The sequence below is a fragment of the Shigella sp. FC1567 genome (assembly GCF_001743015.1).
Classification (GTDB): Bacteria; Pseudomonadota; Gammaproteobacteria; order Enterobacterales; family Enterobacteriaceae; genus Escherichia; species Escherichia coli.
Map to the genome: position 1 here is coordinate 1 of NZ_MIIV01000044.1, position 41,134 is coordinate 41,134.

The window sequence follows — 41,134 nt, forward strand, 5'->3', positions numbered from 1 at the left end:
TGGCTGTTTTACGCGTATGACAGGATACGGAGGACGGTTGTGGCGCACGTCTTCGGTGAACGCACTCTGGCCACACTGGAGCGTCTTCTGAGCCTGCTGCCGGCCTTTGAGGTCGTGGTATGGATGACGGATGGCTGGCCGCTGTATGAATCACGCCTGAAGGGAAAGCTGCACGTTATCAGCAAGCGTTACACTCAGCGCATTGAGCGACATAATCTGAATCTGAGACAACATCTGGCAAGGCTGGGACGGAAGTCACTGTCGTTCTCAAAATCGGTGGAGCTGCATGACAAGGTCATCGGGCATTATCTGAACATAAAACACTATCAGTAAGTTGGAGTCATTACCGGCAATGTGTAATGGAGAATCAATTAACGAGAATAAAGAATATGGTGGACTAATATGTAAGAAGCAAGGTGAATATTTCCCCATGAATCCGATAAGTTCAAATGATAATGATAGTGTAGACTTGCGAAATATAAAATGCCCTGAAGGTTCAGAGAGAGTAGGCGATTATCACACTCACGGTTTTTACTCTGACGATAAAGGAAATAAAGTAACAAAAGAAAATGATGTTTATGATAGTCTAAATTTTTCAAGCAAAGATTTAACGAATTCTTATATGAATGGAATGGGAAAAAAAGAATACAAGCAGTTACTTGGGAACACCAAATAACACCTATCTAAAATATAATCCCAAAGCTAAAGGGAATGGAGTTACAATTATCAGACAAGGGAGTAATTAAAATGAAGGCAATACAATGTTGTTATTTCCTTGCTTTAGTCTCCAGTAATTTAATGGCTGGAGTTATGGGTAATGATAATATATTTTTAAGTAATTCGGATTCAGCTGCTTTATATTGTGTGGCTAAAATATTTCCAGATGGAGAAAATATTTTAATATATAAAGTAAATATAATTAATGCTAGTTCAAAAAAAGATGTTTTTTTTATGAAAGCCCAACATCAACCCACAATGACATAATGGGGGCGGGGGAATGTCATATGCCTATGAATATGATGTAAAATATAATATATGTCATTTGAGAAAAAAGAGCAGAATGAGGTAAAAATCTTTGGCTGTGTATTCAGTCTGGTAATCATCCAAGGAAAGCTCATCAGAAGGGTGATGACTCCAATTAGTAGAACATATATTTTCGATAAAAGCACCGATGACTTTTTCATGAAGTTCTACAGAGCGCGAGAAACAGATGGTTCTGCGGGCCAGACGTTTGATTCGGGTTCTCAGGGTCAGATTGTTGCGCTCAATGCGCTGAGTAAAAATCTTACCAGTCAGATGCTTTTCCTTCGGTAACTCTCTGGTGTAACTACCCCATTCGTCAGTGGTCAACATGCCGATGGTAAAAGGGTAAGCAGCGCCAGCAATTCACGACAGGTTTCGTCAGTCCGGGGGCCAAAAGTGTAGGCCAGAACACCACCAGTTTTCGTGTTGTACACGTACCAGAGCCAGTGCTGTCGCGCTTTACTGCCGACAAAGCTCCATTGCTGACTAAGTTCGCAGATGAGTGCCACATCAGCATGAGCGACCGGGGATGACGTTATTCTTCGTGGCGAGAGTTTTTTAAAGTTCGGATGACTGTATTAATGCCGATTTTCAGCGTACGGGCAGTATCGCGAACCCCGGCACCGTTGAAAGTCATTTCAGCGATTTGGTCTTTAACTCCCGGTTTACGGGGCTCGTAACAGTAACTGAGCTGAAATACCCGGTGACAGTCACGGCCGCGGAATCGATCATGTCTTTTTGGGTTCTGCCCGTGACGGTAAACCTGAACGGACTGGCAACGGGGGCAATGAAGGTTAACTGTGACCATGAAACAACCTTAAAAGCGAGTATTATATCCTTAATTCAACTAATTGGAGGCATCACCGTTTACCGGAGCGACAGTTTGCGGAAAGGTCGTGCAACTACAAAGCAACAAACAGACTACGGCGGGAATTATTTTTTTCATCATCCATTACCACGAAAACAGCGGCCACTCTTTGGCAACCGTGGTGAGTTGTGGCGCGTCGAAAACGGCTTGTGGTGAAACTACCGTTTCCTCAAGCGGAATATTTTTGCCGTAGCGTTCTTTGAGCTTAGCCTGGACCAGCGGGTTGCTGAGATCGAACTCTTTCAACTTCTGCTGCTCGCCCACGCGCATTCCCAGCGCGTTCTGGTAAACCTTCCACACCACTTCCGAACAGTACTGGCGATCGTCGCTCCATGAGAAGCTGAAATCATACGGTTTACCGAGATAACGTTTTACCGTTTGCGCCAGTTTTTGCTGTTGTTCAACACTCAGTCCGCCTTCAACGCGGCGAACAACGTATTTGCCCTTTTCACCATGGGCGATCCACTGCTTGAGCGGGGTGTATTTCACCGGGCCGACCGCTTCAAAAACGTAGGGCTTTTTGTTGCGTATCACCAGCATACCGGTGTGGCTATAATCGGAATGGGTCGCCAGTTGGATCGCTTTACTTTGCGATGAGCGAGAGATCTGAAAGATGATGTCGCCGGTTTGTGGCTGCCAGGCAAAGGCAGGTACAGAAACCAGCAGGCTGAGGATCAGCAGCCTGTTTTTCATAGTTAAACGTCCATGTATAAAAAGCGGTGGGTCGCAGACAACGTGCTCGTTGTTTATGCCGGATGCGGCGTGAACGCCTTATCCGGCCTACAAGTTCGTGCAAATTCAATAAATTGCAATATGACGTAGGCCTGATAAGCGTAGCGCATCAGGCGATTCCACTCCGCGCCGCTCTTTTTTGCTTTAGTATTCCCACGTCTCCGGGTTAATCCCCATCTCACGCATGATCTCTTTTGCCGCTTCCGGGATTTCGTCGCTGCGCTCTTTACGCAGATCGGCATCATCCGGCAAAGGTTGCCCGGTAAAGGCATGCAGAAACGCTTCGCACAGCAGCTCGCTGTTGGTAGCGTGACGCAGGTTGTTCACCTGACGACGCGTGCGTTCATCGGTGAGGATTTTTAACACCTTAAGAGGAATGGAAACCGTAATCTTTTTGACTTGTTCACTCTTCTTGCCGTGCTCAGCGTATGGGCTGATATATTCGCCGCTCCATTCAGCCATGAGATACTTAATCCTCTTCGTCAATAAATTGAGACCAGACCACACAATTTATGTGGGTACTGACCGTAAACCCGCATAGTTTACCGTACAGGCGTTACCGTGACATCGTGTAATGCACCTGTCGGCGTGATAATGCATATAATTTTAACGGCTATTTGGGATTTGCTCAATCTATACGTAAAGAAGTTTAGATGTCCAGATGTATTGACGTCCATTAACACAATGTTTACTCTGGTGCCTGACATTTCACCGACAAAGCCCAGGAAACTTCATCACATGACGCGTAAACAGGCCACCATCGCAGTGCGTAGCGGGTTAAATGACGACGAACAGTATGGTTGCGTTGTCCCTCCCATCCATCTTTCCAGCACCTATAACTTTACCGGATTTAATGAACCGCGCGCGCATGATTACTCGCGTCGCGGCAACCCAACGCGCGATGTGGTTCAGCGTGCGCTGGCAGAACTGGAAGGCGGTGCTGGCGCAGTACTTACTAATACCGGCATGTCCGCGATTCACTTGGTAACGACCGTCTTTTTGAAACCTGGCGATCTGCTGGTTGCGCCGCACGACTGCTACGGCGGTAGCTATCGCCTGTTCGACAGTCTGGCGAAACGCGGTTGCTATCGCGTGTTGTTTGTTGATCAAGGCGATGAACAGGCATTACGGGCAGCGCTGGCAGAAAAACCTAAACTGGTACTGGTAGAAAGCCCAAGTAATCCATTGTTACGCGTCGTGGATATTGCGAAAATCTGCCATCTGGCAAGGGAAGTCGGGGCGGTGAGCGTGGTGGATAACACCTTCTTAAGCCCGGCATTACAAAATCCGCTGGCATTGGGTGCCGATCTGGTGTTGCATTCATGTACGAAATATCTGAACGGTCACTCTGACGTGGTGGCTGGCGTGGTGATTGCTAAAGACCCGGACGTTGTCACTGAACTTGCCTGGTGGACAAACAATATTGGCGTGACGGGCGGCGCGTTTGACAGCTATCTGCTGCTACGCGGGTTGCGAACGCTGGTGCCGCGTATGGAGCTGGCCCAGCGCAACGCGCAGGCGATTGTGAAATATCTGCAAACCCAGCCGTTGGTGAAAAAACTGTATCACCCGTCGCTGCCGGAAAATCAGGGGCATGAAATTGCCGCGCGCCAGCAAAAAGGCTTTGGCGCAATGTTGAGTTTTGAACTGGATGGCGATGAGCAGACGCTGCGTCGTTTCCTGGGCGGCTGTCGTTGTTTACGCTGGCGGAATCATTAGGGGGAGTGGAAAGTTTAATCTCTCACGCCGCAACCATGACACATGCAGGCATGGCACCAGAAGCGCGTGCTGCCGCCGGGATCTCCGAGACGCTGCTGCGTATCTCCACCGGTATTGAAGATGGCGAAGATTTAATTGCCGACCTGGAAAATGGCTTCCGGGCTGCAAACAAGGGGTAAAAATGAGTGTGATTGCGCAGGCAGGGGCGAAAGGTCGTCAACTGCATAAATTTGGTGGCAGTAGTCTGGCTGATGTGAAGTGTTATTTGCGTGTTGCGGGCATTATGGCGGAGTACTCTCAGCCTGACGATATGATGGTGGTTTCCGCCGCCGGTAGCACCACTAACCAGTTGATTAACTGGTTGAAACTAAGCCAGACCGATCGTCTCTCTGCGCATCAGGTTCAACAAACGCTGCGTCGCTATCAGTGCGATCTGATTAGCGGTCTGCTACCCGCTGAAGAAGCTGATAGCCTCATTAGCGCTTTTGTCAGCGACCTTGAGCGCCTGGCGGCGCTGCTCGACAGCGGTATTAACGACGCAGTGTATGCGGAAGTGGTGGGCCACGGGGAAGTATGGTCGGCACGCCTGATGTCTGCGGTACTTAATCAACAAGGGCTGCCAGCGGCCTGGCTTGATGCCCGCGAGTTTTTACGCGCTGAACGCGCCGCACAACCGCAGGTTGATGAAGGGCTTTCTTACCCGTTGCTGCAACAGCTGCTGGTGCAACATCCGGGCAAACGTCTGGTGGTGACCGGATTTATCAGCCGCAACAACGCCGGTGAAACGGTGCTGCTGGGGCGTAACGGTTCCGACTATTCCGCGACACAAATCGGTGCGCTGGCGGGTGTTTCTCGCGTAACCATCTGGAGCGACGTCGCCGGGGTATACAGTGCCGACCCGCGTAAAGTGAAAGATGCCTGCCTGCTGCCGTTGCTGCGTCTGGATGAGGCCAGCGAACTGGCGCGCCTGGCGGCTCCCGTTCTTCACGCCCGTACTTTACAGCCGGTTTCTGGCAGCGAAATCGACCTGCAACTGCGCTGTAGCTACACGCCGGATCAAGGTTCCACGCGCATTGAACGCGTGCTGGCCTCCGGTACTGGTGCGCGTATTGTCACCAGCCACGATGATGTCTGTTTGATTGAGTTTCAGGTGCCCGCCAGTCAGGATTTCAAACTGGCGCATAAAGAGATCGACCAAATCCTGAAACGCGCGCAGGTACGCCCGCTGGCGGTTGGCGTACATAACGATCGCCAGTTGCTGCAATTTTGCTACACCTCAGAAGTGGCCGACAGTGCGCTGAAAATCCTCGACGAAGCGGGATTACCTGGCGAACTGCGCCTGCGTCAGGGGCTGGCGCTGGTGGCGATGGTCGGTGCAGGCGTCACCCGTAACCCGCTGCATTGCCACCGCTTCTGGCAGCAACTGAAAGGCCAGCCGGTCGAATTTACCTGGCAGTCCGATGACGGCATCAGCCTGGTGGCAGTACTGCGCACCGGCCCGACCGAAAGCCTGATTCAGGGGCTGCATCAGTCCGTCTTCCGCGCAGAAAAACGCATCGGCCTGGTATTGTTCGGTAAGGGCAATATCGGTTCCCGTTGGCTGGAACTGTTCGCCCGTGAGCAGAGCACGCTTTCGGCACGTACCGGCTTTGAGTTTGTGCTGGCAGGTGTGGTGGACAGCCGCCGCAGCCTGTTGAGCTATGACGGGCTGGACGCCAGCCGCGCGTTAGCCTTCTTCAACGATGAAGCGGTTGAGCAGGATGAAGAGTCGTTGTTCCTGTGGATGCGCGCCCATCCGTATGATGATTTAGTGGTGCTGGACGTTACCGCCAGCCAGCAGCTTGCTGATCAGTATCTTGATTTCGCCAGCCACGGTTTCCACGTTATCAGCGCCAACAAACTGGCGGGAGCCAGCGACAGCAATAAATATCGCCAGATCCACGACGCCTTCGAAAAAACCGGGCGTCACTGGCTGTACAATGCCACCGTCGGTGCGGGCTTGCCGATCAACCACACCGTGCGCGATCTGATCGACAGCGGCGATACTATTTTGTCGATCAGCGGGATCTTCTCCGGCACGCTCTCCTGGCTGTTCCTGCAATTCGACGGTAGCGTGCCGTTTACCGAGCTGGTGGATCAGGCGTGGCAGCAGGGCTTAACCGAGCCTGATCCGCGTGACGACCTCTCCGGCAAAGACGTAATGCGCAAGCTGGTAATTCTGGCGCGTGAAGCGGGTTACAACATTGAACCGGACCAGGTACGTGTGGAATCGCTGGTGCCTGCTCATTGCGAAGGCGGCAGCATCGACCATTTCTTTGAAAATGGCGATGAACTTAACGAGCAGATGGTGCAACGGCTGGAAGCGGCCCGCGAAATGGGGCTGGTGCTGCGCTACGTGGCGCGTTTCGATGCCAACGGCAAAGCGCGTGTGGGCGTGGAGGCGGTGCGTGAAGACCATCCGCTGGCATCACTGCTGCCGTGCGATAACGTCTTTGCCATCGAAAGCCGCTGGTATCGCGACAACCCGCTGGTGATCCGTGGGCCTGGCGCGGGGCGCGACGTCACCGCCGGGGCGATTCAGTCGGATATCAACCGGCTGGCACAGTTGTTGTAATTTCAGAAATTTAATAATGCCCGGTACTCATGTTTTCGGGTTTATGGTTTCTAATGAAATATATTGAATTATCATAGGATTAGGCCGGATTAAGCGTTTACGACGAATCCGGCAAGAAGCAATAAGTACATGGTTAGTTTATATTTGCAGTCCGGTTTGCTTTGCATACCGGATTTTCTTTTTCTTACCATCCTGAAGTTTTTTCATCTTCCCTGATTTTTCCTCACCATCATTGGTCATTTTTCGGTTGACGCCCTTCGGCTTTTCCTTCATCTTTACATCTGGACGTCTAAACGGATAGATGTGCACAACACAACATATAACTACAAGCGATTGATGAGGTAAGGTATGAGCTTTTTTCACGCCAGCCAGCGGGATGCCCTGAATCAGCGCCTGGCAGAAGTCCAGGGGCAGATTAACGTTTCGTTCGAGTTTTTCCCGCCGCGTACCAGTGAAATGGAGCAGACCCTGTGGAACTCCATCGATCGCCTTAGCAGCCTGAAACCGAAGTTTGTATCGGTGACCTATGGCGCGAACTCCGGCGAGCGCGACCGTACGCACAGCATTATTAAAGGCATTAAAGATCGCACTGGTCTGGAAGCGGCACCGCATCTTACTTGCATTGATGCGACGCCCGACGAGTTGCGCACCATTGCACGCGACTACTGGAATAACGGTATTCGTCATATCGTGGCGCTGCGTGGCGATCTGCCGCCGGGAAGTGGTAAGCCAGAAATGTATGCTTCTGACCTGGTGACGCTATTAAAAGAAGTGGCAGATTTCGATATCTCCGTGGCGGCGTATCCGGAAGTTCACCCGGAAGCAAAAAGCGCTCAGGCGGATTTGCTTAATCTGAAACGCAAAGTCGATGCCGGAGCCAACCGCGCGATTACTCAGTTCTTCTTCGATGTCGAAAGCTACCTGCGTTTTCGTGACCGCTGTGTATCGGCGGGCATTGATGTGGAAATTATTCCGGGAATTTTGCCGGTATCTAACTTTAAACAGGCGAAGAAATTTGCCGATATGACCAACGTGCGTATTCCGGCGTGGATGGCGCAAATGTTCGACGGCCTGGATGATGATGCCGAAACCCGCAAACTGGTGGGCGCGAATATTGCCATGGATATGGTGAAGATTTTAAGCCGTGAAGGAGTGAAAGATTTCCACTTCTATACGCTTAACCGCGCTGAAATGAGTTACGCGATTTGCCATACGCTGGGTGTTCGACCTGGTTTATAAATAGTGTGGCTTTTGTGAAAATCACACAGTGATCACAAATTTTAAACAGAGCACAAAATGCTGCCTCGAAATGAGGGCGGGAAAATAAGGTTGTCAGCCTTGTTTTCTCCCTCATTACTTGAAGGATATGAAGCTAAAACCCTTTTTTATAAAGCATTTGTCCGAATCGACATAATCAAAAAAGCTTAATTACGATCAATTTGACCTACATCTCTTTAACCAACAATATGTAAGATCTCAACTATCGCATCCGTGGATTAATTCAATTATAACTTCTCTCTAACGCTGTGTATCGTAACGGTAACACTGTAGAGGGGAGCACATTGATGAGCACGTCAGACGATATTCATAACACGACAGCCACTGGCAAATGCCCGTTCCATCAGGGCGGTCACGACCAGAGCGCGGGGGCGGGCACAACCACTCGCGACTGGTGGCCAAATCAACTCCGTGTTGACCTGTTAAACCAACATTCTAATCGTTCTAACCCGCTGGGTGAGGACTTTGACTACCGCAAAGAATTCAGCAAATTAGATTACTACGGCCTGAAAAAAGATCTGAAAGCCCTGCTGACAGAATCTCAGCCGTGGTGGCCAGCCGACTGGGGCAGCTACGCCGGTCTGTTTATTCGTATGGCCTGGCACGGCGCAGGTACTTACCGTTCAATCGATGGACGCGGCGGCGCGGGTCGTGGTCAGCAACGTTTTGCACCGCTGAACTCCTGGCCGGATAACGTAAGCCTTGATAAAGCGCGTCGCCTGTTGTGGCCAATCAAACAGAAATATGGTCAGAAAATCTCCTGGGCCGACCTGTTTATCCTCGCAGGTAACGTGGCGCTGGAAAACTCCGGCTTCCGTACCTTCGGTTTTGGTGCCGGTCGTGAAGACGTCTGGGAACCGGATCTGGATGTTAACTGGGGTGATGAAAAAGCCTGGCTGACTCACCGTCATCCGGAAGCGCTGGCGAAAGCACCGCTGGGTGCAACCGAGATGGGTCTGATTTACGTTAACCCGGAAGGCCCGGATCACAGCGGCGAACCGCTTTCTGCGGCAGCAGCTATCCGTGCGACCTTCGGCAACATGGGCATGAACGACGAAGAAACCGTGGCGCTGATTGCGGGTGGTCATACGCTGGGTAAAACTCACGGTGCCGGTCCGACATCAAATGTAGGTCCTGATCCAGAAGCTGCACCGATTGAAGAACAAGGTTTAGGCTGGGCGAGCACTTACGGCAGCGGCGTTGGCGCAGATGCCATTACCTCTGGTCTGGAAGTTGTCTGGACCCAGACGCCGACCCAGTGGAGCAACTATTTCTTCGAGAACCTGTTCAAATATGAGTGGGTACAGACCCGCAGTCCGGCTGGAGCAATCCAGTTCGAAGCGGTAGACGCACCGGAAATTATCCCGGATCCGTTCGATCCGTCGAAGAAACGTAAACCGACAATGCTGGTGACCGACCTGACGCTGCGTTTTGATCCTGAGTTCGAGAAGATCTCTCGTCGTTTCCTCAACGATCCGCAGGCGTTCAACGAAGCCTTTGCCCGTGCCTGGTTCAAACTGACGCACAGGGATATGGGGCCGAAATCTCGCTACATCGGGCCGGAAGTGCCGAAAGAAGATCTGATCTGGCAAGATCCGCTGCCGCAGCCGATCTACAACCCGACCGAGCAGGACATTATCGATCTGAAATTCGCGATTGCGGATTCTGGTCTGTCTGTTAGTGAGCTGGTATCGGTGGCCTGGGCATCTGCTTCTACCTTCCGTGGTGGCGACAAACGCGGTGGTGCCAACGGTGCGCGTCTGGCATTAATGCCGCAGCGCGACTGGGATGTGAACGCCGCAGCCGTTCGTGCTCTGCCTGTTCTGGAGAAAATCCAGAAAGAGTCTGGTAAAGCCTCGCTGGCGGATATCATCGTGCTGGCTGGTGTGGTTGGTGTTGAGAAAGCCGCAAGCGCCGCAGGTTTGAGCATTCATGTACCGTTTGCGCCGGGTCGCGTTGATGCGCGTCAGGATCAGACTGACATTGAGATGTTTGAGCTGCTGGAGCCAATTGCTGACGGTTTCCGTAACTATCGCGCTCGTCTGGACGTTTCCACCACCGAGTCACTGCTGATCGACAAAGCACAGCAACTGACGCTGACCGCGCCGGAAATGACTGCGCTGGTGGGCGGGATGCGTGTACTGGGTGCCAACTTCGATAGCAGCAAAAACGGCGTCTTCACTGACCGCGTTGGCGTATTGAGCAATGACTTCTTCGTGAACTTGCTGGATATGCGTTACGAGTGGAAAGCGACTGACGAATCGAAAGAGCTGTTCGAAGGACGTGACCGCGAAACCGGCGAAGTGAAATACACAGCCAGCCGTGCGGATCTGGTATTTGGTTCTAACTCTGTCCTGCGTGCGGTAGCGGAAGTTTACGCCAGCAGCGATGCCCACGAGAAGTTTGTTAAAGACTTCGTAGCGGCATGGGTGAAAGTGATGAACCTCGACCGTTTCGACCTGCTGTAATCTGACCTTCTTCAGTGACTGTCTTTCAGGCAGTCGCTGAAGTTTCTTTACCGGCGTATAGTGTCCACAGGAAAACTACACACTGGATCTCTCATGTCTGCCGCAGGAAAGAGCAACCCACTGGCAATCAGTGGCCTGGTTGTGCTCACACTTATCTGGAGTTATAGCTGGATTTTCATGAAGCAAGTCACCAGTTACATCGGTGCCTTCGACTTTACCGCCTTACGCTGCATTTTCGGCGCTCTCGTTTTATTCATCGTCCTTTTATTACGTGGTCGCGGAATGCACCCGACGCCGTTTAAATACACCTTAGCCATTGCCCTGTTACAAACCTGCGGGATGGTTGGTCTGGCGCAGTGGGCGTTGGTCAGCGGAGGTGCGGGGAAGGTGGCGATCCTGAGCTATACCATGCCGTTCTGGGTGGTGATTTTCGCCGCGTTGTTTCTCGGTGAACGCCTGCGACGTGGGCAATATTTCGCGATTCTGATTGCCGCTTTCGGCTTATTTTTGGTGTTGCAGCCGTGGCAACTCGATTTCTCTTCGATGAAAAGTGCCATGCTGGCAATCCTCTCCGGTGTTAGTTGGGGGGCGAGCGCGATTGTTGCTAAACGCCTATACACCCGTCATCCGCGCGTGGATTTATTATCGTTAACATCCTGGCAGATGCTCTATGCGGCGCTGGTGATGAGTGTGGTCGCTTTACTGGTGCCGCAACGTGAAATTGACTGGCAGCCCACCGTGTTCTGGGCGCTGGCCTACAGTGCGATTCTGGCGACGGCGCTGGCGTGGAGCTTATGGTTGTTTGTATTGAAAAACTTGCCTGCCAGTATTGCCAGCTTAAGCACGCTGGCCGTTCCCGTTTGCGGCGTACTCTTTTCCTGGTGGCTGCTCGGTGAGAATCCGGGGGCCGTTGAAGGTAGCGGTATTGTGCTGATTGTGCTGGCACTGGCGCTGGTGAGCCGTAAGAAAAAAGAAGCTGTCAGTGTAAAAAGCATCTGAATTTTTTCTTCATGTGGGGCGATCGCTTATTTAACAAAATAACGATAATGCCCCACCATCCGCCAGCTAAACAGCACATCTTCTTCCTGCGCGCCTGCGCCAATGTTATGTATCACCAGTGGCGTACCGTCGCGGGCGAAGCCATCTGACACCACCCCAATATGCGCCAGCCCGTTATCTAATCGCCAGGAGACAATATCGCCCGCTTGATAGTCACCGGCATTTTTACTGATGGGGCGTGTTTTGTTGTGGCGGCTAAACCAGGTTTCCAGATTAGGCACCCGACGGTGATCGATGTTGCTGTCCGGGCGCTTTAACTTCCATTTTTGCGGGTACTCGGCAAAATTCTTCGCCATATCTTCGTGAACCAGTTTCTGCAAATCGACCTTCTGGCTGCGCAATGCACGGATCACCACATCGGAACATACACCGCGTTCTTGCGGGACATCACCGCCAGGATAGGTAAGCCGCACATACGCCGGATCGTAAAATAGCGTGTTGCCGATTTGCTGTCTGGCACCGTCTGCGATGGCAAGGTTGGTATTGGCCTGGATTTGTACCACGGTTGGTGGAACGGCGGGAGATTTTAAGGAGTGGCTGGTAAATGCCGTTAGCAGGCTGAGCAGCGCCAGTGAAGCTTTCATCTGGTTCGTCCGTGAAAATAAGAGTCACAGATTCGACCTTCCGGGCTAACGATTGTTCTGTAGAGAAAATGTCCAGAAGCGGATAAAAAACTCCTGAACAACGTAGGAGTTTCAGATTACTGGCACAGAGTGCCGGATGCGGCGTGAACGCCTTATCTGGCCTAAAAAGCACGCAAATTCAATATATTGCAGAGATTGCGTAGGCCTGATAAGCGTAGCGCATCAGGCAATTTTGCGTTCAAACTCCCGGACAAGCCGGGAGTTTGGAGTAGGTTATTCCCACTCTTGCAGGAAACGCTGACCGTACTGGTCGGCTACCAGCAGAGTGGCGTAAACCTGATCTGGCGTCGCGCCGCCAGGCATGTTGTGGATGGTTTCACCTTCTGCACATGCCGCTTCTGCCACAATTCGCATTTTCGCCGGGACATCTTCTTTAATATCCAGTTGAGCGAGAGTTATTGGCAAACCTACCGCATGGCTAAATGCAGCTACGGTTTCGATTTCCTCAACCGGCGCGTTTTCCAGTACCAGCTGCGTCAGCGTACCGAATGCCACTTTTTCACCGTGATAATAGTGATGCGCGTCCGGGATAGCGGTCAGGCCGTTATGCACCGCATGAGCCGCCGCCAGTCCGCCGCTTTCAAAACCAACACCGCTTAAATAGGTGTTCGCTTCAATCACGCGTTCCAGCGCAGGGGTTACTACATGCTGTTCGGCGGCAAGCATCGCTTTTTCGCCTTCTTCCAGCAGAGTGTTGTAGCACAGTTCTGCCAGTGCCAGCGCCGCCTGGGTGCACTTGCCGCCCGCCATAGTGGTAGCGCCGCTACGGGAACAGGCGCGTGCTTCAAACCAGGTTGCCAGCGCATCGCCGATACCCGCCGCTAACAGACGTGCAGGAGCGCCAGCGACGATTTTGGTGTCGACAATGACCATATTCGGGTTATTTGGCAACAGTAGATAGCGGTCAAACTCACCCTCATCGGTGTAGATAACAGACAATGCGCTGCACGGTGCATCGGTAGAGGCGATAGTCGGTGCGATCGCTACCGGAACACCCATGAAATGTGCCAGTGCTTTGGCAGTATCGAGGGTTTTTCCGCCACCGATACCGAGAATTGCGCCACACTGCGCAGTCTCCGCGATGCCACGCAGACGATCGATCTCATTTTGCGAACATTCACCGCCAAACGGCGCAATTTCTACTACCAGTCCAGCATCTTTAAAGCTTTTCTCGACAGTGGATTGAGCAAAACCTAAAACAAATTTGTCACCCACCACTAACCAGCGTTCTGCCAGCGGCTTCAGGTATTCGCCCAGACGATTAATCACATCAGCGCCCTGGATGTATTTACCCGGTGATTGAATAATGCGGTCCATAATTGCTCCTTTAGAGATGAGTAGTGCCAAATGCGGCATTCCAGTCGTGTTCGAACTTCTCTATAGCTGACTCTACCGCAGGGGTGTTGAGCATTTGTTGCGCTACATCTAAGGGCAGGGTGATGGATTCACATCCTGCCAGTAAACAGTCCAGCGCCTGACGCGGCGTTTTAAAGCTGGCCGCCAGCACCATGCTTTCTGGTGCGTGCATTTCTAACAGCGCTTGCAGCTCCTGAACCGTACGAATGCCGTCCCCGCCCTGGGCATCTACGCGGTTAACATACGGAGCAACGTATTTTGCCCCTGCCAGCGCGGCCAGTAACCCTTGTGCAGCACTGTACACTGCGGTGCCAAGCGTAGTAATACCCTCTTTTTTCAGCATCTTAATGGCGGCCAGACCTTCGGAAGTCACCGGGATTTTCACCACAATGCCCGGAATGGCGTCGCGCAGGCGCTTCGCTTCTTCCACCATACCCTGCGCGTCACGACTCATAGTCTGAGCAAACAGAATGCCCTCATCACCAATCGCTTTTTGCAGACGCGGCAGAACTTCCCAGATGGACTCCTTGCTGGCAGCGATAATGCTCGGGTTAGTTGTCACCCCGGCAATGGGGAATATGCGTGCCAGACGTTCGACTTCTGCGACGTTAGCGGTGTCCAGATACAGTTCCATGATGTTTCCTTTTACAGTTCCAGTTCATGTTGCAGCAGGCTGGCGATAGCGTCGGCAGAGGCGGCGTTAACCAGCGCGTTACGGAATTCTTCGTGCATGATGCGGCGAGCGAGGCGAGAGAAAATGCGCATGTGCTGATCGCCCGCAGCGTGTTTGTTCAGGGTTAACATAATGATGAATTGCGCTTCATCATCGCCCCAGCGCACCGGCGCTTGCAGACGCGCCACGCTGATGGTGGATTGCTCAATGTGTTCTGATTTGCTGTGTGGAATGGCAAAACTAAAGCCCAGACCGGTAGAGAAAACGGCCTCGCGCGCCCATAAGTCGGCTTCCAGTTTACGCGGATAGCGGCAGCGGCCCGCCAGCAGCAGGTTATCGGTCATGCCTTTGAGCACTTCTTCTTTGCTGCGCCAGTCACTTTCCAGCGTGATGCACTCGGCGGTGACCAGCGGTGCGTCCTGTTGGGTCATGCGGAATTGCGCCAGCAGGTGTTCCACTTCCAGCGAAGTACGGCAGGCCATTGCCTGGTTGAGCAACTTGCGGCACTCACGGCTATCAAGTTGCGTCATCCGCGCTTTCGCCGCCGGAATTGATGGTGCGCTCATGCTGAGTTCATCCAGCCCTAAGCCGACCAGCAACGGCAGCACGGAACCTTTCGCTCCCAGCTCACCGCACAGACCAATCCATTTGCCCTGGCGATGCACCGCCTGCACGGCGTAATCGAGCGCCCGCAAGAATGCCGGATTCAGGCTGTTGTAGTGACGAGTAACCTTAGCGTTATCGCGATCCACTGCCAGCAGATATTGCGTCAGGTCATTACTACCAATACTAAAGAAATCAATCTCTTCGCAGCATTGATCGATGATGAACATCACCGACGGTACTTCCAGCATAATGCCAAGCTGGATCTTCTCATCAAACGGAATGTGTTCGTTACGCAGTTGCTGTTTGGCTTCCGCCAGTTTTTCTTTCACCCATAAGATCTCTTCCATTGAGGAGATCATCGGGATCATGATTTTCAGGCTGCCGTGAGCGGAGGCGCGCAGGATCGACCGTAGTTGTGTGGTGAACAGCGAGGCGTATTCTTCATAAATACGCACAGCGCGATAACCGAGGAACGGGTTAGCTTCTGCCGGAATGTTCAGATAATCAACGGGTTTGTCGCCGCCAATGTCCATAGTGCGCACAATAATGCTGCGTCCGTTGGCAGACTCCAGCGCCTGACAAAAAATGTTGTACAGCTCGCTTTCGCCCGGTGCACTGGTGCGATCCATATAGAGCATTTCAGTGCGGAACAAACCAACGCCTTCCGCACCATTGCCGAATGCGGCCTGCGCTTCCACGGAGTGAGCGATGTTAGCGGCAATTTCAATGCGGATACCGTCAGCGGTACGGGCTTGTTGGGTCAGCCAGACACGCTGTTGCTCACGAAGGGCGTCCTGTACGCGGGCTTCTTGCTGATAATAACGGGCCACGGCTTCCCCTGGCTCAACCACAATCGCCCCGGCGTTGCCGTCGATATAAATCGTTTGATGCTGCCACGGAGTAAGGGCATCAATATCTACACCAACCAGTGTCGGAATGTTGAACGAACGGGCAAGAATTACGGTATGTGAGGTGGTGCCGCCACTTTTCAGTAACAGACCTTTGAGGTGATTTTTATCCAGTTCGAGGAACTGGCTGGGAGTCAGTTCATCAGCCATACAAATGGCGGGCTGCGTCAGTTTGCCCGGTGCCGGGAAGCGTTGCTCACCGTAGATTTGCTGGAGTAACTGGAAGCAGACGTCGCGTACGTCCAGGGCACGTTCTTGCAGGTAGCTGCTGCTGGAACGGGCGAACTCTTCGCAAAAGTGATTCGCACTGGCGACAATCGCTTCGGCACAGCTTAATCCCTCGCTGACGCCTGTCAGTAAGTGCTGACGTAAAGATGTATCGCCAGCCAGGGATCGGTGAGCTTCCAGTATCGCGCTGGTAGCACCGTCGCTATCCAGCAGACGAAACTCAATGTTTTTCAGTACCAGCGTCAGGCCATTTTCCAGTGCGGATTGCTCGGCGTCAACGTCTTTGGCTGCGGGAAGATTACTCAGCGCATTGAGATCTAAAGAAGAGATCGGCGTCAGAATGCCGCCTGCACTACCGCTGCACACGGTGCGGGCGCGGATAATTTGCGGATTCAGATTGGTCAGTGAAACCGGCAGTGGTTCCAGTTCGTCAGATTTAACTTCCGCCAGCGGCGCATCGCAGTGGGGGAATTCATCGCGCAGCCATTGGCTTAAACGCTGGTGCGCTTCCTGTTCGTCGGCCCCGGAAATCAGTAACTGGCAGTTATCGCCCGCCAGCGTATCGGTGCCAATCAGCGCAAGGGCGCTTTTGGCGTTGCCCTTGCGGTCAGTGCGCAGGTTATGCCACTCAATTTGTGATGAAAAAGTATTACACAGCGTTTCAACGTGGCTTGCCGGACGCGCATGTACGCCGTTAGGTAGCTCACAAATAAATTCCACAATCAGGGCCATTGCCTCTCTCCCGGTACGGTTTTCTGTTTACAGGATAAGAGCGCACGGCAACGGCCTGCCATGTGACAAATCTGCCAAAAGCTGGACAAATGTAATGTAACCGTCAATTTGCGACGCGTCTCACAAGACGCCGTTTTGCGGCATGCTTCCGGTTTATCGCAAGTTATGAGGCGGATCGCATTTTTGTACTGATATTACAAAAGTCCAGTAAATGGCCTTTTTATCCACTGTTTGCTCCGCCTGCGATTGCCTATTGTTTCCTCCATCAAAAATATGGACATGGGCTTTCGCAAGCCCGGGAGCAGCTTATGAATGAGTTGGTGCAGATCCTGAAAAATACCCGTCGTCATTTAATGACGGGCGTTTCACACATGATTCCCTTCGTGGTATCGGGCGGTATTTTGCTGGCGGTTTCCGTCATGTTGTATGGCAAAGGCGCAGTGCCGGATGCCGTAGCCGATCCGAATTTGAAAAAACTGTTTGATATCGGCGTTGCAGGTTTGACGCTGATGGTGCCTTTCCTCGCCGCTTACATTGGTTACTCCATTGCAGAGCGTTCTGCGCTGGCTCCGTGCGCTATCGGTGCCTGGGTTGGTAACAGCTTTGGTGCGGGCTTCTTTGGTGCACTGATCGCCGGGATTATCGGCGGCATCGTGGTGCATTACCTGAAGAAAATTCCGGTGCATAAAGTTCTGCGCTCGGTGATGCCTATCTTCATTATTCCTATCGTCGGCACACTGATTACCGCAGGCATCATGATGTGGGGCTTGGGCGAGCCTGTAGGGGCGTTGACCAACAGCCTGACTCAGTGGCTTCAGGGGATGCAGCAGGGCAGCATTGTTATGCTGGCGGTGATCATGGGTCTGATGCTGGCGTTCGATATGGGCGGTCCGGTTAACAAAGTAGCCTATGCCTTCATGCTGATTTGCGTTGCTCAGGGTGTTTATACCGTGGTGGTCATCGCTGCCGTGGGTATTTGTATCCCGCCGCTGGGGATGGGGCTGGCGACGCTGATTGGTCGTAAAAATTTCTCCGCAGAAGAGCGCGAAACCGGCAAAGCGGCACTGGTGATGGGCTGTGTTGGCGTTACTGAAGGGGCGATTCCTTTCGCCGCTGCCGATCCGCTGCGTGTCATTCCTTCCATCATGGTCGGTTCAGTTTGTGGTGCAGTAACTGCGGCGCTGGTCGGTGCGCAGTGCTATGCAGGCTGGGGTGGTCTGATTGTGCTGCCGGTGGTTGAAGGCAAGCTGGGTTATATCGCAGCAGTGGCTGTCGGAGCAGTGGTGACGGCTGTTTGTGTGAACGTGCTGAAAAGTCTGGCGCGTAAAAATGGGTCTTCGACTGATGAAAAAGAAGAGACCTGGATTTGGATTTTGAAATTAATTAATTGAGGAACGAGCCATGACGAAAATTATTGCAGTAACCGCATGTCCTTCAGGTGTTGCCCATACCTATATGGCAGCAGAGGCGCGGGAAAGTGCCGCGAAAGCGAAAGGCTGGGAAGTGAAAGTAGAAACCCAGGGGTCAATTGGTCTGGAAAATGAACTGACTGCGGAAGATGTGGCGAGCGCTGATATGGTGATTCTGACCAAAGATATCGGCATCAAGTTTGAAGAGCGTTTTGCTGGCAAGACCATCGTGCGCGTCAACATCAGCGATGCAGTAAAACGTGCTGACGCCATTATGAGCAAAATTGAAGCTCACCTGGCGCAAACCGCTTAAGTTCTTCTCCCGCTCGCAAGGGCGGGTTCGCTTTCCCACAGGAGTTCCTCATGACGAATCGTATCTCTCGCCTCAAAACTGCACTGTTTGCCAATACCCGTGAAATCTCGCTGGAGCGGGCGCTGCTTTATACCGCCAGCCATCGGCAAACCGAAGGCGAACCGGTGATATTGCGCCGGGCGAAAGCAACAGCGTATATCCTTGAACATGTTGAAATTTCGATTCGTGATGAAGAACTGATTGCCGGTAACCGCACCGTAAAACCGCGCGCCGGGATTATGTCGCCGGAAATGGACCCTTACTGGCTGCTGAAAGAGCTGGATCAATTCCCGACGCGTCCGCAGGACCGCTTTGCTATCAGCGAAGAAGATAAACGTATCTATCGTGAAGAGTTGTTCCCGTACTGGGAAAAACGTTCGATGAAAGATTTCATCAACGGGCAGATGACGGATGAAGTAAAAGCCGCGACCAGCACGCAGATTTTCAGCATTAACCAGACGGATAAAGGCCAGGGGCACATTATTATTGATTACCCACGCCTGTTGAATCACGGGCTGGGGGAGTTGGTGGCACAGATGCAGCAACATTGTCAGCAACAGCCGGAGAATCACTTTTATCAGGCAGCGCTGTTACTGCTGGAAGCCTCGCAGAAACACATTTTGCGTTACGCTGTACTGGCGGAAACGATGGCGGCAAACTGCACAGATGCCCAGCGTCGCGAAGAACTGCTGACTATTGCGGAGATCTCTCGCCATAACGCCGAACATAAGCCGCAGACGTTCTGGCAGGCGTGCCAGTTATTCTGGTACATGAACATCATTCTGCAATACGAATCCAACGCCAGTTCGCTGTCTTTAGGGCGCTTCGACCAGTATATGTTGCCGTTCTATCAGGCATCTTTAACCCAGGGCGAAGATCCGGCGTTCCTGAAAGAACTGCTCGAATCTTTATGGGTGAAATGCAACGACATCGTGCTGTTGCGCTCCACCAGCAGCGCGCGTTATTTCGCAGGTTTCCCGACCGGCTATACCGCACTGCTCGGCGGGTTAACCGAGAACGGACGTAGCGCGGTGAACGTGCTTTCGTTCCTTTGCCTTGACGCCTATCAAAGCGTGCAATTACCGCAACCGAACCTCGGCGTGCGCACTAACGCCTTGATCGACACGCCATTCCTGATGAAAACCGCCGAAACCATTCGCCTCGGCACCGGTATTCCGCAAATCTTTAACGATGAAGTGGTGGTACCAGCGTTCCTCAACCGTGGCGTTTCGCTGGAAGATGCGCGCGACTATTCCGTAGTGGGCTGTGTGGAATTATCTATTCCCGGCAGAACCTACGGCTTGCATGACATCGCGATGTTTAATCTGCTGAAAGTGATGGAAATCTGCCTGCATGAAAATGAAGGCAATGCTGCGCTGACTTATGAAGGTTTACTGGAGCAGATCCGCGCCAAGATCAGCCACTACATCACCCTGATGGTTGAGGGCAGCAATATTTGTGATATCGGCCATCGCGACTGGGCACCTGTACCGCTGCTCTCGTCTTTTATCAGCGATTGTCTGGAAAAAGGTCGCGATATTACCGATGGCGGCGCGCGTTATAACTTCTCCGGCGTACAGGGGATCGGTATCGCCAACCTGAGCGATTCTCTCCATGCGTTGAAAGGGATGGTTTTTGAGCAACAGCGTTTAAGTTTTGACGAATTGCTGTCGGTATTAAAAGCCAACTTTGCAACGCCAGAAGGCGAAAAAGTCCGCGCTCGCTTAATTAACCGCTTTGAGAAATATGGTAACGATATCGACGAGGTGGATAACATTAGCGCCGAACTGTTGCGCCACTACTGCAAAGAAGTGGAAAAATACCAGAACCCGCGCGGTGGTTACTTCACGCCGGGATCGTATACCGTTTCTGCTCACGTCCCGTTGGGATCGGTGGTTGGCGCGACGCCAGACGGTCGTTTTGCCGGAGAACAGCTGGCAGACGGCGGCTTGTCACCTATGCTGGGCCAGGACGAACAAGGGCCAACAGCGGTACTGAAGTCAGTCAGTAAGCTCGATAATACGCTGCTGTCTAACGGTACGTTGCTGAACGTGAAATTCACTCCGGCGACCCTGGAAGGTGAAGCGGGATTACGCAAACTGGCCGACTTCTTACGGGCGTTTACCCAGCTTAAGTTGCAGCATATTCAGTTTAACGTGGTGAACGCCGACACGTTGTGGGAAGCGCAACAGCGCCCACAAGATTATGCCGGGCTGGTGGTGCGCGTTGCCGGATACAGCGCCTTCTTTGTCGAACTGTCGAAGGAGATCCAGGATGACATCATCCGCCGGACAGCGCATCAGCTGTAACGTTGTGGAAACGCGCCTCAATGATGTGGCGCGCATTTTCAACATTCAGCGTTATTCACTGAATGACGGCGAGGGCATTCGTACGGTGGTCTTTTTTAAAGGCTGTCCGCATCTTTGCCCGTGGTGTGCTAATCCGGAGTCGATCTCCGGCAAAATCCAGACGGTACGCAGAGAGGCGAAATGTCTGCACTGTGCGAAATGTTTGCGTGATGCGGATGAATGCCCCTCCGGGGCGTTTGAACGGATTGGTCGCGATATCAGCCTTGACGCTCTGGAACGGGAAGTGATGAAAGATGACATTTTTTTTCGCACGTCCGGCGGCGGCGTCACGCTTTCTGGCGGCGAAGTGTTAATGCAGGCGGAGTTTGCTACCCGTTTTTTACAGCGACTGCGGCTGTGGGGTGTCTCATGTGCCATTGAAACTGCCGGAGACGCACCAGCCAGCAAGCTGTTACCGCTGGCGAAATTGTGCGATGAAGTGTTGTTCGATTTAAAAATTATGGACGCGACTCAGGCGCGGGATGTGGTGAAGATGAACCTGCCACGCGTACTGGAGAACCTGCGTTTGCTGGTGAGTGAGGGTGTCAACGTGATCCCGCGTTTGCCGCTGATCCCCGGTTTCACACTCAGCCGGGAGAATATGCAGCAGGCGCTGGACGTGCTGATCCCGCTGAATATCAGGCAGATCCATCTGTTGCCGTTTCATCAGTACGGCGAGCCGAAATACCGCCTGCTGGGGAAAACATGGTCGATGAAGGATGTTGCTGCGCCGTCATCAGCCGATGTGGCAACGATGCGCGAAATGGCAGAACGGGCCGGATTTCAGGTTACCGTGGGAGGTTAAAATGGCATACCTGGTGGCAGTAACCGCCTGCGTAAGCGGCGTGGCGCATACTTATATGGCGGCGGAACGGCTGGAAAAGTTGTGCCAGTTAGAGAAGTGGGGCGTCAGCATTGAAACTCAGGGCGCGCTGGGAACGGAGAATCGTTTAGCGGACGAGGATATCCGTCGGGCGGATGTTGCTCTGTTGATTACGGATATCGAGCTTGCCGGTGCCGAGCGATTTGAACATTGCCGCTATGTGCAATGCAGCATCTACGCATTCCTGCGTGAGCCGCAGCGGGTAATGAGCGCGGTGCGCAAAGTGCTTTCTGCGCCGCAGCAAACCCATCTTATTCTGGAGTAGTCGGTTTTTCTGTCAGTTGGCTGTGGTACTGTCGGCGATATTCCGACGGCGAGCGTTCGGTGTTTTTACGAAACAGACGGCAGAAGTAGTTGCTGTCGACAAAGCCGCAGGCGTGCGCCACTTCTTTTACCTTCAGGTCATAGCCTTTCAATAACGTCTTAGCGTGCTCCAGTCGCGTGTGATTCAGGTATTCGTTAAAACCAATGGCCCCCGTTTTTTGAAACAGGTGCGAGAGATAGTTTGGTGAAATATAGAATGCCTGTGCGACAGATTCGCGGGTAAGCGCGGAGGCATAGCGTTCGTCGATATAATCGCGAATAGCTTCAAATAGTGCCTGGCTGCGTGAGGCGGTCTGGATTTGGCTGCCGAGCAAATCGCGGCAGTGGCTAAGCAGGCTGGCTACGATAAGCCTTGCCGTTTGCTGCTCCTGCGGCTGCATTTGCATTTCATTGAGCGTTTGTAGCAGAAAAGAACCTATACGTGGGCCGCGTCGGGCGACGTGTTGCTTCGCCAGATTTTGATATTGTTTGCCATCCCATTGCACGACGCTGAAGCCGAGTTGCTGTTTGCCAAACAGCACGCTAAAGGTGGTAGTGGGTGTTTTCCATTGTGGGAAATTCCAGCCACCAGCGGCAACGTACAGCACATCGCCGGGAACTAACGTTGCTCCAGCGCCGGTATCAACAAACTCACCTTCCAGCACAATTTCCAGCCGTGGAAAATCGACCTGATACGCAAGATCGGGCACCGGGCCGTTACTGCTGGCAAAGTAAATCTGGCGCAGGGACAGCGGGCCGTTGATCAGGCGGGAGAGCAGATAGCTGATGTCGTGATACATGTTATTCCCTTAGGTATGTAGACGGGAAAACAGTAACTGGCATTATTAAAAAAGGCCACCTGAAAAGTGTGGCCTGAGGGGAGTTCGATGTAAACATTGCGGCAGTTGTATTGCCGGATGTGGCGTAAACGCCTTATCCAGCCTACCGCCGCGATCTGTAGGCCGGATAAGACGCGTCAAGCGTCGCATCCGGCAAATAGCGCCTGGCTGATAATTACTGATTACCTACCTGGTCGCCATACGGCAGAGTGTCGTAATCGATCAGCGCGTTTTTCTTGTACGGGTTACCAATCCAGCGGGTAGTTTCTTTGAACTGCGGATTCACCACTGAACGGGTTGGATCGTAACCGTCGTAAGATAAGCCCGCCAAATCTGACCAGGTGTGGATCAGTTCCGCCAGGCTGTATTTACGATCGACATCCTGTGAGAAATCACGGGGATGAGTCGCTTGCCATTTTTCCGACGTCCACAGCAGGAACGGAATGGTGTACATGTGGCGCGTCGGGTTGTCTTCGTTACGCCCCTGAGTTTTGTGCGGCGGCGTGTCGTAAACCTCTTCACCGTGGTCAGAGAAGTAAACCAGGAATCCGTTCGGGTCTGCCGCTTTAAAGTCTTTAATCAGGCTGGCAACCACATGATCGTTATACAAGTTAGCGTTGTCATAATCGTTATATGATTCCAGCTCTTCTGCGCTTAATCCTGGCGGAACATGATCGGTATTGCCATCAAACTTGCCCTGATTTTCCGGGTAGCGGTATTTGTATTTGATATGCGTACCCAGCAGATGAACGATGATCAGTTTCTTCGGCGCAGGGTCATTCAGCACATCCTGGAACGGCTTCAGCACGTTGGTGTCGTATTCACGCGCACTCTGCGTACGTTGCTGGTTCATGTAGTACTGCTTGTCGGTCTGGCGCGAAAATACCGTCAGCATGGTATTGCGGGCGGTCATCGTCTGCTGGTTGGTGATCCAGAAGGTTTTATAACCCGCCTGTTTCATCATGTTCATCAGCGACGGCTGCGTCAGATACAGATCCGGGTTCTTTTCATTGGCAAAGGTCAGCGCCTGTTGCAGGATTTCAATGGTGTACGGACGAGACGTAACTACGTTATTAAACACGGTCAGATTCGGATCGGTTTTATGCAGCGCATCCAGCTCCGGCGTGGTTTCACGCGGATAACCGTACAGACTCATGCGTCCGCGCTGGGTCGACTCGCCAATCACCAGCACTAAAGTGCGCGGTTCGTTACCCGATTCATCTTTGAAATTAGCCAGTGGCGGCAAGGCATTATTTTCATTCAGTAACTTTGTTAGCGAGTTTAGTTGCTGACGATACTGATAATAGCCGGTCAGGAATTGCCACGGTGCGGCAGGCTCCATACGCGAGGCCAGGTTATCCAACGTTTTCTCAAACGGCTTGTTTTTGATAAACGTATTCATGGCGATCGGATGCAGAATCAAGCCATAAAGCAGGGCAAAAGAGACAACATAACGCCACGGCTTTGGAATATAGACCGGGCGCAGGCGTGTCCACAGCAGAACTGCCACCGCCGTATAGGCCAGCGCGATAAGCACAATTTTCAGGCTGAAATACTGGCTTAAATACTCGCTGGCTTCGTTGGTGTTGGTTTCGAACATCACAAACAGAACGCTCTGCGAGAACTCCTGCCCGTAGATGACGTAGTAGCATAGCGCCGCCAGAGAGGCCGCCCATAGCACCACGCCGATTACTGCGGCAATAATTTTAATCCGCTTCGGAAAGAGGAATACCGGGATCAACCACAGCGAGCTGAATAACAGCGAGTCGCGAATGCCGTTGGTGCCACTATAACCACTGATGTAAATAATGGCCTGTAGCAGAGTAGAGAAAAACCAAAAGTAGAGCAGTGCCCAACCCAGGGCTTTCCAGCTAAAAAGGGGTTTAGCCTGGACTTCTGTGGAATGCATAGTAAGAACCTGTCTTGAAAAAAATATCGCCGAATGTAACGACAATTCCTTAAGGATATCTGAAGGTATATTCAGAATTTGAATAAAATGCAGACAGAAATATATTGAAAACGAGGGTGTTAGAACAGAAGTATTTCAGAAAACCCTCGCGCAAAAGCACGAGGGTTTGCAGAAGAGGAAGATTAGCCGGTATTACGCATACCTGCCGCAATCCCGGCAATAGTGACCATTAACGCTTGTTCGACGCGAGGATCCGGTTCCTGGCCTTCTTTTTCTGCCTGGCGGGAGCGGTGCAGCAACTCGGCCTGCAATACGTTCAGCGGGTCGGTGTAAATATTCCGTAGCTGAATAGACTCTGCAATCCACGGCAGATCGGCCATCAGATGGGAATCGTTGGCAATCGCCAGCACCACTTTGATGTCTTCTTCTTGCAGATTGCGTAACTCTTTACCTAACGGCCACAGTGCTTTGTCTACCAGGCGTTGGTCATAGTATTCCGCCAGCCACAGGTCTGCTTTGGCGAAGACCATCTCCAGCATGCCGAGACGCGTCGAGAAGAATGGCCAATCGCGGCACATAGCCTCCAGCTCGCTCTGTTTGCCGTCTTCGACCACTTTTTGCAGCGCCGTACCTGCACCCAGCCAGGCGGGGAGCATCAGACGGTTTTGCGTCCAGGCGAAGATCCACGGAATGGCGCGTAGTGACTCGACGCCGCCGGTTGGGCGACGTTTCGCCGGACGTGAACCCAACGGCAGTTTGCCCAGTTCTTGTTCCGGCGTAGCGGAGCGCAAGTAAGGCACAAAATCTTTGTTTTCACGTACGTAGCCGCGGTAGACATCGCAGGAGATGACTGACAGTTCATCCATAATGCGACGCCAGCTCTCTTTCGGCTCCGGCGGTGGCAGCAGGTTGGCTTCCAGAATCGCCCCGGTATAAAGCGACAGGCTGCTGACGGTGATTTCTGGCAGACCATATTTAAAGCGGATCATCTCGCCCTGTTCGGTTACGCGCAGGCCGCCTTTCAGGCTTCCTGGCGGTTGTGACAGCAGTGCCGCATGGGCAGGTGCACCGCCGCGACCAATGGAACCGCCGCGACCGTGGAACAACGTCAGCTCAATACCCGCTTTTTCGCAGGTTCTGATTAATGCATCCTGTGCCTGATATTGCGCCCAGGACGCTGCCATCACGCCCGCATCTTTTGCTGAGTCGGAATAGCCAATCATCACCATCTGTTTGCCCTGAATCAGGCCGCGATACCAGTCGATATTGAGCAGCTGGGTCATGACATCGTTGGCGTTGTTCAGGTCATCGAGGGTTTCAAACAGCGGAGCAACCGGCATCGCAAACCCGATACCCGCTTCTTTCAGCAGCAGGTGGACAGCCAGTACGTCGGACGGCGTTTTCGCCATCGAGATCACGTAGGCGGCAATGGAGCCTTGCGGCGCTTCGGCAATCACCTGGCAGGTATCGAGCACTTCGCGCGTTTCGGCGCTTGGTTGCCAGTTGCGCGGCAGAAGCGGACGTTTGGAGTTCAGTTCGCGGATCAGGAACGCCTGTTTGTCGGCCTCTGACCAGCTTTTGTAGTCGCCGATACCGAGGTAGCGGGTCAGCTCGCCCAGCGCTTCGGTATGGCGGGTGCTCTCCTGACGGATATCAATACGGACCAGCGGTACGCCGAAACATTTCACGCGGCGCAGGGTGTCGAGCAGATCGCCGTTGGCGATAATACCCATGCCACACGCCTGAAGTGACTGGTAGCAAGCGTAGAGCGGTTCCCACAGTTCTTCGTTTTGTGTCAGCAGGCCTTCTGGTTTTGGCAGTTCTTCGCCTTTCAGGCGCGCTTCCAGCCATGCCTGTGTCGCCATCAGGCGAGAACGCAGGTTTTTCATCAGATAGCGATACGGTTCTGCGGCACCTTCTTCGCCAACCAGCGCCAGCAGTTCAGGGGGCGCTTCAACCATCGACAGTTCAGAAACCAGCACCTGAATATCTTTCAGGAACAAATCGGTGGCTTTCCAGCGGCTGAGTAGCAGGACGTGGCGGGTGATATCGGCAGTGACGTTCGGGTTGCCGTCGCGGTCGCCGCCCATCCACGAAGTAAAACGGACCGGAACAAATTCGACGGGCAGTTTGTAGCCGAGGTTCTCTTCCAGTTGTTCGTTCAGTTCGCGCAGGTAATTTGGTACGCCTTGCCACAGGCTGTTTTCCACTACGGCAAAGCCCCATTTGGCTTCATCTACCGGGCTTGGACGCAGCTTACGGATTTCATCGGTATGCCATGACTGGGCGATTAACTGGCGCAGGCGACGCATCAGCTGGTTGTGTTCGTAGTCAGCGATATCTTTGTTATCGAGCTGTTTTAAGCAGGCGTTCACTTCCACCATTTTGTGGATCAGTGTACGACGGGTAATTTCGGTAGGGTGAGCCGTGAGGACCAGTTCCAGCGACAGCGATTCCACTGCTTTTTTGATGGTGTCTTCGCTCAGTTCCGGCTGGTTTTTCAGTTTACGCAGGGTGCGGGCGATCACTTCCGGGTTGCTGGCAGCTTCGCCTTTCGGCGAAATGCTGTGGTATTGCTCGGCGGTGTTGGCCAGGTTCAGGAACTGACTAAACGCACGCGCAACGGGCAGCAGCTCGTCGTTCGACAAATTTTGTAAGGTGGTGAGTAACTCCTGGCGGTTAGCATCATTGCCAGCGCGTGAAGATTTGGACAACTTACGGATAGTTTCTACGCGTTCAAGAATGTGTTCTCCCAACGCATCCTTGATGGTTTCTCCCAGCACTTTGCCGAGCATACTGACATTACTACGCAATGCGGAATATTGTTCGTTCATATTACCCCAGACACCCCATCTTATCGTTTGATAGCCCTGTATCCTTCACGTCGCATTGGCGCGAATATGCTCGGGCTTTGCTTTTCGTCGTCTTTTATAAAGCCACGTAAAAGCGGTGACGTCAAATGCTGCGAAATCGCTTCAGCAAACGAATAAATAGCAGGAATTTACGCCATTAAATTCACGACGCTTTAAATAAGCGTAACTTATGGAAATGTTAAAAAATCGCCATACATAACACCAAAGGTGTAGGTCGGATAAGATGCGCAAGCATCGCATCCGACATTATTGCGGCACCGGAGTTTGGCAACGGTGCCGGATGCGGCGCGAGCGCCTTATCCGGCCTACGTTTTAATGCCAGCAAAAATGGTGAATTACCTGGATAATCAACTCACGGGTGGGTTTAATAAACCGCGTCTCCAGATATTCATCAGGCTGATGAGCTTGATTGATGGAACCCGGACCGAGCACCAGCGTCGGGCATAACGTTTGAATAAACGGCGCTTCGGTACAGTAATTCACCACTTCGGTTTTTGCTCCGAGCAATTTCTCAACCACTTCAACCAGTTGATGATTCGGTGGGCATTCATAGCCAGGGATCGGCGGATGCAGCTCGTCGACCGTCAGACGACCCGGCCAGCGTTCGATCACCGGAGCCAATGCATCGTTGAGCAAACCATTAAGTTCATTGAGTGTCATGCCAGGCAGCGGACGAATATCCATATGCAACTCACAGCAAGCGCAAATACGGTTAGAAGCGTCGCCACCGTGAATATGCCCGAGGTTGAGCGTAGGGTATGGCACGGTAAATGCTTCGTAGTGATAACGTTCTTTCAGGTTATCGCGCAATTGCAAAATATGCCCGATGGCGTCGTGCATTAGTTCGATAGCGTTAACTCCGCGTGCTGGATCGCTGGAGTGCCCCGACTGGCCCTGAATACGGATGGCGTTAGAGATATGACCTTTATGTGCGCGTACCGGTTGTAGTGACGTCGGTTCGCCAATGATGGCGCAATCCGGGCGCAGGGCGGTAGTTTCGGCAAAATAACGCGCTCCGGCCATACTGGTTTCTTCATCAGCAGTCGCCAGAATGTAGAGCGGTTTTTTCAGTTTCGTGACGTCGATATCGCGTAGCGCATCAAGGATAAACGCAAAAAAGCCTTTCATGTCGGCGGTGCCTAAGCCGTAAAGCTTGCCGTCATGCTCCGTCAGTGTAAACGGATCGCGCGTCCAGCGACCGTCATCAAATGGCACCGTATCGGTATGCCCCGCCAGCAACAAGCCGCCAGCCCCCTGTCCGATACTTGCCAGCATATTGAATTTGTTGCGAGTTCCTGGAACAGGCTGCACTTCCACATTGAAGCCCAAATCTTTAAACCAGTCCGCCAGCAGAGTGATTAAATCTGCATTGCTTTGATCGAGTGCCTCTTCCGTAGCGCTTATTGAAGGTGTGGCAATCAGAGCGCGGTAAATCTCGATAAATGGCGGTAATTTGTTTTTCATTGTTGACACACCTCTGGTCATGATAGTATCAATATTCATGCAGTATTTATGAATAAAAATACACTAACGTTGAGCGTAATAAAACCCACCAGCCGTAAGGTGAATGTTTTACGTTTAACCTGGCAACCAGACATAAGAAGGTGAATAGCCCCGATGTTGAATACGCTGATTGTGGGTGCCAGCGGCTACGCTGGCGCAGAGCTAGTGACCTATGTAAATCGCCATCCGCATATGAACATAACCGCTTTGACTGTTTCAGCGCAAAGCAATGATGCGGGAAAGTTAATCTCCGATTTGCATCCGCAGCTAAAAGGCATCGTTGAGCTGCCGTTGCAGCCGATGTCGGATATCAGCGAGTTTAGCCCAGGGGTGGACGTAGTGTTTCTCGCCACCGCCCATGAAGTTAGCCACGATTTAGCGCCGCAGTTTCTTGAAGCGGGCTGCGTGGTGTTCGACCTTTCCGGCGCGTTTCGTGTTAACGACGCCACCTTCTATGAAAAATATTACGGCTTTACCCATCAATACCCGGAACTGCTGGAACAGGCAGCCTACGGTCTGGCGGAGTGGTGCGGTAATAAATTAAAAGAAGCGAATTTGATTGCGGTGCCAGGCTGTTATCCGACGGCGGCACAGCTGGCGCTGAAACCGTTGATTGATGCCGATCTTCTTGACCTCAATCAGTGGCCGGCGATTAACGCCACCAGCGGCGTGAGCGGTGCAGGACGTAAGGCAGCGATTTCAAATAGTTTTTGTGAAGTTAGCCTGCAACCGTATGGCGTCTTTACTCATCGCCATCAACCAGAGATCGCCACACACCTCGGTGCTGACGTTATCTTCACCCCACATCTGGGCAATTTCCCGCGCGGCATTCTCGAAACCATTACCTGCCGCCTGAAATCGGGTGTGACCCAGGCGCAAGTCGCGCAAGTGTTACAGCAGGCGTATGCCCATAAACCGCTGGTGCGGCTGTATGACAAAGGCGTTCCGGCGCTGAAAAATGTCGTTGGGCTGCCATTTTGCGATATCGGGTTTGCCGTTCAGGGCGAGCATCTGATTATTGTGGCGACCGAAGACAACTTACTGAAAGGCGCGGCGGCACAAGCGGTACAGTGCGCCAATATTCGTTTCGGCTATGCGGAAACGCAGTCTCTTATTTAAGGGTGCAATGATGAATCCATTAATTATCAAACTGGGCGGCGTACTGCTGGATAGTGAAGAGGCGCTGGAACGTCTGTTTAGCGCACTGGTGAATTATCGTGAGTCACATCAGCGTCCGCTGGTGATTGTGCACGGCGGCGGTTGCGTGGTGGATGAGCTGATGAAAGGGCTGAATCTGCCGGTGAAAAAGAAAAACGGCCTGCGGGTGACGCCTGCTGATCAGATAGACATTATCACCGGAGCACTGGCGGGAACGGCAAATAAAACCCTGTTGGCATGGGCGAAGAAACATCAGATTGCGGCTGTAGGTTTGTTTCTCGGTGATGGCGACAGCGTCAAAGTGACCCAGCTTGATGAAGAGTTAGGTCATGTTGGACTGGCGCAGCCAGGTTCGCCTAAGCTTATCAACTCCTTGCTGGAGAACGGTTATCTGCCGGTGGTCAGCTCCATTGGCGTAACAGACGAAGGGCAACTGATGAACGTCAATGCCGACCAGGCGGCAACGGCGCTGGCGGCAACGCTGGGCGCGGATCTGATTTTGCTCTCCGACGTCAGCGGCATTCTCGACGGCAAAGGGCAACGCATTGCCGAAATGACCGCCGCGAAAGCAGAACAACTGATTGAGCAGGGCATTATTACTGACGGCATGATAGTGAAAGTGAACGCGGCGCTGGATGCGGCCCGCACGCTGGGCCGTCCGGTAGATATCGCCTCCTGGCGTCATGCGGAGCAGCTTCCGGCACTGTTTAACGGTATGCCGATGGGTACGCGGATTTTAGCTTAAGTTTTGTTAGCCGGAGGCGCAGCTTTCCGGCATTGAATTTCAAAATAAGGAAACAGAGTTATGGCACTTTGGGGCGGGCGTTTTACCCAGGCAGCAGATCAACGGTTCAAACAATTCAACGACTCACTGCGCTTTGATTACCGTCTGGCGGAGCAGGATATTGTTGGCTCTGTGGCCTGGTCCAAAGCCCTGGTAACGGTCGGCGTGTTAACCGCAGAAGAGCAGGCGCAACTGGAAGAGGCGCTGAACGTGTTGCTGGAAGATGTTCGCGCCAGGCCACAACAAATCCTTGAAAGCGACGCCGAAGATATCCATAGCTGGGTGGAAGGCAAACTGATCGACAAAGTGGGCCAGTTAGGCAAAAAGCTGCATACCGGGCGTAGCCGTAATGATCAGGTAGCGACTGACCTGAAACTGTGGTGCAAAGATACCGTTAGCGAGTTACTGACGGCTAACCGGCAGCTGCAATCGGCGCTGGTGGAAACCGCACAAAACAATCAGGACGCGGTAATGCCAGGTTACACTCACCTGCAACGCGCCCAGCCGGTGACGTTCGCGCACTGGTGCCTGGCCTATGTTGAGATGCTGGCGCGTGATGAAAGCCGTTTGCAGGATGCGCTTAAGCGTCTGGATGTCAGCCCATTAGGCTGTGGCGCGCTGGCGGGAACGGCCTATGAAATCGACCGTGAACAGTTAGCAGGCTGGCTGGGCTTTGCTTCGGCGACCCGTAACAGTCTGGACAGCGTTTCTGACCGTGACCATGTGTTGGAACTGCTGTCGGCTGCCGCTATCGGCATGGTGCATCTGTCGCGTTTTGCTGAAGATCTGATTTTCTTTAACACCGGCGAAGCGGGGTTTGTGGAGCTTTCTGACCGCGTGACTTCCGGTTCATCATTAATGCCGCAGAAGAAAAACCCGGATGCGCTGGAGCTGATTCGCGGTAAATGCGGTCGGGTGCAGGGTGCGTTAACCGGCATGATGATGACGCTGAAAGGTTTGCCGCTGGCTTACAACAAAGATATGCAGGAAGACAAAGAAGGTCTGTTCGACGCGTTCGATACCTGGCTGGACTGCCTGCATATGGCGGCGCTGGTGCTGGACGGCATTCAGGTGAAACGTCCACGTTGCCAGGAAGCGGCTCAGCAGGGTTACGCCAACGCCACCGAACTGGCGGATTACCTGGTGGCGAAAGGCGTACCTTTCCGCGAGGCGCACCATATCGTGGGTGAAGCGGTGGTGGAAGCCATTCGTCAGGGCAAACCGCTGGAAGATCTGCCGCTCGACGAGTTGCAGAAATTCAGCCACGTGATTGGCGAAGATGTCTATCCGATTCTGTCGCTACAATCGTGCCTCGACAAGCGTGCGGCAAAAGGCGGCGTCTCACCGCAGCAGGTGGCCCAAGCGATTGCTTTTGCGCAGGCGCGGTTGGGGTAAGAACATTTATATGTACAAATTTGAGCCTGGCTTATCGCCGGGCTTTTTTATGGCAAAAAAAAGCGGATCCTGGAGATCCGCAAAAGTTCACGTTGGCTTTAGTTATTCGAGTTGAGAAACTCTCGAAACGGGCAGTGACTTCAAGGGTTAAAAGAGGTGCCGCTCCGTTTCTGTGAGCAATTATCAGTCAGAATGCTTGATAGGGATAATCGTTCATTGCTATTCTACCTATCGCCATGAACTATCGTGGCGATGGAGGATGGATAATGAATATTCGTGATCTTGAGTACCTGGTGGCATTGGCTGAACACCGCCATTTTCGGCGTGCGGCAGATTCCTGCCACGTTAGCCAGCCGACGCTTAGCGGCCAAATTCGTAAGCTGGAAGATGAGCTGGGCGTGATGTTGCTGGAGCGGACCAGCCGTAAAGTGTTGTTCACCCAGGCGGGAATGCTGCTGGTGGATCAGGCGCGTACCGTGCTGCGTGAGGTGAAAGTCCTTAAAGAGATGGCAAGCCAGCAGGGCGAGACGATGTCCGGACCGCTGCATATTGGTTTGATTCCTACGGTTGGACCGTACCTGCTGCCGCATATTATCCCGATGCTGCACCAGACATTTCCAAAGCTGGAAATGTATCTGCATGAAGCACAGACCCACCAGTTACTGGCGCAACTGGACAGCGGCAAACTCGATTGCGTGATCCTCGCGCTGGTGAAAGAGAGCGAAGCATTCATTGAAGTGCCGTTGTTTGATGAGCCAATGTTGCTGGCTATCTATGAAGATCACCCGTGGGCGAACCGCGAATGCGTACCGATGGCCGATCTGGCAGGGGAAAAACTGCTGATGCTGGAAGATGGTCACTGTTTGCGCGATCAGGCAATGGGTTTCTGCTTTGAAGCCGGGGCGGATGAAGATACACACTTCCGCGCGACCAGCCTGGAGACACTGCGTAACATGGTGGCGGCAGGTAGCGGGATCACTTTACTGCCTGCGCTGGCTGTGCCGCCGGAGCGCAAACGCGATGGGGTTGTTTATTTGCCGTGTATTAAGCCGGAACCTCGCCGCACGATTGGCCTGGTTTATCGTCCTGGCTCACCGCTGCGCAGCCGCTATGAGCAGCTGGCAGAGGCCATCCGCGCAAGAATGGATGGCCATTTCGATAAAGTGTTAAAACAGGCGGTTTAAGCCATTTAGCGCAGCTACCCGATAGGCTTCTGCCATCGTCGGGTAGTTAAAGGTGGTGTTGACGAAGTACTCAATAGTGTTGCCGCCACCTTTCTGTTCCATAATCGCCTGACCGATATGAATAATTTCGGCAGCGCGCTCGCCAAAGCAGTGAATACCCAGAATCTCTTTTGTTTCCCGATGGAACAAAATTTTCAGCGTGCCCACGTTCATGCCGACGATTTGTGCGCGTGCCAGATGTTTAAACTGGGCGCGGCCCACTTCATATGGCACTTTCATTGCGGTCAGCTGCTGTTCGGTTTTGCCCACAGAGCTGATTTCCGGGATGGTGTAAATGCCGGTAGGGATATCTTCAATCAGATGTGCGGTGGCTTCGCCTTTTACCAGCGCCTGCGCGGCAATGCGCCCCTGGTCATAGGCCGCTGATGCCAGGCTCGGATAACCAATCACGTCGCCCACCGCGTAAACGTGCGGCTGTGCGGTCTGATACATGCTGTTGACCTTCAGCTGTCCGCGGCTGTCAGTTTCCAGCCCAATGTTCTGTAACGCCAGCGAATCGGTATTACCGGTGCGACCGTTGGCATAGAGCAGGCAGTCAGCTTTCAGTTTTTTACCCGACTTCAAATGCATGATCACACCATCGTCACAGCCTTCGATCTTCTCGTACTCTTCGTTGTGACGAATCACTACGCCACTGTTCCAGAAGTGATAGGAGAGAGAATCTGACATCTCTTGATCGAGAAATGCCAGCAGGCGATCGCGGGTGTTGATCAGATCCACTTTTACATCCATACCGCGGAAGATCGACGCATATTCACAGCCGATCACTCCAGCACCATAGATAAGTACATGGCGCGGTTCGTGGTGCATGCTAAGAATTGAGTCGCTGTCGTAAATGCGTGGATGGGTGAAATCAACATCTGTTGGATGATATGGACGAGAGCCGCAGGCAATAACAAATTTTTCAGCGGTTAGTGTTTCGACGCTGCCGTCCGGGCAATCCAGCACCAACGTATGCTCGTCAACAAAGCGAGCGTTCCCCTGCAATATTTCACAGTGATTACGTTCGTAAAATCCCTGACGCATGCGCGTTTGTTGATTAATCACGTTATCGGCATGGTTAAGGATATCGGCAAAAGAAGAGCGGAGCAGTCGGGAATGGTCGCTGTATAGTGGGTTTTGATTGAATTCTATAATGCGGCTGACGGCGTGACGGAGAGCTTTCGACGGGATGGTGCCCCAGTGGGTGCAACCGCCGCCAACATTTTGATAACGCTCGATAACTGCGACGCGCGCACCTTGCTTAACCAGGCCCATTGCAGCGCCTTCGCCGCCGGGGCCGGAACCTATTACTATGGCATCGTAATCGTAGGAATGTGGCATGGTAGGGCTTACCTGTTCTTATACATAAAAGCAACAGAATGGTAACATTTTATCGCGGGTAAGCCAATTGATCCCCGTCATTTATCTGGCTATATCCTGAGCGGCCTTTGCTTTGTCTGTTTCTTACTTTTGCCCTGACGTTTTATTGGATTTTTATCGACGATACTCTCCGTTTAAGCGGCAGGTTTCCGCTGTACGTAAAAGAACCGGCCAGTAAATATGTTTTATTGCGTTACCGTTCATTCACAATACTGGAGCAATCCAGTATGTTCATTCTCTGGTATAGTGCCAGCAGTACTTTTGGCAAGGATTCAGACATCGTGATGGGCATAAGAGCGCAACAAAAAGAAAAAACCCGCCGTTCGCTGGTGGAAGCCGCATTTAGCCAATTAAGTGCTGAACGCAGCTTCGCCAGCCTGAGTTTGCGTGAAGTGGCGCGTGAAGCGGGCATTGCTCCCACCTCTTTTTATCGGCATTTCCGCGACGTAGACGAACTGGGTCTGACCATGGTTGATGAGAGCGGTTTAATGCTACGCCAACTCATGCGCCAGGCGCGTCAGCGTATCGCCAAAGGCGGGAGTGTGATCCGCACCTCGGTCTCCACATTTATGGAGTTCATCGGTAATAATCCTAACGCCTTCCGGTTATTATTGCGGGAACGCTCCGGCACCTCCGCTGCGTTTCGTGCCGCCGTTGCGCGTGAAATTCAGCACTTCATTGCGGAACTTGCGGACTATCTGGAACTCGAAAACCATATGCCGCGTGCGTTTACTGAAGCGCAAGCCGAAGCAATGGTGACAATTGTCTTCAGTGCGGGTGCCGAGGCGTTGGACGTCGGCGTCGAACAACGTCGGCAATTAGAAGAGCGACTGGTACTGCAACTGCGAATGATTTCGAAAGGGGCTTATTACTGGTATCGCCGTGAACAAGAGAAAACCGCAATTATTCCGGGAAATGTGAAGGACGAGTAATGAAACAAGCAAATCAAGATAGAGGTACGCTGCTGCTGGCGTTAGTTGCTGGCTTATCGATTAATGGTACTTTCGCAGCGCTGTTTAGCTCCATTGTGCCATTTTCTGTATTCCCGATTATTTCCCTGGTGCTGACGGTTTACTGCCTGCATCAACGTTATCTTAATCGCACTATGCCGGTAGGCTTGCCGGGTCTGGCAGCTGCCTGTTTTATTCTCGGCGTACTGCTGTACAGCACGGTAGTTCGTGCGGAATATCCGGATATCGGCTCTAACTTCTTCCCGGCAGTACTCTCCGTCATTATGGTGTTCTGGATTGGCGCGAAGATGCGTAACCGTAAGCAGGAAGTTGCTGAGTAATCGGTATTATGCCGGATGCTGGCGCATCGGCATGGGTTTTACTTCGCGGTCAGTAATACGCCGCACTCCATATGGTGCGTGTAGGGGAACTGATCAAACAGAGCCAGACGTTCGACCTTGTGCGTCTGGCTTAATGTTTCCAGATTCTTGCATAACGTTTCCGGGTTACAGGAGATGTACAAAATACACGGATACGCCTGCACCATTTTCTCGGTTTCACTGTCCAGACCGCTGCGCGGTGGGTCGACAAAAATGGTTTCGCACTGATAACTCTTTAAGTCGATCCCTTGCAGGCGGTTAAACTCGCGCACACCATTCATCGCCTGAGTAAATTCTTCTGCCGCCATACGAATAATTTGTACGTTATCAATATGGTTAGCTGCGATGTTGTATTGCGCAGCAGCAACCGACGGCTTAGCGATTTCGGTGGCTAATACCCGATCAAAATTGCGCGCCAGCGCTAATGAAAAGTTACCGTTGCCGCAGTACAGCTCCAGTAAATCGCCTTTTGAGCCTTTGGTTACGTCCAGCGCCCATTCCAGCATCTGAATATTCATCGCCGCGTTCGGCTGGGTAAAGCTGTTTTCTACCTGACGGTAGATCATCTCTTTCCCTGCGACCGGCAGACGCTCGTCGATGTAATCTTGATCCAGCTCGATTTTGGTTTTCGTTGCCCGACCAATCAGATGCACATTCAGATTCTGCGCGCGCAGTGCATCGCGCAGGGCCTCCGCTTCCTGACGCCACTCATCATCCAGCTTCTTATGGTATAGCAGGGAAACCACCGCCTGATTACTCAGCGTGGTGAGGTAATCAATCTGGAACAACTTGTGGCGCAGAACGGGATTATTACGCACACCCGCAATCATCGCCGTCATCAACTGGTTGATAAGTTCACTGGCGGCGGGGAAGCTATCCACGCGGATACGGCTTTTGGTTTGTTGATCGAAAATGATGTGATACAGGTCATCGCCATCGTGCCAGATGCGGAACTCCGCACGCATCCGGTAATGACTGACCGGCGAGCGAAACACTTCCGGAACCAGGTCAGAAAACGGTGCCATCATACTTTGCAAACGTACCACTTTTTCGGCTAACTGCGCTTCATACTGTTCTGTTGGAAGGTGTTCGGGGGTCATGATGTATCCTGAAAAATTAAAGTACGCGGCGATTGTAGGGATTGCTCATCAGATGTCCAGATCTTGATGAATTCCTATTTGTGAGCTACGTCTGGACAGTAACTTGTTACAACCTGTAGCATCCACTTGCCGGTCCTGTGAGTTAATAGGGAATCCAGTGCGAATCTGGAGCTGACGCGCAGCGGTAAGGAAAGGTGCGATGATTGCGTTATGCGGACACTGCCATCCGGTGGGAAGTCATCATCTCTTAGTATCTTAGATACCCCTCCAAGCCCGAAGACCTGCCGGCCAACGTCTCATCATCGCGTAATATTGATGAAACCTGCGGCATCCTTCTTCTATTGTGGATGCTTTACAATGATTAAAAAAGCTTCGCTGCTGACGGCGTGTTCTGTCACAGCCTTTTCCGCTTGGGCACAGGATACCAGCCCGGATACTCTCGTCGTTACTGCTAACCGTTTTGAACAGCCGCGCAGCACTGTGCTTGCACCAACCACCGTTGTGACCCGTCAGGATATCGACCGCTGGCAGTCGACCTCGGTCAATGATGTGCTGCGCCGTCTTCCGGGCGTCGATATCACCCAAAACGGCGGTTCAGGTCAGCTCTCATCTATTTTTATTCGCGGTACAAATGCCAGTCATGTGTTGGTGTTAATTGATGGCGTACGCCTGAATCTGGCGGGGGTGAGTGGTTCTGCCGACCTTAGCCAGTTCCCTATTGCGTGCGCTTGTCCAGCGTGTTGAATATATCCGTGGGCCGCGCTCCGCTGTTTATGGTTCCGATGCAATAGGCGGGGTGGTGAATATCATCACGACGCGCGATGAACCCGGAACGGAAATTTCAGCAGGGTGGGGAAGCAATAGTTATCAGAACTATGATGTCTCTACGCAGCAACAACTGGGGGATAAGACACGGGTAACGCTGTTGGGCGATTATGCCCATACTCATGGTTATGATGTTGTTGCCTATGGTAATACCGGAACGCAAGCGCAGACAGATAACGATGTTTTTTTAAGTAAAACGCTTTATGGCGCGCTGGAGCATAACTTTACTGATGCCTGGAGCGGCTTTGTGCGCGGCTATGGCTATGATAACCGTACCAATTATGACGCGTATTATTCTCCCGGTTCACCGTTGCTCGATATCCGTAAACTCTATAGCCAAAGTTGGGACGCCGGGCTGCGCTATAACGGCGAACTGATTAAATCACAACTCATTACCAGCTATAGCCATAGCAAAGATTACAACTACGATCCCCATTATGGTCGTTATGATTCGTCGGCGACGCTCGATGAGATGAAGCAATACACCGTCCAGTGGGCAAACAATGTCATCGTTGGTCACGGTAGTATTGGTGCGGGTGTCGACTGGCAGAAACAGACTACGACGCCGGGTACAGGTTATGTTGAGGATGGATATGATCAACGTAATACCGGCATCTATCTGACCGGGCTGCAACAAGTCGGCGATTTTACCTTTGAAGGCGCAGCACGCAGTGACGATAACTCACAGTTTGGTCGTCATGGAACCTGGCAAACCAGCGCCGGTTGGGAATTCATCGAAGGTTATCGCTTCATTGCTTCCTACGGGACATCTTATAAGGCACCAAATCTGGGGCAACTGTATGGCTTCTACGGAAATCCGAATCTGGACCCGGAGAAAAGCAAACAGTGGGAAGGCGCGTTTGAAGGCTTAACCGCTGGGGTGAACTGGCGTATTTCCGGATATCGTAACGATGTCAGTGACTTGATCGATTATGATGATCACACCCTGAAATATTACAACGAAGGGAAAGCGCGGATTAAGGGCGTCGAGGCGACCGCCAATTTTGATACCGGACCACTGACGCATACTGTGAGTTATGATTATGTCGATGCGCGCAATGCGATTACCGACACGCCGTTGTTACGCCGTGCTAAACAGCAGGTGAAATACCAGCTCGACTGGCAGTTGTATGACTTCGACTGGGGTATTACTTATCAGTATTTAGGCACTCGCTATGATAAGGATTACTCATCTTATCCTTATCAAACCGTTAAAATGGGCGGTGTGAGCTTGTGGGATCTTGCGGTTGCGTATCCGGTCACCTCTCACCTGACAGTTCGTGGTAAAATAGCCAACCTGTTCGACAAAGATTATGAGACAGTCTATGGCTACCAAACTGCAGGACGGGAATACACCTTGTCTGGCAGCTACACCTTCTGAACCACGTCCCACCGTGCTGGTGTTTGACTCCGGCGTCGGTGGGTTGTCGGTCTATGACGAGATCCGGCATCTCTTACCGGATCTCCATTACATTTATGCTTTCGATAACGTCGCTTTCCCGTATGGCGAAAAAAGCGAAGCGTTTATTGTTGAGCGAGTGGTGGCAATTGTCACCGCGGTGCAAGAACGTTATCCCCTTGCGCTGGCTGTGGTCGCTTGCAACACTGCCAGTACCGTTTCACTTCCTGCATTACGCGAAAAGTTCGACTTCCCGGTTGTTGGTGTCGTGCCGGCGATTAAACCTGCTGCACGTCTGACGGCAAATGGCATTGTCGGATTACTGGCAACCCGCGGAACAGTTAAACGTTCTTATACTCATGAGCTGATCGCGCGTTTCGCTAATGAATGCCAGATAGAAATGCTGGGCTCGGCAGAGATGGTTGAGTTGGCTGAAGCGAAGCTACATGGCGAAGATGTTTCTCTGGATGCACTAAAACGTATCCTACGCCCGTGGTTAAGAATGAAAGAGCCGCCAGATACCGTTGTATTGGGTTGCACCCATTTCCCTCTACTACAAGAAGAACTGTTACAAGTGCTGCCAGAGGGAACCCGGCTAGTGGATTCTGGCGCAGCGATTGCTCGCCGAACGGCCTGGTTGTTAGAACATGAAGCCCCGGATGCAAAATCTGCCGATGCGAATATTGCCTTTTGTATGGCAATGACGCCAGAAGCTGAACAATTATTGCCCGTTTTACAGCGTTACGGCTTCGAAACGCTCGAAAAACTGGCAGTTTTAGGCTGATTTGGTTGAATGTTGCGCGGTCAGAAAATTATTTTAAATTTCCTCTTGTCAGGCCGGAATAACTCCCTATAATGCGCCACCACTGACACGGAACAACGGCAAACACGCCGCCGGGTCAGCGGGGTTCTCCTGAGAATCTCAACAGAGAAAAGCAAAAAAATGCTTGACTCTGTAGCGGGAAAGCGTATTATGCACACCCCGCGCCGCTGAGAAAAAGCGAAGCGGCACTGCTCTTTAACAATTTATCAGACAATCTGTGTGGGCACTCGAAGATACGGATTCTTAACGTCGCAAGACGAAAAATGAATACCAAGTCTCAAGAGTGAACACGTAATTCATTACGAAGTTTAATTCTTTGAGCATCAAACTTTTAAATTGAAGAGTTTGATCATGGCTCAGATTGAACGCTGGCGGCAGGCCTAACAC

General features: G+C 52.3%; 28 protein-coding genes, 7 pseudogenes and 1 riboswitch. Of the genes and pseudogenes, 21 read left to right on the plus strand and 14 right to left on the minus strand.

Going from position 1 to position 41,134, the window contains the following annotated elements:
* The 3 pseudogenes from BHE85_RS03695 to BHE85_RS03705 form a co-directional block, all read left to right on the plus strand.
* Positions 1-333: pseudogene (locus BHE85_RS03695) on the plus strand (IS1-like element IS1X2 family transposase); the annotation flags it as partial.
* A gap of 16 nt (positions 334-349) precedes the next feature.
* A pseudogene (locus BHE85_RS03700) lies at positions 350-746 on the plus strand (DUF4329 domain-containing protein); the annotation flags it as partial.
* Position 747: 1 nt separating this feature from the next.
* Positions 748-1,069: pseudogene (locus BHE85_RS03705) on the plus strand (RHS element protein dsORF-f3).
* 69 nt (positions 1,070-1,138) lie between these two features.
* On the opposite strand, the pseudogene BHE85_RS03710 reads toward BHE85_RS03705, so the two are convergent.
* From BHE85_RS03710 to metJ, 3 genes and pseudogenes are all read right to left on the minus strand, one after another.
* Positions 1,139-1,831 (minus strand): annotated as a pseudogene (locus BHE85_RS03710) (IS1 family transposase).
* Between the two features lie 144 nt (positions 1,832-1,975).
* Positions 1,976-2,584 carry a YiiX family permuted papain-like enzyme gene (locus tag BHE85_RS03715; RefSeq protein WP_000797345.1) on the minus strand — a complete coding sequence of 203 codons (609 nt, stop codon included), beginning with the start codon at positions 2,582-2,584 and terminating at the stop codon, positions 1,976-1,978.
* A 183-nt stretch (positions 2,585-2,767) separates the two neighbouring features.
* The gene (metJ, locus tag BHE85_RS03720) at positions 2,768-3,085 is read right to left on the minus strand and encodes a met regulon transcriptional regulator MetJ (RefSeq protein WP_000852812.1); all 318 of its coding nucleotides are present in this window, start codon (positions 3,083-3,085) and stop codon (positions 2,768-2,770) included.
* 276 nt (positions 3,086-3,361) lie between these two features.
* Here metJ and metB point away from each other — a divergent pair.
* A pseudogene (metB, locus tag BHE85_RS03725) lies at positions 3,362-4,521 on the plus strand (cystathionine gamma-synthase).
* A 2-nt stretch (positions 4,522-4,523) separates the two neighbouring features.
* Entirely contained in the window at positions 4,524-6,956 is a 2,433-nt protein-coding gene (gene metL / locus BHE85_RS03730; protein ID WP_000110772.1) for a bifunctional aspartate kinase/homoserine dehydrogenase II, read from the plus strand.
* Positions 6,957-7,094: 138 nt separating this feature from the next.
* Here metL and BHE85_RS28010 read toward each other — a convergent pair whose 3' ends face one another.
* Positions 7,095-7,229, minus strand: a complete 135-nt coding sequence (locus tag BHE85_RS28010) for a hypothetical protein (RefSeq protein ID WP_000660586.1) — start codon at positions 7,227-7,229, stop codon at positions 7,095-7,097.
* Between the two features lie 75 nt (positions 7,230-7,304).
* Here BHE85_RS28010 and metF point away from each other — a divergent pair, with 75 nt between their 5' ends.
* The 3 genes from metF to yijE all read left to right on the plus strand — a co-directional run bounded on the left by metF (position 7,305) and on the right by yijE (position 11,701).
* The gene (metF, locus tag BHE85_RS03735) at positions 7,305-8,195 is read left to right on the plus strand and encodes a methylenetetrahydrofolate reductase (RefSeq protein ID WP_000007510.1); all 891 of its coding nucleotides are present in this window, start codon (positions 7,305-7,307) and stop codon (positions 8,193-8,195) included.
* Between the two features lie 326 nt (positions 8,196-8,521).
* Positions 8,522-10,702: a catalase/peroxidase HPI gene (gene katG / locus BHE85_RS03740; RefSeq protein WP_004987868.1), complete on the plus strand. Its 2,181-nt coding sequence runs from the start codon at positions 8,522-8,524 to the stop codon at positions 10,700-10,702.
* Between the two features lie 93 nt (positions 10,703-10,795).
* Entirely contained in the window at positions 10,796-11,701 is a 906-nt protein-coding gene (yijE, locus tag BHE85_RS03745) for a cystine transporter YijE (protein WP_004987827.1), read from the plus strand.
* A gap of 26 nt (positions 11,702-11,727) precedes the next feature.
* Here yijE and BHE85_RS03750 read toward each other — a convergent pair whose 3' ends face one another.
* From BHE85_RS03750 to ptsP, 4 genes are all read right to left on the minus strand, one after another.
* Positions 11,728-12,345, minus strand: coding sequence for a DUF1287 domain-containing protein (locus BHE85_RS03750; protein WP_000647869.1), 618 nt, complete (start codon positions 12,343-12,345; stop codon positions 11,728-11,730).
* Positions 12,346-12,618: 273 nt separating this feature from the next.
* On the minus strand, positions 12,619-13,722 hold the full coding sequence (gldA, locus tag BHE85_RS03755) for a bifunctional L-1,2-propanediol dehydrogenase/glycerol dehydrogenase (protein ID WP_000374001.1): 1,104 nt from the start codon (positions 13,720-13,722) through the stop codon (positions 12,619-12,621).
* Between the two features lie 10 nt (positions 13,723-13,732).
* The gene (gene fsa, locus BHE85_RS03760; RefSeq protein ID WP_000424845.1) at positions 13,733-14,395 is read right to left on the minus strand and encodes a fructose-6-phosphate aldolase; all 663 of its coding nucleotides are present in this window, start codon (positions 14,393-14,395) and stop codon (positions 13,733-13,735) included.
* 11 nt (positions 14,396-14,406) lie between these two features.
* Complete coding sequence (gene ptsP / locus BHE85_RS03765) at positions 14,407-16,908, minus strand: phosphoenolpyruvate--protein phosphotransferase (protein ID WP_001174103.1); 2,502 nt, start codon at positions 16,906-16,908, stop codon at positions 14,407-14,409.
* A gap of 308 nt (positions 16,909-17,216) precedes the next feature.
* On the opposite strand from ptsP, the pseudogene BHE85_RS03770 reads away from it, so the two are divergent.
* The 5 genes and pseudogenes from BHE85_RS03770 (at position 17,217) to BHE85_RS03790 (ending at position 22,165) form a co-directional block, all read left to right on the plus strand.
* A pseudogene (locus tag BHE85_RS03770) lies at positions 17,217-18,295 on the plus strand (PTS fructose transporter subunit EIIC).
* Between the two features lie 14 nt (positions 18,296-18,309).
* Positions 18,310-18,630 carry a PTS fructose-like transporter subunit IIB gene (locus BHE85_RS03775; protein ID WP_000161271.1) on the plus strand — a complete coding sequence of 107 codons (321 nt, stop codon included), beginning with the start codon at positions 18,310-18,312 and terminating at the stop codon, positions 18,628-18,630.
* Positions 18,631-18,680: 50 nt separating this feature from the next.
* The gene (locus BHE85_RS03780) at positions 18,681-20,978 is read left to right on the plus strand and encodes a formate C-acetyltransferase (protein ID WP_000184840.1); all 2,298 of its coding nucleotides are present in this window, start codon (positions 18,681-18,683) and stop codon (positions 20,976-20,978) included.
* Positions 20,944-21,822, plus strand: coding sequence for a [formate-C-acetyltransferase]-activating enzyme (locus tag BHE85_RS03785; RefSeq protein WP_000204089.1), 879 nt, complete (start codon positions 20,944-20,946; stop codon positions 21,820-21,822). Before BHE85_RS03780 ends, BHE85_RS03785 begins: the two co-directional genes overlap by 35 nt.
* A gap of 1 nt (position 21,823) precedes the next feature.
* The gene (locus tag BHE85_RS03790; RefSeq protein ID WP_000323849.1) at positions 21,824-22,165 is read left to right on the plus strand and encodes a PTS fructose-like transporter subunit IIB; all 342 of its coding nucleotides are present in this window, start codon (positions 21,824-21,826) and stop codon (positions 22,163-22,165) included.
* On the opposite strand, the gene BHE85_RS03795 is transcribed toward BHE85_RS03790, so the two are convergent.
* From BHE85_RS03795 to argE, 4 genes are all read right to left on the minus strand, one after another.
* On the minus strand, positions 22,152-23,003 hold the full coding sequence (locus BHE85_RS03795; RefSeq protein WP_000274586.1) for an AraC family transcriptional regulator: 852 nt from the start codon (positions 23,001-23,003) through the stop codon (positions 22,152-22,154). The genes BHE85_RS03790 and BHE85_RS03795 overlap by 14 nt on opposite strands.
* 214 nt (positions 23,004-23,217) lie before the next feature.
* The gene (locus BHE85_RS03800; RefSeq protein ID WP_000556295.1) at positions 23,218-24,951 is read right to left on the minus strand and encodes a phosphoethanolamine transferase CptA; all 1,734 of its coding nucleotides are present in this window, start codon (positions 24,949-24,951) and stop codon (positions 23,218-23,220) included.
* A gap of 182 nt (positions 24,952-25,133) precedes the next feature.
* Positions 25,134-27,785, minus strand: a complete 2,652-nt coding sequence (gene ppc / locus BHE85_RS03805; RefSeq protein WP_001005567.1) for a phosphoenolpyruvate carboxylase — start codon at positions 27,783-27,785, stop codon at positions 25,134-25,136.
* 351 nt (positions 27,786-28,136) lie between these two features.
* Positions 28,137-29,288, minus strand: a complete 1,152-nt coding sequence (gene argE / locus BHE85_RS03810; RefSeq protein WP_004987941.1) for an acetylornithine deacetylase — start codon at positions 29,286-29,288, stop codon at positions 28,137-28,139.
* Between the two features lie 153 nt (positions 29,289-29,441).
* On the opposite strand from argE, the gene argC reads away from it, so the two are divergent.
* The 4 genes from argC to oxyR all read left to right on the plus strand — a co-directional run bounded on the left by argC (position 29,442) and on the right by oxyR (position 33,848).
* Positions 29,442-30,446 carry an N-acetyl-gamma-glutamyl-phosphate reductase gene (gene argC / locus BHE85_RS03815; RefSeq protein WP_000935387.1) on the plus strand — a complete coding sequence of 335 codons (1,005 nt, stop codon included), beginning with the start codon at positions 29,442-29,444 and terminating at the stop codon, positions 30,444-30,446.
* A 7-nt stretch (positions 30,447-30,453) separates the two neighbouring features.
* Positions 30,454-31,230, plus strand: a complete 777-nt coding sequence (gene argB, locus BHE85_RS03820; protein WP_001302318.1) for an acetylglutamate kinase — start codon at positions 30,454-30,456, stop codon at positions 31,228-31,230.
* Between the two features lie 60 nt (positions 31,231-31,290).
* Positions 31,291-32,664: an argininosuccinate lyase gene (gene argH / locus BHE85_RS03825; RefSeq protein ID WP_001230076.1), complete on the plus strand. Its 1,374-nt coding sequence runs from the start codon at positions 31,291-31,293 to the stop codon at positions 32,662-32,664.
* A 266-nt stretch (positions 32,665-32,930) separates the two neighbouring features.
* On the plus strand, positions 32,931-33,848 hold the full coding sequence (oxyR, locus tag BHE85_RS03830; protein ID WP_001025939.1) for a DNA-binding transcriptional regulator OxyR: 918 nt from the start codon (positions 32,931-32,933) through the stop codon (positions 33,846-33,848).
* Here the strand turns inward: oxyR and sthA are convergent.
* Positions 33,831-35,231, minus strand: coding sequence for a Si-specific NAD(P)(+) transhydrogenase (gene sthA / locus BHE85_RS03835; protein WP_001120824.1), 1,401 nt, complete (start codon positions 35,229-35,231; stop codon positions 33,831-33,833). The genes oxyR and sthA overlap by 18 nt on opposite strands.
* Positions 35,232-35,551: 320 nt before the next feature.
* Between sthA and fabR the strand changes: the two genes are divergently transcribed.
* A complete protein-coding gene (gene fabR / locus BHE85_RS03840) occupies positions 35,552-36,202 on the plus strand; it encodes an HTH-type transcriptional repressor FabR (protein WP_122988064.1) in 651 nt (216 codons plus the stop codon).
* Positions 36,202-36,561 (plus strand): YijD family membrane protein, encoded by a 360-nt coding sequence (locus BHE85_RS03845; protein WP_000806411.1) that lies wholly within the window; start codon positions 36,202-36,204, stop codon positions 36,559-36,561. The genes fabR and BHE85_RS03845 overlap by 1 nt, the downstream gene beginning before the upstream one ends.
* Before the next feature lie 38 nt (positions 36,562-36,599).
* Here BHE85_RS03845 and trmA read toward each other — a convergent pair whose 3' ends face one another.
* A complete protein-coding gene (gene trmA, locus BHE85_RS03850) occupies positions 36,600-37,700 on the minus strand; it encodes a tRNA (uridine(54)-C5)-methyltransferase TrmA (RefSeq protein WP_000187019.1) in 1,101 nt (366 codons plus the stop codon).
* 113 nt (positions 37,701-37,813) lie between these two features.
* Positions 37,814-38,003, plus strand: a riboswitch (cobalamin riboswitch).
* Between the two features lie 54 nt (positions 38,004-38,057).
* On the opposite strand from trmA, the pseudogene btuB reads away from it, so the two are divergent.
* Positions 38,058-39,906 (plus strand): annotated as a pseudogene (gene btuB / locus BHE85_RS03855) (TonB-dependent vitamin B12 receptor BtuB).
* Positions 39,851-40,708, plus strand: coding sequence for a glutamate racemase (gene murI, locus BHE85_RS03860; RefSeq protein ID WP_000201819.1), 858 nt, complete (start codon positions 39,851-39,853; stop codon positions 40,706-40,708). Before btuB ends, murI begins: the two are co-directional and overlap by 56 nt.
* Positions 40,709-41,134 lie beyond the last annotated feature (426 nt).

Coding starts and splice junctions, on each gene's coding strand:
- BHE85_RS03715 (WP_000797345.1), bottom strand. CDS start 2,584: ATGAAAAACAGGCTGCTGATCCTCAGCCTGCTGGTTTCTGTACCTGCC.
- metJ (WP_000852812.1), bottom strand. CDS start 3,085: ATGGCTGAATGGAGCGGCGAATATATCAGCCCATACGCTGAGCACGGC.
- metL (WP_000110772.1), top strand. CDS start 4,524: ATGAGTGTGATTGCGCAGGCAGGGGCGAAAGGTCGTCAACTGCATAAA.
- BHE85_RS28010 (WP_000660586.1), bottom strand. CDS start 7,229: ATGAAGGAAAAGCCGAAGGGCGTCAACCGAAAAATGACCAATGATGGT.
- metF (WP_000007510.1), top strand. CDS start 7,305: ATGAGCTTTTTTCACGCCAGCCAGCGGGATGCCCTGAATCAGCGCCTG.
- katG (WP_004987868.1), top strand. CDS start 8,522: ATGAGCACGTCAGACGATATTCATAACACGACAGCCACTGGCAAATGC.
- yijE (WP_004987827.1), top strand. CDS start 10,796: ATGTCTGCCGCAGGAAAGAGCAACCCACTGGCAATCAGTGGCCTGGTT.
- BHE85_RS03750 (WP_000647869.1), bottom strand. CDS start 12,345: ATGAAAGCTTCACTGGCGCTGCTCAGCCTGCTAACGGCATTTACCAGC.
- gldA (WP_000374001.1), bottom strand. CDS start 13,722: ATGGACCGCATTATTCAATCACCGGGTAAATACATCCAGGGCGCTGAT.
- fsa (WP_000424845.1), bottom strand. CDS start 14,395: ATGGAACTGTATCTGGACACCGCTAACGTCGCAGAAGTCGAACGTCTG.
- ptsP (WP_001174103.1), bottom strand. CDS start 16,908: ATGGCCCTGATTGTGGAATTTATTTGTGAGCTACCTAACGGCGTACAT.
- BHE85_RS03775 (WP_000161271.1), top strand. CDS start 18,310: ATGACGAAAATTATTGCAGTAACCGCATGTCCTTCAGGTGTTGCCCAT.
- BHE85_RS03780 (WP_000184840.1), top strand. CDS start 18,681: ATGACGAATCGTATCTCTCGCCTCAAAACTGCACTGTTTGCCAATACC.
- BHE85_RS03785 (WP_000204089.1), top strand. CDS start 20,944: ATGACATCATCCGCCGGACAGCGCATCAGCTGTAACGTTGTGGAAACG.
- BHE85_RS03790 (WP_000323849.1), top strand. CDS start 21,824: ATGGCATACCTGGTGGCAGTAACCGCCTGCGTAAGCGGCGTGGCGCAT.
- BHE85_RS03795 (WP_000274586.1), bottom strand. CDS start 23,003: ATGTATCACGACATCAGCTATCTGCTCTCCCGCCTGATCAACGGCCCG.
- BHE85_RS03800 (WP_000556295.1), bottom strand. CDS start 24,951: ATGCATTCCACAGAAGTCCAGGCTAAACCCCTTTTTAGCTGGAAAGCC.
- ppc (WP_001005567.1), bottom strand. CDS start 27,785: ATGAACGAACAATATTCCGCATTGCGTAGTAATGTCAGTATGCTCGGC.
- argE (WP_004987941.1), bottom strand. CDS start 29,288: ATGAAAAACAAATTACCGCCATTTATCGAGATTTACCGCGCTCTGATT.
- argC (WP_000935387.1), top strand. CDS start 29,442: ATGTTGAATACGCTGATTGTGGGTGCCAGCGGCTACGCTGGCGCAGAG.
- argB (WP_001302318.1), top strand. CDS start 30,454: ATGATGAATCCATTAATTATCAAACTGGGCGGCGTACTGCTGGATAGT.
- argH (WP_001230076.1), top strand. CDS start 31,291: ATGGCACTTTGGGGCGGGCGTTTTACCCAGGCAGCAGATCAACGGTTC.
- oxyR (WP_001025939.1), top strand. CDS start 32,931: ATGAATATTCGTGATCTTGAGTACCTGGTGGCATTGGCTGAACACCGC.
- sthA (WP_001120824.1), bottom strand. CDS start 35,231: ATGCCACATTCCTACGATTACGATGCCATAGTAATAGGTTCCGGCCCC.
- BHE85_RS03845 (WP_000806411.1), top strand. CDS start 36,202: ATGAAACAAGCAAATCAAGATAGAGGTACGCTGCTGCTGGCGTTAGTT.
- trmA (WP_000187019.1), bottom strand. CDS start 37,700: ATGACCCCCGAACACCTTCCAACAGAACAGTATGAAGCGCAGTTAGCC.
- murI (WP_000201819.1), top strand. CDS start 39,851: ATGGCTACCAAACTGCAGGACGGGAATACACCTTGTCTGGCAGCTACA.